The sequence below is a fragment of the Citrobacter sp. Cy070 genome (assembly GCF_030332245.1).
Lineage (GTDB): Bacteria > Pseudomonadota > Gammaproteobacteria > Enterobacterales > Enterobacteriaceae > Citrobacter > Citrobacter youngae.
The window spans coordinates 1-48,001 of the sequence record NZ_JAOWIG010000063.1 but is presented as its reverse complement, the minus strand read 5'-3'; the positions used below and the strand labels follow the sequence as shown (position 1 = coordinate 48,001).

Sequence of the window (48,001 nt, the reverse complement as noted above, 5' to 3'; positions counted from 1 at the left end):
GATATTTTTCCGGGGCTGGACCGGCGTCTGGCGGGCATGCTGCTCACTGCAGGAGGGATGCCGTGTCTGGTATGGCAGCCGCCACAGTCTGTGTCACCGACCAGCTCACTGGTCTTCTACCGTCTCGTCAGTGCCATTACCGCCTGCCAGCGGGTACTGCTGCTCGCTGATGGTGAACGCTGTGACGGACTGGCTCCGTACCGCCTGATATCACTCGATGGCTGCTGGTACCTTACCGGTGAACTTAACGGGCATATCACCGTGCATCCTCTGGCGACCATCCATGCGGTGACAGTTCTGAACACCACTTTTACCCCGCAAAAACGTCTCAGCCAGTTAACCATACAGGCGGGCTTTATCCGGGCCCTTCCGCACTTCAGCTGTATCCGCGAAGTCCTGTCTCCTGGGCCCTCTGAGGAGCCGGGCAACACACTGATTTAATGACCTCTGTTAAGAAGGAAAAACAATGACCTGGCATTACGAGAAAAATGGCATACGTCACGACAATGTGACCGAAGATGACATCACTGACCTGATTGCGCGCGGTGAACTCACCGCTGCCACGCTGGTGTGGCGACAGGGTATGACGGATTGGCAACCGGTCTCCGCCACCCCGCTTGCTACAGTACTGCAGCAAAGCACCATCCCGCCCGCACTGCCGGGGCACCGCATTCCCGGCGGAGTGGTATGGACGCTGGCATTTGCTCCCTTCATTGGTTATGCGCTTGAGCTGTGGACGGCAGGGTTGAACGGTATGTCCTTTGACGAGGCATATGATGCTGTCTCGGGCGGACAGTACTGGTTTATCACGCTGCTGCTCAATATCGCATTGGGGTATCTCGATGAGCGACGTCTGCGTAAGGCCGGAGTGGACACCATCACGTTCGGCAAACTGGCGTGGCTGGTACCGTTCTATCTGTGGCGACGGGCGAAAACCCTCGGTCAGAAACCGGCTTACTTCTGGGTATGGCTGGCAATGCTGGTTCTGACCGTTATGGCCTGAATCCTGCTCAGACAACAACATGCCTATATGATGCAATAAAAGGATATCACGATGAAAAAAAGACTCACTACTCTGGCTGTTACAGGGCTCCTGCTGCTCACGACCAGCGCACATGCCTACGATGTCACCGGTCGTCTCACCAACTGGTACGACATGAAGAAAAGCGGCTGGACCTCTGCGGATGGCTATGATGATGTGAAAATGCTCAATGCGCTTGGGTTGAAGGCTGACATCATTGGTTATTATCCGTGGACGAATACATTTTTGCTGCGCCAGGCCTATAACACCCCTCTGTATCTAGCTGACAAAAAAACAAAAACCGTCCGTTATCTGAACCTGAAAACGGCTAGCGGATATGCTTCTGATCTTGATGTGGTGTACCAGGGTGAGGATAACGGTAAAGGGTGTTACTTCAGTATCGTCGATACACAGGTGCAGCTTGAGATGGTTAATAAAAAGGCGGAGCCCCGTGTATTGATGGTGCTGCCTGAAAGCTGCACAAATAAACAACAACTGGCTGCCATTAAGGCCAGGCAGACAGAAAAGGATCGCCAACTGCAACAGTGGGCCTCTCAGCAAAGCCTGAAAGAACTGTGCCGCCGTACCGGTAACTGCTGAGCATCTGATTAAAGACGTTTTAAATCACACCAGATGCCCTGCAAATATATCGGGTGTCATCTGGCACCCATTAATTCAGGAAGAATGCCATGTTAAGTATTATCACTTCAGCCATATCCGCCCTCATTCTGTTGCTCGCCACCTTCAGTGCCAGTGCCGCTCAGCTTCCGGCAAACCTGATGGATAAAGACAATCCAGGCCAGGAGTACTGGTGCCAGGGAAACGACATCAATACTTCCATGTGTTCACTGACCGGTGTCAGCGACGACCATAAATTTGCCCTGATTCAGGACCTGCCGGGCCCGGCCTGTGAAGACCTTAGCTTCGGGGTTATCGACCTGGTGCGCCAGACCGGTGTCAATATTCCTTACGATGGTGGTGACTGTAAGGGCGATGTGCAGGCCGGATTTGTGCGCAGCACGAAAGATAATGCCCTGTATGTGAAAATTGTCCGGGGTAGCAAAACCCTGCGGCTGTATAAGGTACAAACCGGTTACTGATTATCACCCCACACCTGCATACACCCACAACCCCTGACGCGGCAGCGTCAGGGGTTTTTGCTTTTAAGGTACATCGAATGCCTGAATCTCACATGCTGCCACCGGGACCTTTTACCCGACAGCAGGCCGAAGCGATTACCCGCAGGTATCGCAACATCAGCATTGAAGACGACCAGGGCACACACTTCCGCCTGGTGGTTCGTGACTCTGAAGGTCGAATGATCTGGCGGGCGTGGTGCTTTGAACCGGATGCCGGTGAAGGGCTTAACCGTTATATCCGCAAGTCAGGCATGCTCAGAGCATCCTCCTCCTGACCACACCCATTCATCATCCCTGTATATCCTTTATTTCCCATACGCCAACCATCGTTGCTGGCGTTTTTATTGACGGAGAGTATCCATGACGACACAAACTCAATGCGAATTGGTACCCGCTAATGAACCTCAATTTGCCCTTACTGCAACACCAGTACCTGACGAACAGCGTCTCGATTTCTGGCCGCAGTACTTTGGCTCTATCCCACGATGGATAACGCTGGAACCCCGCATTTTCGCCTGGATGGACCGCTTCTGTGATGAGTACAGCGGTGGTATCTGGTCCTTTTACACGCTCAGCAATGGCGGCGCGTTTATGGCTCCTGATGCTGACAGTGACGATAAATGGCATCTGCTCAACGGCATGAACGGCAATGGTGCGGAAATGAGCGCAGAAGCCGCAGGTATTGCTATCTGCCTGATTGAATACAGCCATCACGCCTGTCGTACAGAATGTGACGCAATGAACGCACACTATTATCGCCTGCGGGACTATGCCCTGCAGCATCCTGAAGCTTACGCCATTCTGCGCATCATCGACTGACCGGAGGTACAACGAATGAAACAGCTTTCCTTTTTACCCGGCGAGATAACGCCACAGGACCGGCGTCTCATCCAGCGCGCCCTCAGGATTCTGGACCGGCATCTGCATGAGCCCGGGGTAGCCTTCACCTCCACCCACGCCGTACGTGAATGGCTGCGACTGCATATGGCCGCGCTTGAGCGGGAAGAGTTCCGGGTGTTGTATCTGGACAACCAGAATCAGCTTATTGCCCATGAGACGCTCTTTAGCGGCACGATTAACCGCACCGAGGTCCATCCCCGGGAGGTGGTCAAGCGCGCCCTGTATTTCAACGCGGCGGCGGTAATACTGGCGCATAACCATCCTTCCGGCGAGACGACGCCCAGCCAGGCGGACAAAGCCCTTACGCAGCGACTGGTTCAGGTACTTCAGTTGGTTGACATCCGCATCCCTGACCATCTGATTGTCGGTGGCAGGAAAATCTATTCATTCGCTGAACATGGTTTGCTTTGAGGTATGACATGAAAATTATCAGTAAACGCCGGGCGATGACAATTTACCGTCAACATCCGGCCTCCCGCATTTTTCGATACTGCACCGGCAGATACCAGTGGCACGGTAGCGTCTGTCATTACACCGGTAAGGTAGTTCCTGACATTCCCGGCGTGCTGGCGGTATACGCCGAACGCCGCCAGGACCGCAACGGACCTTATACCTGTCTGATGAGTATCACCCTGAACTGACAATAAAGAGGTTATAAATGAGCAACACTACATGGGGCCTGCAGCGGGATATCACGCCGCGCCTGGGAGCACGTCTGGTGCAGGATGGCAACCGGCTGCACTATCTGGCTGACCGGGCCAGTATCACCGGTAAGTTTAGTGACGCCGAATGTCTTAAGCTGGATGTGGTATTTCCACATTTTATCAGCCTGATAGAGTCGATGCTGACCACTGGTGAACTGAATCCCCGTCATGCCTACTGCGTCATCCTGTACCACAACGATTTTACCTGCGAAGCCGATACTCTTGGTAGTTGCGGCTACGTATACATCGCTGTTTATCCCACTCAACGCTAACTAATTTCACGAGAGCAAGCATGAAAACTCTACCTGCTACAATTTCGCGGGCGGCGAAGCCCTGTCTGTTGCCCGTGGCTGTCTGGAAAATGTTACTGACACGCCTGCTTGAACAGCACTATGGCCTGACACTGAACGACACCCCGTTCAGTGATGAAACTGTGATTCAGGAACACATTGATGCCGGTATCACGATGGCTGATGCCGTTAACTTTCTGGTGGATAAGTACGAGCTGGTTCGTATCGATCGCAGAGGGTTTAGTTGGCAAGAACAATCACCTTATCTTCGGGCCGTTGATATTCTGCGAGCTCGACAGGCAACTGGCTTGTTACGACAAAGCCGAAGTGACCTAGAACGCTGAATTCTACGAGCAGCATTCCCAATCTTCATCACCAATATTTCTCCTTTATTTACTCCTTGCATAATGCGTCTGCTACTTACAGTGGACGCAATACATCTTACGGACAAAATATCATGTAAACAGATAGTAAGACCTTTCGTGATCAACTGAGACAGTTTGTCTCAGCCAGCACTAGACAACAAGCTCTGATCAAGATGATGCCCCTAACACTATTAAATGCTACTCATTTGATAAATTGAGGGTTCCATAACAAAGTAGTAGATTGCCTTGTCATACAGTAATCAAGTAACTAAGCTGACCGGCTTAATGGCGGTAGTACTGCTTGTTTTGTACAATTAGTTGCGTAATGGTCTCTGATCAGATAAATATACAACTGTTTTTATATACAGGTTTAATGGCATGTTACAATATACATCTGTAGAGATTTGCGCAGGAGCAGGAGGTCAAGCCTTAGGGTTACATAACGCTGGCTTCGCTCACCGCGCACTAGTCGAGATTGATCCAGCTGCCTGCGAAACTCTTCGCCTCAACAATGAGCTCCATTCTTTGGGTTGGGGAGATATCGTAGAAGGTTGCGTTAAGCATTTTGCTGAACACACTGCATATAGTTTTTCTGATGTTGATTTGGTTGCAGGGGGAGTTCCTTGCCCACCATTCTCAAAAGCAGGGAAGCAACTTGGCAAAGATGATGAACGTGATTTGTTTCCGACGGCGCTCAAAATTGTGAACACCATTAAGCCAAAAGCAGTAATGATTGAAAATGTTTCTGGTTTACTAGACCCAAAGTTTAAGCAATACCGGCAAGAACTAGATCATGCTTTCTCTGCAATGGGCTATAAAACCTTTTGGAAACTTCATCATGCCTCTGATTACGGAGTTCCTCAGCTTCGCCCACGTGTTCTTTTAGTGGCATTGCGTGGTGAATATGCAGCTCATTTTCATTGGCCGAGTGAAACGTTGATACCGCCGACTGTGGGTGATGCCCTCTTTGACTTAATGTCAATGGGAGGTTGGGAAGGAGCTGAAGCCTGGAGAAAGGCAGCAGATAATATAGCTCCTACACTTGTTGGCGGCTCCCATAAGCATGGTGGGCCAGATCTTGGCCCGACAAGAGCCAAAAGATCCTGGCAAGCGCTTGGAGTCAATGGACATTCCATAGCGGATAATGGCCCTGAAAAGGGGTTTATCGGGTATGTTGGAAGAGACGGAAAAATTCGGACTGGTTTTGAAAATATGCCTCGTTTGACTGTAAGAATGGCTGCACGAATCCAAGGTTTCCCCGACTGGTGGAAATTCTCTGGTAAAAAAACAGCTGCTTATCGTCAAGTCGGTAACGCTTTCCCCCCCCCTGTTGCCGAGGCAACAGGAAGGCAAATCCGTAAAGCACTCGAAGCTGTTGACATCATGAAAAAACAACAGTTGGCGTTACCACTCGAGTCAAATGATATTCAGAGCTTGCGTATTGCGTAGGCAACGATTTCGTCTAATGAAATCCCATCTGCATCGGCTAGCTGCTGAGCTTTTCTTAAAGCAGCTTCTGGCAGATGGAGCATTGTTGTTATCCCGAACTTTTCAGGGAATGCCCATGAGCATGTGTAACAATCATCAGTGCATCCCTCACATGCTCTTCTCTTACCTACGTTGCAATTGTGGCAAAGAGCTTGCCAATTGGTTAACTCATTTCCACCACCACGTGACAAAGGTATTTTGTGATCCGCTTGTAGCCCCCTGACCCCAGCAGCAACAGTTTTACCACATGTTGCACATGTGTTGCTGTGGTTAGAAAATAAACCAGATCGTTGTGATTCTGTCAGGTATTCCCTTTCCATTGGTGGGGCAATCATATTTGATTTTAGCCGCCAAGCATGCCCCGAGAACTCCGCAATGTACGAGCTTTCGAGATCACAGCCTAGTTCATCTCGCAATTCTCTTGTTCGTCTATCGAAGTACTTTTGCCCTGTCAGTTCCAGTAGTTCTATTGATGAGACCCAAGGTTTAGGAAAATCAATATCATCCGAGCCCCATAATCTCTTCAGGATAGTCAACTTGACTTCACTCAATCGCTTTTTTTTAGGTAACGTTGACAAATAATTTTCGAATAATTCCATGCTATCTCTCGAAAGAAACCTTAAAATCACAAGGGATTACACCACAGATGGAAGTGTACAGGGAAGGGCTATCTTAAAATCAGGCATACCTAAACAGGCTAAGAACCAAAGCTTCACAATACGTATTTTTCAAAAAAATCGTTCTGATATCACTACTAATGAACATCCTATCATCAATGTGAAAAATCGACAGGAATGAGCCAACCTGAAATTGCATATATCAACTGTTGATGTAGGTCGATGAAAATCACTTACACATACAGTTACACGCGAAAAAATTATAATATAAGCAAAGAGAGTTTTTAACGTAACTAATTGATTTTGATGGTGCCGATAATAGGAGTCGAACCTACGACCTTCGCATTACGAATGCGCTGCTCTACCAACTGAGCTATATCGGCCCTGATAAGGACATGCCCACGAATGCGAACACGGGGTAGAAGGTTAAAACTAACCGGGCGATGCGTCAATGGCCTTGTGAATCAAACGCCTAATTTTGCATCATCCGGTTTCAATTACGCACGAATCGTGTCGTGACAGGAATGCTTGTACCCGGTCGGGTATGACTATAGCCAGCGGCGAACCTGTCGCTCAAAGCGATCCCATTCCAGCCCGAAATGTTTTCGCAATTGTTCCTCTTCAAAATCAATATGCAATCTGGCAACCGCCAGCATAAACAGCGGTACAGCCACTACGCCAGCCGGACTGCCGATGAACAGAGCAAAGGCTAGCTGGAGTCCGCTCATACCAAGGTAGATCGGGTTGCGACTCCAGGCGTAACATCCGCCGGTAACAAGCGTGGTCGATTTATTTGCATGAAGCGGGTTCAGGGTCGTACGTTTCATCCGCATTTGCCATGCGGTATGCAGTATCATCCACAGACTGACACTGGCCAGTAATGCGCTTATCACGATATTTACCGCGCCAAATGTGAAACGTGAGCTCGCCGTCAACGCATCGGCAACGAGGAAAAGTACTAAGATGAGTGGCGGCGGAAACCAGGCTCTTAATTTTTGCAGGAAATGACGCATGGCTATGGACTAACCTCGGAAGCGGTTTGATTAACGCTGATACCGTTATAAATACCCTGTAAAAGACACATAAACAAACGATGCTTCATTCACTACAGGCTTTCGCCTTCACCAGACAGGCAGGATCTGTAGCACTAACCTCTGCAAAAATACCGGCATCAGAGGCATCCGCCCCTGATGTTCCCGACAGGTTTACGCTGAAAAAGTTGAATCCGACGCTGATTCAAACACCCCTACAGACTGCTTGTAAAAACGCATAAAATCATCAAACATCACTGGCGGTAAAAATTGATAGCCCTGCAGGTAATCCACATTATTTTTCCCCAACCATTGCTGCTGATAGCCATATTCAACGCCTTCCGCCACCATGCGTAATCCCAGGAGCCCGGAAAGATGAATGATTGACTCGAGCATAGGGATATGTTGCTCAGCTTCTTTAATAGCCTTGATGAAAGTTTTATCAATTTTGATAACATCCAGGTCTAACTCATTGAGATAGCAGAGGTTAGCGTATCCCGTCCCAAAATCATCTAAAGCAAACAGAACTCCTCTGTTTCGCAACGATCGTATCAGCTCTTTGATGGCTGGAGTGATAGTGAGAGTCTGATTTTCGGTTATTTCAATCATTAATTTTATCGGTAGTCTTTGCGTTATCTCCATAAAATTAAGGCATTCCCAATAAAAAACGGGATTACTTAAACCTGATGGACTGACATTAAAGGAGACGAATAGTGTTTTATTTATCCCCTCGCTTCCGTCGACCAGATTACGCGCAACGGTGGTCATTAAATAGCTCGTTAACTCATTCATTAAGCCACTTTTTTCAGCCAGAGGTATAAACTCACGCTGAGAAATCGCATAATTATGGCCCTGTGGCCATCGAGCCAAAACCTCAACGCCACAGACGTCCCCATTGATATTTACGATGGGCTGAAAATAAGGAATGATTTCTTCATTCCTTATTGCCATACTCAGTCGACCAGAATCTGAGACATCATATGCTTCGCCGTAAATTACATTCTCACCAGAATAATTGTTTGTCGGGTAACCTTCATGCAATAAATTATTCCTGGTTAAAAAAATGATGGTTTCATTAAAATGAGAAAATCCCAGGCGAGCGGTTATCCGTTCCCGATATCGATACACTGACTTAGTTGTTAGTGAGTTAGCAATACAAAAATCGTGCAACTTTTCTTTTGTGAATGATGCATACAACATTTCCTCTTCAAATTCAGTCAAATGAAAAGTAAACATCGTCGAACCTTTAGTGACCTCCACAACCTCATTGGGTGCCATTAAATTGGCTCTTAGCTGAGAAATCAATTGATCAGATAATTCTCGTCCATTAATGAAAGCATACTCCTCGTATCCTCGATTAACAGAACGAGTTTCATTCATCCGAAGAACAATACAGTTTATGTTGATAAACTGCGTGCTATTTCTCTGAAACCATTTCCTGACCAGGAGCAATGGTAACCGGTTATCGATCACCAGCAAACAGGACGGGTGTCGTGGAATAACTGACTGCGTACCAGAAATAAATGTTCGCGCATCAACCAGTACCAGATTTGGCAGCCATGCTTTTATCCCTGAGAAAAGAAAAATATCATAACCGAGCAGAAAAACCTTTTTCATATTCATAGTTACCACCAACTTAAATTTATGGCATAGCAGGTCCCTCGTTATATACACGAGAGAATATACAACACCTTCAGCCTCCAGCAATTATAAGGCGGTTCGTGAACTAACTTTATCCATAAGTCATATCACGTAGTTTCAGATTTTATAATCACAATTATCCATATGCGTATTCCCATTAAATGGTAAATCCATTTTAAATATCGAAAAAGGAAAATTCCTAATTTTCACCAGTACAAATCCTTTTACTCATTTTCACCACAAGACAAAATAAAAGACTACAAACATAAGAAACAACAAAACATACAACCACAAAAATCAAAATACTAACATATTATCTCGATTCATGCTGCCCGACAAACCATGAGCGTACGTCGCAGATCTCTTATCGCATAGACATTTCCGGCGATACGGATGACCTTATAATAGAAAATATCCTGTTGAGACATAAGCAGTTCGGTAATTTCATCGGGAACATTATCATTTTTGTTTTTGACGATAGCCTGGCGACGAATTTGCAAATATCCGTCGCGGTCTTTGCCAATAAAATTCAGAACAACATTACGATCTACAGCATAGTGCTTACCTTGAATATTAAGGCTCCCTACCTGGGATACCCGCCCTTCGGTAGCGGAAGAAATACGAAAAACCAACAGAACTTCACCTTCAATTTTTACCCCCTGAGTTTGCGCCTGCAAATGAAGGTAATTCTTGGCAGAGCAGGTCAACGTCTCAGGTTCTTGATGGCGATAAAAAAAGTATGCTGTTGTCACAGCAAGAAAGATCACCCCGCTAATAAAGATAATTTTCGCATTCACGGGCAACCCCTCCTTTATCCAGCGTACAGATCCCCAAAAAATTCTCTTTAAGATTATTACCTGCCGATAAATTATTATCATCATAAAAAACAATTGTTTTCTTGCCATTATGACAAATTATATTTACTTTTCGCCACATATCAGAAGATAAAAATGCCTTCGTTTTATCAGCATTATTGTCATCGGCAGTATAAAGTTCACAATCACCTATTGCCCTGATATAGATAAAATTCGTGGTACCTGAGTTAAGAGCTGGCAATATCAAAACCGCGCTCCCAAGAAAAGCGAACAACAAAATGAACAGAAGAATATTTTTGCGTTTCGGTGTTGCGGGTGAATTCACCGTTTCTGTTACCGAACGAACAGGTACATCCCTACTGAAAGATGACTGTTCATCATTGACCGAAGCATGGAACAAAAATCCCTGCCGGGGCAACGTTTCAATGGGGTTTTCGGCCCCCAACTCACTAAATGCTTTTCGCAATATACTGATACTTTTATTAAGGCTATGACCCGATGGGGCCATGCCATGCTTCTTCCATACTTCTTCTATGATAAACTCACGGTGGAGTTGTTGATTTTTATAGGCAATGAATAGCTCAAGTAGTCTCGCTGTAGATGCCGAAAGGATTATTGTAGTATCGCGATGTTTCAGGCTTTTTCTGGTGGAATCGTACTCAACCTGATCATTAATTATACTTTTCATACTACCTGACTCTTAAATACCGTGACATGGAGTACAAATGACCAAAGTTTCATCTGTGCCAAGCTGATTACTGCATTGTATAAAGATAGTTACAGTATAGGTTCGATATCTAACCATGACATATCGGATCAGACTCAATACTTACTATTGATTGAGTTTGAAGCACCCCTGACCCACTGGAATGTATTTCTGCAACGCTACGATAAACTTTCGGTTTTTAGTTTTGAGCTCACTGCTACGCCAGGTTTCACCCGGCAACACATAACGCATGGTGGCTTCATCATCGGTTGAGTTGCACCCCTGATGTACGATGATTTTAAAAAAAGTATTCCCGGTGTTTTTCAATGTTCCGTTAGCCTCATCAATGGTGTAGGCCAGATTTATGTTTCTCGGGCGAACAACCAATATGGTGTCCATAGCGATCACCGGGAGAGCCTGCCCGCCTTTCCCTTGATTACGTTCAGTAAACAGCGTGATCGGCATTTCACGAAACAGAATTCGGTAATAGCGTTCTTTATCATCCTGCGGCCCACGGTAGAAAATCTTAAAAAACTCACTCGCCTGCGGAGCCAGTGAAAAATTCAGCGGAGTAAACAGAAGTTCGCCTTCAGCAATAGCACTCCTGTTTTCTCCTCCCGGTCCCGGCTTATCAATTTTTACTGCGCCGATACTGTATAAATTCTGTTTCTGGCTATCGTTATAGATTCGTTTACTGATAAATGATTTATCCGACGGCATCTCATAAATGGTCGACTCCAGGTAGACTGCCTGTGTAGAGAATGCTGTCAGACCGGAAAGTAGAATAAATACCCATCTAAGCGCCAGACGACGGCGGTTCATGGCGTCACTCCCACCCAATTCGCCGTGACTTTTATCTCTCCACTAGCGCTGACGACACCTTCCCAGTCAGCGCCGGAAACGGTTAACATCGAACGCGAATCATTCATTGGGAAAAGCAACTTTAAATCAGTAGCATAATAGCTTCCATCGTCATTGTTATTTGCGTCCCAGGGCGTCTGTTGCCACTGCGCATCTCTCATACTGACTGCCGCTTCACTGCAGCTATTTCGTTTTTGCACCACGCCCCCCGACTGACTGTTGTACTGCAGAAAAGCGGGAATGGGGACGGACAGCCCGCCTTGCGCAGACGTAAACAGACAGTAGGGCACACTGTTTATCGTCGTACTTTCCCCAATAACTTGCGCGGTGATACTGTCGGCCTGACGGGGGCCAGAGACGGTTACGGTGTAATCCATTTCTATAGGAGCGGCATCACCAATCGTGCCACTACCGCTCGCAGAAGCTGTGTTGTCCGAAGAGACGATACTGATCCCATACTCCTTCGGCACAATATTGAGCTGTAGCGAAGGGGTAAACTGGTAGTGTCCTGACTCTGGTGTTAAGCCATTATAAAAGCCGAAGGTAAAGGGCTGACTGTTAGTAATGCTGATCCCTGAATCGACAAGATTCTTCAAAAATGCTTTTGACAGAAAAATATAAATGTATTCTCCAGAGGTCGTAAAAACGTTGTAATAAGCAGTTGAAGTACCATAGTTATACCAGTTTGAACCATTCCCGGAGTATCTCACGGTGGCCGCTCCGGGCGTAAAACCTAGCATCGCCGTGTCGACAAAAGCGCGAAACGTCAAGGAGGCGGTCAGATTGGCCGTTTGTTGCAAGTTATAACTCACCATTTTGCAAATCACACCGTCAGTACCGCCCACCACGCCAAGTTCGCAATAACCAGAGTCTTTGGTGATGCTCGGCGTACCGTCGCTGGCAACCCAAAGCTCCTGAAATGCGTTAGTCGAGACAAGTGACAGATGACCGCGTTTAGTTAACGTGTAATTGACGTAATTCCATGCTCCTGTCGATTGGTCTTTGCACCGTTGCCCGGAAGAATAATCATAATTTACAGAAGTATAACAGCGGTTGAACACATAGGTTTCGCTGCTACCAGTAGGCACATTGCGAAAGTACTCATAAGCAGTATCGGTCAGGGAAGCGAATCCGTAGGCGCCACCAATAACGCCTGCGACAGAGCCGACCTGCGCATGATAAAAACCGTTTTTGTCTGTGCCCAATCCGGCAATAAACCCGGTTGATGGACATTGAGTGCCACTATAACAACGGATTCCCCGGAAAGGCCCGTTAATCGGGGAGTTATCAATCCACATGTCCTGATAATAATTTCCAGGCGCAGTCCAGCCAACAAAACCTAAATACCCGAGACTGACCTGAGAGGTACCGTATTTTATCCACGTGTTTGACCCGCTGAAACGTGGATCAAGTGCCGATGGGGTAATAAAGTATTCACTATCAATGGCATTTTCGATAAACAAATAGTTATTACTGACTGATCCCGAAGAGATTGCATTCAACGCCAAAGCAGGCACAGGTGAAAAACTCCCTACGGTACAGATTACAGTAGCTAATTTAATCAATACTTTCATTTTATTACCTCTGCGCCATCGTGGTTTGCGTTGCACATTTCACATCACCAATCCACGCTGCGCCCCGTGCTTTTTCCAAATCAAGATCGGCTTCGCATATGCTGCCATTGGCTGAAATTAACGTGATGACCGGATACTTTTTATCGATATCAATAGCAAACTCACCCTTCTCATCCGTACGCGTTTTACCGATGTGGTTATGGATATCGGTATTTGCAGCCAACTGCCCATCGGGATAACGAATGCGCCCGAATACGGTGACCATGCTTTTCACTTCAGGGTTGATAACACCCACATTACCCGGATATAGCGTCAGCTCCTGTTTGCGTCCTGAAACAATATCGAAGCTGTCCTCAGAGTTTTTATCATTGAGGATTTCCAGCTTGTACTGAGCATAGGGCGGCAGTGCAATGAAATTTGATTTACCGCTGAGAAGATAGTTGCGGTTATTAATCTTCGCAGCCAGTTTCCCTTCGCCGGTCAAATCTGTTTTCACAATGATGCCAGACCGCTGCCGCTCTTTACTCAGGCCGAAATCTTTACCTGCCCACGCCAGAGAACCCTGGGAAGAGAAGTTCATATTGGTGGAGTTGTCAGCAGAACGCGTTACCGATACGGTGCCGGCGTTATATTTCGTGTCATAACTCAAATTGCCGTTTACCGAATAATTATTGTCGTAATACTGTTCACCACTCAGACGCGTTGATGCCGACAATCCGACCGATTTAATCGGGCCCTCAGCATACTGCTTGCGCGCGCTAAGATTACCCTGAGTACTGCCATAGCGATCCCGGGAGACGCCCATGCTCAACCAGGATGCCAACGGCAACGATAAATCCAGACTGACATAACGTTCCTGTCGCCCATCGTCATTCCGGTTGTTGTAGTAATAACGCTGAATACCTGCACGCAACCCAACCGTGGCATACCTGCCTGAATAAAGGGTCGTGCTGTAGTCCAGATTACGATATTTATTTCCCGAGTAGCGATTCTCCGTCTGACTCACGGTGAGCGAACCGCCATGAGGAATAAACTTTCCGAGGTTAAGAGTCCCGCCAATGGAATAATTATCACGCTCCTGCATGGGCAGACGATCGCCAATTTTACTGTCTTCACGAGATGCCCAAAGGGAACCGTATCCCTCAGGTACATTAAGGTTGATGTTACTGATATTCCGCCATGACGAATCGTTCGCCACCAGCGTCTGATTGCCAATGCTTACGTATTCATTCACATTGAGCGTGACATCCGTTTCATTAACCGCATTGTTGTCAAAACCGTAGAGCGTGGACTTCAGGCCCAGCCCCGACAATATCGCCAGCGTCACCGATGCGGCCCCCCCGGCAATCCAGGTCTGCTCGCTGCCCAAATCCTGATAATGATTTCGCTTATAACTCACACGGTCATAATCCAGTGAACCACCAAACAGCTGCCACGAGAGCTGATCAATCCCGGCAGCTTGCTGGCGGGCAAAGATTTTATTAACCCTGCTGATACGACTATTAATTGTCCGGCCATTGACCACGATATCTACCGTGACGTCATAAACACCATACGGAAAACGACTGGTATCAATTTCATAACTGCCCATATTAAAGTTCTGCACGCTGAGCAAACGCCCATCACGGAAGACATGAACCTCGCCAGCGGCTGGCAAAAATACGGTAATCGGCGTAAGTGAAAGCGCGGTATTCTCAACAACCGTACTTCCTTTGTTTCCGTAGCTCACACCGTAAATTTTCCCGCCATTCAGTGCATTCAGGCTGGCAATAGACTGGACATTCCAGGTGTCGAGCATCCCGAGCGCCAGTCGATAACCGTCATAATCACGCTCATACATCGCACGATAAAGTTTGCTGGTGCCGTTGCTGTCGCCGATGCCGTAAAACGAACCGTTAATGTTGATATGGTGCTCACGCAGCGATGTTGTGTTGTCCACCGTCAGATAGCTGCGGGTACTGCTGCCATTATGATAATCGTTGTAGTAGGTACCAAAGTTATAGTTCAGGACGTTAGAGAGAGACTCCACGCTGGAAGGTCCAAGCAGGCTACTGCGTGCGACAATCGCTTCAGTTAACGCATCTTTGCTGACAATCATCTCCAGGTGAAATGAAGAGACGTTGAGCTGCAGGCGTGCATTGTCCGATAGCTCGATATTGGTGTTATCGTGAAATTTCACATCACGAATTTTTTCTACCAACGCACGAGTTTTTCCAGATAACACGGCATTATTAGGCAATTCAGCAAGAGTCAGGGCTTTAACTGTAATATTGCCATCAACAAGCGAAATCACCGCATCGGCAATCTTTTGCTGACTTTTCTCGTCAGTCTCGTTGTAACGAATATATACCGGCACCGTCATTCCCTGCTCCAGTGAACGGGCGAAAGCACTGGGAATAACGTAATTACCCACTTTTACTGGGGCTGCATGTGAAGTTCCTGGTGTCAGCGCAAGAAAAAGACAAATGCTACCGCCGACAATATTTATTGTTGTCATATGCATCCTTACATTCCGGTATTTTTATTTATCCCGTACAGATGGCTGCAATCGACCATCACTTCACTGTAATAAACTGCTTACCGTGCCAGATACCGATGCGTGAACGGCTATTGCTGATGTCGGTAAACTGTAATTTTATTTTCGTACCCGGCATAATGTAATAACGTTCGCGACAACCTCGTCCCTGATCGCGAGCCTTATCCTTACAGGCGCCATAGGCGATCACACGAAACGAAACATTGCCAGTATTGGTAATAACATCGCCATTGCGGCTGTATTCAAAACGCTCTTTTCGCGGAGCGACCACCAGAATAGTGCCAATTTCTGCCGACGCTGTTGCAACCGCCATTTTATTCGCCCGGGTTTCCACGCTCTCGGTGACCGGCTCATCTATCCATTGCAGACGATAATAACGTTCGAGATCATCTGCTGGTCCTTTATAAAAGAAGCGAAAAACATCCTTTGCCTGACCAGGAAGAATAAGATTGGCAGGTGTAGAAAGTAACTCTCCGGAATTAACAGGCTTTATTTCGACTCCCCCCGCCAAAGGTGATGACAATTGTTTTACCGAAACACTGACATAACGCGCCGCATCAGTTGTATTAGTAATTTCTTTCGATAATGAACTCTCAGCAGAAGTCATTATCGATGTGATTTCACCCACATTAATTGCCCATCCGGGAAAAGATGCTACTAACCCTACCAACATCGCTGTCGGTAAATATTTTTTCATGACGCCATTCCTGATAAATTCGGGAGAAAAAATTCTCCCGAATTTTTATTACTTAGGCAGACGGAGTCGTCCAGGTTGCATTAAACTGTACTTTTACATCGCCGGTCCAATAGCCGTCTGGCAGAGCAGAGTAATCCGTTACTGCCTGGCTACCATCAGAAGTCGCTGACGCGATGGTGAATTTGAAGTTGGATTGATCGCTGACACGAGCAGCACCGTTATAAGCGCCATCAGCCATCAGGCTTTCAAGACCAGAAGTCGAACTGGAGTTAACCAGGACAGTATCTGATGAATTAGTCAGCGCGGTGCCATTCCATGCCACCCCTACGTTCAGGGTAGACGCATCGCCACTGGCGTTGGTCAGCGTGTTACTAATGATCTGAGCAGTCAGCTCAAAATCAGTTGCCGTTTCCTGACCCTGAATAGTCACATCAAAAGCACCGTCCTGAGAGTTGAAGGCGTTCAGTCCTTCAGCATACTGGAAAGTCAAAGAGTTCAGCGGAGTGACAACCAACATGCTGGTGGTATCTTTTGTTGCCGTCGCGTCCCACGAGGCAGTTGCAGAAGCAGTAACGTCTGCCATTGCATTTGCTGCAACAAATACAGAAGCCAGAGAGGTTACTAATAATAATTTTTTCATTTTTATCTTCTCCTAAGAACAAACTCACCACCGAGTCTTATTTTTAAATCACTCCAGCGGTTCCATTAATTGCGAGCCAGAATTGCCGCGCCAAAAAATTATCATTTGAATTAAGTAACATCTCAACAAACCCTGAAACGCAAAAATTACAAAAAACTAAGAATTTTCCCACCAAAAAATCTATCTAAGAAGTTTCCTAAGACGCAATTACTTAAAATATGCCATGCTTCAGAATTATCACCCACACAAATAAGTAATACCAAACAATTCATCTTTTTTATGTTTTTGATAAATATCAAAAAGATCATACAAATAGCACCTAAGCAAAACCCTTACAAAACATAAAGATAATTAACACCTCCATATTTTCTCTATAATGCTTATTATTTGTTGCAATTATGCTAAATTTTTAACTTCACAAGAAAATTCTCATAAAATATTCATATATGAGGGAATATTCTTATAAAATAAGCACTAAGCTGGAGGATTAGTATTCGAATTGATAATTATTTCACAAAAATAAAACCAGGAATTTTCCATATAAAAAGAATATTCCTGGAATATCAAGATTTATATAACGTTCAACCATGAGAGATTTAGCTGAAACCTTTTAATCCCAAATAACTATTAAGTGTTACCGTACGCACTCGATGTAGGGTAATCAAATTTTGTTGTTCGAGGGATTTTAATGAGCGGCTAACGGTTTCAATTTTAAGGTCAAGATAACTGGCAATTTCCTCCCGGGAGAATGGCAAGTGTAGCGTCGTTTCTGGCCTGCCAATACGTAAATGCATCTCGTAAAATTCCACCAGAAAAGCAGCGATCCTGGCCTCAGCATGTTTATTCGCATAGCGCCGCAGTTTTTCAACAATGAATCCATTGTCCCTGCAGAGAAACTTGATGACTGCGGCAGCAACCGACGGATCCTTTTCTGCTACTTTGAACAACCGCGCAATATCGATATGACATACCTCCGCAGCCGTTGCCGCCTTAATCGTTGTCAGGTACTTCCCCCCTTCGACAGCATCCAGCGCCATGATATCTCCCGGAACATAAAAGCGACTGATAAAATCGTTATCACCGCATTCCACGCTGGACTTGCAGTATCCCTCGTGAATAACAAAAAGCATGTTTGCGGCTTCATCCTGCCTGGCGAGTATCTCCCCTGCTTTAAACCTTCTTCTTTTGTCTATTAATCGGTGTTGATTATCACGATCAATTGCCGCTCCCTTTGGACACAGCGAACAATGGCGGGGGGGAAACGGGTCGCCGAGCGGCACAACAGGAATGCGATGTTTGTGAATATCCGATTTCACGCAACAACTCCTCATAAAAATGAGACTGATTCTAATAGATCGGGCCATGGGAACAATACGTGAACTGAAGACCAGGAAAATTCATGCTGGCGGGGAAAATTCTGTGATACATCGCCTTTATGGCGCAGGGACGCATGGGTCAAAACCAGACTGATGATGTTAAAACGCAGGATAGAAAAAATGTGGCAGTGGAGTGAAGGTTAGAATTAACTGGGCGATGCCTTAATAGCCTTGAAAATCAGAGTGCTATTATGGCATCGCCCGTTTTCAATTACGCACGGATCGTGTCGTCGCCGAAGCCAACCCATTTGTATGTAGTCAGTGCTTCCAGCCCCATTGGGCCACGCGCGTGTAATTTTTGCGTGCTAACTGCCACTTCCGCCCCGAGCCCAAACTGACCGCCATCGGTAAAACGGGTGGAGGCGTTCACATACACAGCGGAAGAATCGACTTCATTCACAAAACGATCGGCGTTGCGCAGCGTACGCGTCAGAATCGCATCGGAATGCTGAGTACCATGCTCACGAATATGGGCAATGGCATCATCCAGACTGGTGACGATTTTCACGTTCAGATCCAGCGATAAAAACTCATCGTCATACTGTTCCTCTTTTACCGCTACGACGTTTGCCGGTCCGGCCTGCAACGCGGCAAGCGCAGCATCATCTGCATGAAGCGTCACGCCGCTTTCTGCCATTTGCTGGCTTAGAGCAGGCAGGAAGCGCTCAGCGATACTCTGATTCACCAACAGTGTTTCGACAGTATTACACGTGCTCGGACGCTGGGTTTTGGCGTTAACGATAATCTTCAGTGCCGGGGCGATCTCCGCCGTGTCATCTACATAGATATGACATACGCCAATACCACCGGTGATAACCGGGATAGTCGACTGCTCACGACACAGCTTGTGCAGGCCCGCGCCACCGCGAGGGATCAGCATATCGATGTACTTATCCATACGCAGCATTTCAGTGACCAGCGCACGATCCGGGTTATCAATCGACTGCACCGCGGCAGCCGGTAAACCGCAGGCTTGCAGCGCATGCTGGATCACCGCAACAGTGGCGGCGTTCGTCCGGTACGTCTCTTTTCCTCCGCGCAGGATCGCCGCATTGCCGGTTTTCAGGCACAAGGTAGCCACATCAACGGTGACGTTTGGACGCGCTTCATAAATCACGCCAATCACGCCCAGCGGCACGCGACGACGCTCCAGACGCAGACCGCTATCCAGCAGACCACCGTCAATCACCTGCCCGACCGGGTCAGCGAGATTACACACCTGGCGTACATCGTCAGCAATCGCTTTCAGACGCGCTGGCGTCAGTGCGAGGCGATCAAGCATCGCTTCGCTCAGGCCATTTTCACGCGCCTGTTCAACATCCTGTGCGTTCGCGCTGAGGATGCTTTCCGTTTGCGCTTCCAGTTCATCAGCAATGGTTTCCAGCACGCGGTTTTTTTCGCGACTGGAGAGTAGCGCCAGCTTATATGACGCAGCTTTGGCAGCAATGCCCATTTGTTCCAGCATATGCCTGTTCCTTAACGGGTAATCATATCGTCGCGATGGACAGCAACCGGACCGTATTCGTAGCCCAGGATGGTGTCGATCTGTTGTGAGTGATGTCCGGCAATACGGCGCAGCGCATCGCTGTTATAACGTGTAACGCCATGGGCAATATCGCGCCCTTCCAGATTGCAGATGCGGATCACTTCACCACGAGAGAAGTTGCCTGTCACGCTTTTAATCCCTTTTGGCAATAATGAGCTGCCGCGCTCCAGAATCGCTGCGGTAGCACCCTCATCAACGGTAATTTCCCCGGCAGGCGGCGCGCCGAAGATCCAGCGTTTACGGTTCTCCAGTGGAGAAGCCTGAGCATGAAAACGCGTCCCAACGGAAACGCCTTCCATCACGTCGCCAATCACGCCCGGTTTGCTGCCTGCGGCAATTATGGTGTCGATCCCAGCGCGGCAGGCCACGTCGGCGGCCTGTAATTTAGTCCCCATACCACCGGTTCCCAGACCAGAGACGCTGTCTCCGGCAATGGCGCGCAGCGCATCATCAATACCGTGCACGTCTTTGATAAGCTCCGCCTGCGGATTGGTGCGCGGATCGGCGGTAAACAGCCCCTGCTGATCGGTCAGCAGCAGCAGCTTATCGGCTCCGGCAAGGATCGCCGCCAGCGCCGAAAGATTGTCGTTGTCACCGACTTTAATTTCAGCGGTCGCCACCGCATCGTTCTCATTGATGACCGGAACAATGTTGTTATCCAGCAGCGCGCGCAGCGTATCGCGGGCGTTGAGGAAGCGCTCTCTGTCTTCCATATCCGCACGCGTTAGCAGCATCTGCCCGATATGAATACCGTATATCGAGAACAGCTGTTCCCACAGTTGAATCAATCGGCTCTGCCCTACCGCCGCCAACAGCTGTTTCGACGCTATCGTTGCCGGGAGCTCAGGGTAACCAAGATGCTCACGTCCGGCGGCAATCGCGCCCGAAGTAACGATAACAATACGATGTCCCGCGGCGTGGAGCTGTGCGCACTGGCGAACCAGTTCTACGATATGGGCGCGGTTCAGGCGGCGCGATCCGCCCGTTAACACACTGGTGCCAAGTTTTACCACCAGCGTCTGGCTGTCACTCATGATTCTCTGCCATTCAAAATTGGGGAAAATGATATCAAACGAACGTTTTAGCAGGACTGGCCCCGGTTGCCAACAGCCAGCGCACAAAGCATGAAATTTTATTGCGCAGGATCAGCAAGCGTAGCGGCAGACTTTGACGCATTTATTACAGACACAAAAAAACATTCTTTTTTAAAAATATTCTTACTTTGTCATAAAACGTTCATTGCCAGACGTTAAAAACCCTCCTGTCTTTTAACGGGGATCACACCCAGTAAATATTAGCGCGTACTTTAAATCAGGAATGAAAATGAAAAAGAGCACTCTGGCATTAGTGGTGATGGGAATTGTTGCATCGGCGTCCGTACAGGCGGCAGAAGTCTATAACAAGAACAGTAATAAACTGGACTTGTATGGCAAAGTCAAAGCGATGCACTACATGACTGATTATGACAGCAAAGACGGCGACCAGAGCTATATCCGCTTAGGTTTTAAGGGCGAAACACAAATTAACGATCAACTGACCGGTTATGGTCGTTGGGAAGCTGAGTTCGCAGGGAATAAAGCGGAAAACGAAACCAATCAGCAAAAGACACGTCTGGCTTTCGCCGGTGTGAAATTAAAAGATTTTGGCTCGTTTGATTATGGTCGTAACCTGGGTGCGCTGTATGACGTGGAAGCCTGGACGGATATGTTCCCGGAATTCGGCGGTGACTCTTCCGCGCAGACCGATAACTTTATGACCAAACGTGCTAGCGGCCTGGCGACCTACCGTAATACCGACTTCTTCGGCGTCGTCGATGGTCTGGACCTTACCCTGCAATATCAGGGCAAAAACCAGGACCGCGATGTGAAGAAACAGAACGGCGACGGCTTTGGTACCTCCGTGACGTATGACTTTGGCGGCAGCGATTTCGCCATCAGTGGTGCATATACCAACTCCGACCGTACCAATCAGCAGAACCTGCAAAACCGGGGTACTGGCGATAAAGCAGAATCCTGGGCGACAGGTTTAAAATATGATGCCAACGACATTTATCTGGCAACGTTCTATTCTGAAACGCGCAATATGACACCTATTTCCGGTGGCTTTGCTAACAAAACTCAGAACTTCGAAGTGGTTGCTCAGTACCAGTTTGACTTTGGTCTGCGTCCATCCCTGGGTTATGTGCTGTCGAAAGGTAAAGATATTGAAGGCGTAGGTAATGAGGATCTGGTGAATTATATCGACGTGGGCGCAACATACTACTTCAACAAAAATATGTCAGCGTTTGTTGATTATAAAATCAACCAGCTCGATAGCGATAATAAACTGGGCATCAACGATGATGATATCGTGGCCGTCGGTATGGTTTATCAGTTCTGATGTAACATAAAAAATGCCGGATGGGGTTGCGCCGCCATCCGGCATTTTGCTGTTCATTATGCCGTTAATTTAACCGGCTCATCCTTAAAGTCGTCAGCAGGCTCCAGCGCCAGATTCAGCGTCGTTAACAACCCACGCAACTTTTCATGAAACTCGCGTAAGGTGTATTCCAGTCGCTCTACCACTTCAGTCTCTTTAATCGGCACGGCGGTCCAGTTGCCGTCTTTATCGAACAAACCAAACTGGTAGCTGTACGTAAAGCGTTTCTCCTGCGCTTCCAGCTCCATCCACCAGCCCCAAAATTCACGTTTCTCTGGTGCCGGTTTCACGTTGACGCAAACAGCCAGACAATCGAAAAAGAATCGATTATCTTCGCACTGCCCTTCGCGGATGTACGGGCCAAGCGCGGTGAATTTTTTGATCAATCTACTTTTCGGGTGCCCACTCGGTAACGTCATTGCGATCTCCTTAGGTGAAGCAACTGTTTTACCAAACCAATAAAATTTAGCAATCTATTAACACAATCTATGATTGATCCACCCGGTAATTTCTTGCAGCGCTTTGTCAAAATTGCGATACACCGGGTTGAACGGAACCTCCAGCAGCTTACCGTCAGAAGATGACGACGTAATTAAGCGAGATTCCTCTTCCGGGCTAAACGGATCGTTCTTCCAGAACCCCGACAGCATTGGCGTCGGGCAGCGTCGCCCCAGCAGCCCTTGTACCTTTAATGAATAACGGTTTAGCTCGACGCGTAGCGCTTCATCGGACGCATCGTGCATCCCCAGACGGCTGGCCAGAACGTCAAGATACATTTCCGGTACTGAAGCCTGACGCTGTGGGTCGCTAAGCAGCGCATGAACCACCGGTCCCAGACAGGCCACAGCCTTCAGGCGCGATGATTCAAGATAGGCCAGGCGTACTGCGACATTAGCGCCAAAGCGAAAACCGAATGCCGCCACACGGGTGTGATCCACCCAGGGAATATTCGGCAGCGCTTTTAATACGTGCTGGTGCAGCAGGCTGGAATCCTGGGTCAGTTTCCATTTTGACGAGAACCCAACCGACGGCATATCCAGCGTCAGCATGGCGATACCACGCGGAGCGAAATAGCGCTCATACAGGGTGTAGTAGTCGGTTTGCATAGAATCCAGACCACCGCACATCAGCACCGTCGGGAACGGGCCGTCGCCTTTTGGCATGTGCAGGAAGCCAGTGATTGGCGCGCCGCCGGCAACGGCAAATTCCATCTCGCGCAATGTACCTGGCAGTCGTTGGGCCGCCTCTTCGTAAGCGCGGTTGGCCAGGGCCTGCGCCTGCTCTGCCAGCTCATCACCTTTTAAATGCGGGTATGCTGCAATGTTGTACAACGTGGAAGCATGCAGCCAGTGGCGTCCGCTCACCTGCAGATCCTCTTCCATAGACGCTTTCTGTTGCCAGTCCATCGCCTGCTTCGCCCACTCGTAGATCCAGTTTCCACCACGATAGCCAATGACCGTATCGTAGAGATCTTTATCCGTGCGTTCGGCTTCGCTCATGACGATACGCGCCTGCACCTCAAGGATTTCACGCGGATCGACCCCACGCCAGATCCACATCAGGCGATTCACCATGCGATACCAGTGCGGGATTGTTTTACCATCCAGAGCGGACTGCACAGACGGCTGCGCGCCGTGGTTAAAACGACGAACCAACGTTGACGTTTCAGGATGTTTGAAGCGGGGTTTAAACAGAACTTCGCTGAGGTTAGCCTGCGACATGATTACGGCCTCCATGAGTACTCACTAAGGCATAGTGTAACCTGACACCGCACAAAAAGAACAACGCCCGACAGTGCGGGCGTTGAAAACTTTTTAGATTAGCGACCAGAGATCGGCGGAACAAATACCACGCCCATATCCCACGGCTGCTCAATCCAGGTATCCTGCGGAATATCAACCACATAGTCATTCACCAGCGGGCGACCAGCCGGCTTAGCGAAGATCGTGACGAAATGCGCTTTAGGATACATTTCGCGGATAGCAACGGCGGTACCACCGGTGTCTACCAGGTCATCGATCACGATGAAACCTTCACCGTCACCTTCCGCACGCTTCAGCACTTTCAGTTCGCGCTGGTTGTCGTGATCGTAGCTGGAGATGCATACGGTATCGACATGGCGAATACCCAATTCACGCGCCAGCAATGCGCCCGGCACCAGACCACCACGGCTAACGGCAATAATGCCTTTCCATTGTTCAGAAGGCATCAGGCGGCTTGCCAGTTTACGTGCATGGACTTGCAACATGTCCCAGGTGACGACGTATTTTTCGCTCATGTGAAGTGTCCCAGCCTGTTTATCTACGGCTAATTAATAAATTGAGGGTGAACCAGGTTGCGCGAGATTATAGAGATCTGACGCACTAAAAACCAGTGTTTCGCGGAATCCGCGCCTCTTTTTGCATGCTTTATACTAGCCGTCAGCGAAGAAAGTGGTATTCTCAATCGCATCGCGCAAGCCTGACTTGTGGTGTTTTTAATTCCGCTAACCCCGTGGCCTGCAAGTCAATTTTGCAGGACATCGCCAAGGAGACTCAACGTGTCTGAACTGTCTCAGTTATCCCCGCAACCGCTGTGGGATATTTTTGCCAAAATCTGTTCTATTCCTCATCCGTCCTACCATGAAGAGCAACTCGCTGAACACATTCTGAGCTGGGCCCAGGAGAAAGGTTTCCACGTCGAGCGCGATCAGGTTGGTAATATCCTGATTCGTAAACCCGCTACCGCTGGCATGGAAAATCGCAAGCCGGTCGTTTTGCAGGCGCACCTGGATATGGTCCCGCAAAAAAATAACGACACCGTGCACGACTTCACCAAAGATCCGATCCAGCCTTATATTGATGGCGAGTGGGTAAAAGCCCGTGGCACTACGCTGGGTGCGGATAACGGTATCGGTATGGCGTCCGCGCTGGCCGTTCTGGCTGATGACAGCGTGGTACATGGTCCGCTGGAAGTGCTGCTGACCATGACCGAAGAAGCGGGCATGGACGGCGCATTTGGTCTGCAGGCGAACTGGCTGCAAGCGGATATCCTGATCAACACCGACTCAGAAGAAGAAGGTGAGATCTATATGGGTTGCGCGGGCGGGATCGACTTTACCTCTAACCTGCCGCTGTCGCGTGAAGCAATCCCGGCTGGCTTCCAGAGCTTTAAGCTGACGTTAAAAGGCCTGAAAGGCGGCCACTCCGGCGGCGAAATCCATGTGGGTCTCGGTAACGCGAACAAGCTACTGGTACGTTTCCTGGCAGGCCACGCTGAAGAGCTGGATCTGCGTCTGGTTGATTTCAACGGCGGTACGCTGCGCAATGCGATTCCGCGTGAAGCCTTCGCCACCCTCGCCGTGGCTGCCGATAAAGTTGATGCGTTAAAAGCGCTGGTCAGCACCTACCAGGAAATCCTGAAAAACGAACTGGAAGCCAAAGAGAAAAACCTGGCGCTGCTGCTGGATGCCGTGACTAACGACAAAGCCGCGCTGACTACCTCGTCTCGCGATAGCTTCATTCGTCTGCTGAATGCCACCCCGAACGGTGTGATCCGCAATTCTGACGTCGCCAAAGGCGTGGTAGAAACCTCGCTGAACGTCGGTGTGGTAACCATGACTGACGATAATGTTCAGATCCACTGTCTGGTTCGCTCGCTGATCGACAGCGGTAAAGACTACGTGGTGAGCATGCTGGATTCACTGGGTAAACTAGCTGGCGCCAAAACCGAAGCCAAAGGCGCGTATCCAGGCTGGCAGCCGGATGCGAACTCTCCGGTTATGCACCTGGTTCGTGAAACCTATCAGCGTCTGTTCAATAAAACGCCAAACATTCAGATCATTCACGCTGGTCTGGAATGTGGCCTGTTCAAAAAACCGTATCCGGAAATGGACATGGTTTCCATCGGGCCAACCATCACCGGTCCACACTCCCCGGATGAGCAGGTTCATATCGAAAGCGTCGGCCACTACTGGCGGCTTCTGACTGAACTGCTGAAGTCTATTCCGGCGAAGTAAGTCTGCGCTAAATGCCGGATGGCGCTGTGCTTATCCAGCCTACAAGCAGATTTGTAGGCCGGATAAAGCGTTTAACGCCACCATCCGGCAATACATCAACGTCAAAGCCCCAACAATAACTGCCTTTCTATTTGTGGATCGAGCAGCGTGACATGTAATCCTACCAGCCTCACGCCTCGCCCTCCCCGACGCGCTTCCCAGGTTTTGTGTGCCGTCGCAATTAAGTCGTCTTTATTTAAGCGCGGCCAGACGTGCTCCTGCGTGGTCTGCTGAAAATCATTAAACTTGAGTTTTATCCCCTGGCGGGCGATCAGCAGATCCGGCTTGACCTTTGCCAGACGCCGTTCCAGTTCAGGATAGAGCCGCTCAATAATCGCTTCGCACTCTGACCACTGATGAATATCTTCCGCCAGCGTCCGCTCGACGCCGACGGATTTACGCAGCCGCTCGTTGTTGACGTCCCGCTCGTCAATCCCCTGGCTGCGCTCCCACAACACGCGGCCAAACTTACCAAAACGTTTGAGCAGCGTAGCCAGGTCGTATTTCTGAACATCTTCGCAGGTACGCAATCCCATTGATTCCAGCTTAGCGGCGGAGACTTTGCCGACGCCGGGAATTTTCCCCAACGGCAACGTTTTGAGAAATTCAGGGACATCAGCAGGGGTTATCACATATTGCCCGTTAGGTTTATTGAGATCGGAGGCGATTTTTGCCAGGAATTTAACCGGCGCAATCCCGGCAGAGGCGGTGAGCTGTAGTTCGTTGAAGATCGTCTGGCGGATCTCCTGGGCGATCAGCGTCGCGGAGCCGTGGCAATGAATGCTGTCGGTGACATCCAGGTAGGCTTCATCCAGCGAAAGCGGTTCGATGAGTGAGGTGTAGCGGGAGAAGATCGCCTGAATCTGGCGAGAGGCCTCTTTGTAAGCCTCGTAACGACCGGGTAACAGGGTAAGATGCGGGCACAGCTTTAACGCCATTCCGGTTGGCATCGCGCTGCGCACGCCAAATTTACGCGCCGGATAATTGGCCGTGCTGATAACTCCCCGGCGTTCACGACTACCGCCAATGGCAATGGGAATGTCACGCAGGGCGGGATTATCACGCATCTCCACCGCCGCGAAAAAGCAGTCCATATCGACATGTATGATTTTGCGCATGACTCACCTCTCACAACACTGTTTAAGTATACAGTATTTTTACGATATGAGAAGTCTGTACCTCTGCTACGTCAGTGCGGGTCCATTCATCACAAAGCGCGCATCACACAGATAACGCACAATGTCTTTTGGCGCATGGTCGGCGGGATTTCCTGCCGTACTGACAAACAACTTATTCACTTTGCGCACATTTGCCCGCAAAAGTTTTTCAATCGTCATCAGACGAAATGCATCATCCTCGACGCAGAACAGCTCGTAGTCACCCAGGCGTTCTCCACAGATTTCACAATGGTTCATCCAGTAACGTAGCCCGGTCGTTTTACTTTTATCCAGATAGTAATTGCTGGCTTTGATGTTCTTTTTTATCTCTTCCGGCAGCGTGTTGATATGGAACAAAAATGTATTGCGCCGCACGGACATCCATCTTTTATCATCCTGATTTTGTTTGATAAACCGGGTAAGCATCACACCATGAATATACGTGGGCTGATGGCAATTCCAGCATTGCATTTTCGACGTAATAACCAGGTAATAAGGAGCCACAATATTAAAATTGTCCGTCGCGTAAACATGCTCGCGCAGCGTCTCATTTAACTCATGAGGTTCGGCGTACCAGATACCTGAAACCGGGTCGAAATGCGCCCCCTGACAAGCCACATCGGTGACGTTATCAGTATGAATATCCAATGGAATAATATGGGCTATATCTATCATATTGCCTTCCTGCGGGATAATTTGCCCCCACATTGCGTGGGGGCGGAGAACAGAATTAATGCGTGACGGGAGCAGAGGGTTGACGTAAAGAAGTCACCTGCTTTTGCTTGTCCAGCTTATCAACCAGCGGCTGAACCACTTTCTCGCCGTGCTGACCAAAATATTGATACAGCGTATCGGAAGCACTTTGCGTTAACACCATGATCTCAATACGACGGTTGCCTGCGCTTTCCGGGTTTTTCGCATCCAGCAGCATTTGGTCCGCCATGGCGCTAACCTGCATGACTTTATCCTGCGGCATGCCGGCGTCTTCCAGCACGCGTCGTGCTGACAAAGCACGGTCGCCAGAGAGGTTCCAGTTGTTGTAAATGTTGCTCTTATAGCTCATCGCATCCGTATGGCCGGTGATGATTATCTTGTTGTCCAGCGAGTCAAACACGGGGGCCAGCGCAACCAGCAGCGATTTAAAGAACGGCATAATTTTGGCGCTACCGCGTTCAAACATATTCCGGTTCTGGTCATCTTTAATCAGCACGCGCAGCCCCTGAGGAACAATCTCCATCTCAAGGTTGGTTTCCATATGCGCATTGCGGGCGATGACGTTAATGTCGGTCGCCAGCTCACCCAATTCACGGGCTGATTTTTGCTTCAGCAGCACCGCTTTTTCATTCACATCCAGCGCTTTTTTGGCGTTATCTTCGGTGATTTTCGCCGTCTCTTGCGGGTTAACCGTTTTATCCAGCTTGTTGCGCGTGACGTTTTTCTTCTGCGCGCCTGGCGCTATCGGCTGTTTGCCGAGCTTGTTTAACGGTGCCATGCCGCCACCGTTAAAAATAGACTGTCCATGCAGCGCCGCGACGATGTTTTCACGATCGGCCTTACTGACGCTGTTCACAATCAACTTTATCGTGGTGACCAAAGGTGCAGAGCGTATCTCCGAAGTTTCGGCCCGCTTTACGCTGGACGCCATGCCCGGCAAGCAGATGGCGATCGACGCCGATCTGAACGCGGGGCTGATTAATCAGGCCCAGGCGCAGGCCCGACGTAAAGATGTGGCGGGCGAAGCGGATTTCTATGGCGCAATGGACGGCGCGTCGAAGTTCGTGCGCGGTGATGCCATCGCCGGGATGATGATTCTGGCAATCAACCTGATCGGCGGCGTATGTATCGGGATCTTTAAATACGATTTAAGCGCTGAAGCCGCCTTCCAGCAATATGTCCTGATGACCATCGGTGACGGCCTGGTCGCCCAGATCCCCTCTCTGCTGCTATCGACGGCGGCGGCGATTATCGTTACTCGCGTGAGCGACAGCGGCGATATCGCCACCGACGTTCGTAGCCAATTGCTGGCAAGCCCCTCCGTACTTTATACCGCCACCAGCATCATGTTTGTCCTGGCTGTGGTGCCGGGAATGCCGCATTTCCCGTTCCTGGTATTCAGCGCCCTGCTGGGGTTTACCGCCTGGCGTATGAGCAAGCGCCCGAAGGTGGCGGAGACCGAAGAAAAAAATCTTGAGACGCTGACCAAAACCATCGTTGAAACCACCGAGCAACAGGTCAGTTGGGAAACCATCCCCTTAATTGAGCCAATCAGCCTGAGCCTGGGATACAAACTCGTGGCGTTGGTGGACAAGTCCAAAGGGAATCCGCTCACTCAACGTATTCGCGGAGTGCGACAGGTTATCTCAGACACCAACGGCGTGCTGCTGCCGGAAATTCGCATCCGCGAAAACTTCCGTCTGAAACCGACCCAGTACGCCATTTTTATCAATGGGATCAAGGCTGATGAGGCCGATATTCCCTCAGATAAGCTGATGGCGCTGCCCTCCAGTGAAACCTACGGTGAGATCGATGGTGTTTTAGGCCACGATCCGGCCTATGGTATGCCGGTCACGTGGATTGTCCCGGCGCAAAAAGCCAAAGCGTTAAATATGGGGTATCAGGTTATCGATAGCGCCAGCGTTATTGCGACGCATGTGAATAAGGTCATTCGCAGCTATATTCCCGACCTGTTTAACTACGATGATATTACGCAACTGCATAACCGCCTCTCTTCAATGGCACCTCGCCTGGCGGAAGATCTGAGCGCAGCGCTGAATTACAGCCAGCTATTGAAGGTTTACCGGGCACTACTGGTTGAAGGCGTGCCGCTGCGCGATATCGTCACCATTGCCACCGTCCTGGTCGCCAGTAGCGCCGTCACCAAAGATCATATTCTGTTAACGGCCGATGTGCGTCTGGCGCTTCGTCGCAGTATTACCCATCCGTTTGTGCGCAAAGATGAACTGGCGGTGTACACGCTGAATAATGAGCTGGAGAATCTGCTGGCGAATGTGGTGAATCAGGCACAGCAAAGCGGCAAAGTGGTGCTCGATAGCGTACCGGTCGATCCGAATATGCTCAATCAGTTCCAGACCAATATGCCGCAGATTAAAGAACAGATGAAAGCGGCGGGAAAAGAGCCTGTGTTGCTGGTCGCACCGCAGCTTCGTCCTCTGCTCGCGCGTTATGCCCGCCTGTTTGCACCGGGTTTGCAGGTACTGTCTTATAACGAAGTTCCGGATGAGCTGGAATTAAAAATCATGGGGGCGCTGAGTTAACCCGTGGCAAGGCGGTGCCATTCGCACCGCCTTATTGATTACAGAATGGTATTTTCCGTCAGAATACGACGGGCGCCGAGATAATGATCCTGCCAAAAGTCATCGGATAAATGACTCACCCGAATAGTTTCTCCCGTACGCGGCGATTCAATAAATTGCCCCTGTCCCAGGTAGACCCCCATATGATCGGCAATATCCCGGCTGTGAATATGAAAGAACAATAAATCACCACGACGAAGGTCGCGATTGGCGACGATGGTCGCCCGCCGGTAGTGATACATTTCATTCGCCGTACGCGGCAATTTTGCCGCCAGGATTTTGTTGTAGGCATAAAAAATCAGCCCACTGCAGTCAAAGCCTTGATCCGGGCTGGTCCCGCCCCACAAATAGGGTTTACCTAACTGCTGCTCAAGACGGTGGATTGCCACTTCGGTCATGTTGTGCAGATGGTCGCTGCTGAGAAAATGGTCATTCTCCGCCAGCTCCTGCCAGCGATGATCGCTCGCTTTCAGCGGCCCAGGGAACCACTCCGGGTGCTGTTTAATCAGCGTCCTGTTCTGCTGGCGCAGCGCGCTTTTACTTTGCGCATTACCTACCACCACATAACTTGCCTGCTTTTTTACCTGCGCGTGGTATTGCTTCAGCAGCCGGGCACGATTACGCATGCGCATTTGCGCCGCATAGCTTAGATGGGCGTCAGATAAGAGGGGCTGAACTTTGGCGACAGACGGTGATGACAACACAACACACAAAGACAGCAGACCCGGCAAAAAGCGTCGGGGTGCAGAGACAAAAGACATGAAAACAAAAATACCTAATCAAACACGTTCGGCGCAGTCTACCGCTATTGCCGGGTATTCCATTTTAATATTCGATTATTAAATTATTAATTTTTTAAATTCAATACATTAGAAATTCTGCACTAAAAAGACTCAATGACGTTCGCTAACCTGCAAAATACGCCGGTGTCTGACAGACTTTAAGCACAATTTTCCGTATAAAGAAAATCTAAAGTGTAAACGCAGCACGAGAGACTTGCGAAAAACTCTCTGGGTGATAATGTGAGCGCTCCAGATCCAGATTTATCCGATTTGGGGACTCTTTTTGCCGTCCTGGCGTGTGTAATCGTTTTATCAAGGAATAAGCAGTATGCGTAAAATCGCATTTTTTCTTGCGATGCTTTTATTGCCGTGCGTTTCGTTTGCCGGTTTGCTGAGCAGCAGCAGCCCGACCACGCCTGTCAGCAAAGAATATAAGCAGCAATTAATGGGCTCCCCTGTCTATATTCAGATCTTCAAAGAAGAGCGAACGTTGGATCTGTACGTCAAGATGGGCGAACAGTATCAATTGCTCGACAGCTATAAGATCTGCAATTATTCCGGCGGCTTAGGGCCGAAACAGCGTCAGGGTGATTTCAAAAGTCCGGAAGGATTTTACAGCGTACAGCGTGGACAGCTGAAACCGGATAGCCGCTTCTACAAAGCGATTAACATTGGTTTCCCTAACGCCTACGACCGCGCACACGGTTATGAAGGTAAATACCTGATGATCCACGGTGCCTGCGTTTCCGTCGGCTGCTACGCGATGACCGATAACGGCATTGATGAGATTTTCCAGTTTGTCACCGGCGCGCTGGTGTTTGGGCAGTCCAGTGTGCAGGTCAGCATTTATCCGTTCCGTATGACCGACGCCAACATGCAGCGTCATAAGTTCTCGTATTACAAAGAGTTCTGGTCACAGCTAAAACCGGGATACGATTACTTCGAACAAACGCGTAAGCCACCAACTGTTTCCGTCGTCGATGGCCGTTATGTTATCAGCAAGCCGTTGAGTCACGAAGTCGTTCAGCCGCAGCTGGCATCAAACTACGCGCTCCCCGAGACAAAATAATGCCCACTCGCCTGGCATAATCTTTTGCCAGGTTTCATTGCCGGTTAACGGCTGCGTGGCAATCACGGTGACCACATCATTGGGTGTGGTCTCTGAGCTAAAATCAATCTCCACATCCTGATCCAGCAACGTCGCTACGCCAAATGGCGCACGCCGCGTGATCCAAAACAGGTTGGTCGAACAGAAGGCCATCACATAACGCCCATCAGATAGCAGCATGTTGAAGACTCCCTTCTCCCGCAGTTCACCTGCCAGCATCGCGATATATTTAAATACTGCCGTCATATTGCCAGGCGTGCGTGGATAACGCTCGGTCAGTTTATGCAGCAGCCAGCAAAACGCTTTTTCGCTGTCGGTTTCGCCGACCGGACGGAAATTACCAGTTTCCAGCGATTTATAGCCGCTGAGCTGGCCGTTATGGGCGTATGTCCAGTTACGTCCCCACAGCTCTCGCGTAAATGGGTGGGTATTTTCCAATGCCACTTCGCCACGGTTCGCCTGACGAATATGGGCAATCACAGAACAGGATTTGATGGGATAGTCTTGTACCAGTTTGGCGATAGGCGAATTAAAGCTGGGTTGCGGATCTTTAAACGTACGGCAGCCCTTACCTTCATAAAACGTAATACCCCAGCCGTCTTTGTGCGGACCGGTACCTCCGCCGCGCTGAACCAGCCCGGTGAAGCTAAAGCAGATATCGGTTGGCACATTGGCGCTCATCCCGAGCAGTTCGCACATACATCACCTCCACAAACGCCTTAAGCGGGAAGGCGTAATTGTTACAGCCAATGAAAACTTAAAATAGCAGATAAAACAATATGCTATACCCTAAATAATTCGAGTTGCAGGAAGGCGGTAAGGGATGAAATCCCCAGGAGCATAGATAACTATGTGACTGGGGTTTCTGAGTGAAACCAACGCACCTGCAGCTTGAAGTATGACGGGTAGAGTTACTTAACCATCTCTTTTTCGATCAACTGGATCAGGATATGGATCACTTTGATATGAATTTCCTGAATACGGTCAGCGTAGCCAAAGTGCGGCACGCGAATTTCAATATCTGCACTGCCGGCCATTTTACCGCCATCTTTGCCGGTCAGGGTGATGACTTTCATTCCCTTCTCACGCGCCGCAGCAATCGCTTTAATCACGTTACCGGAGTTACCCGAAGTGGAGATGCCTAACAGGACATCGCCCTCGCGGCCCACGGCTTCCACGTAGCGGGAGAATACATAATCGTAACCGAAATCGTTGCTGACGCAGGAGATATGGCTGACGTCAGAGATAGCGATCGCCGGGTAGCCCGGACGGTTTTCGCGATAGCGTCCGGTCAGCTCTTCGGCGAAGTGCATCGCGTCGCAATGGGAGCCGCCGTTACCGCAAGAAAGTACCTTACCGCCGGCTTTGAAGCTGTCTGCCAACAGGACCGCCGCGCGTTGAATGGCGTGAATATTGGCGTCATCTTTAAGAAAATTAGCCAGCGTTTCCGCCGCTTCGCTCAGTTCGTTACGAATAAGATCCTGGTACATGAGGATATCCTTCAGCATGAATGTAAATGACAAGATGCAGTGTACCGGATAGCGCTACCAGCGAGAAGTACAAGCCACAGGAATGGCTGTCGCTTTTGATTTTTTGTGCCGGTTAAAACAACAACAATGTGAGCTTTGTTGTAATTATTTTGTAAACACATTGCTAAAAGAATTCACATCCACTACAACCATATCATCACAAGTGGTCAGACCTCCTACAAGCAAGGGAGCTTTTCGTTATGATGATTTTGAGTATTATCGCTACGGTTGTTTTGCTCAGCGTTCTGTTTTATCACCGCGTGAGCTTATTCCTCAGCAGCTTAATTTTGCTCGCCTGGACGGCCGCGCTTGGCGTGGCTGGCCTGTGGTCAGTCTGGCTGCTGGTTCCTCTGGCCATTATCCTCGTACCGTTTAACTTTACGCCGATGCGCAAATCCATGATCTCTGCGCCGGTGTTCCGCGGTTTCCGTAAAGTCATGCCGCCGATGTCACGCACCGAGAAAGAAGCGATTGATGCCGGTACGACCTGGTGGGAAGGCGACCTGTTCCAGGGCAAGCCAGACTGGAAAAAACTGCATAACTATCCTCAGCCGCATCTGACTGCTGAAGAACAAGCGTTTATTGATGGCCCGGTGGAAGAAGCCTGCCGCATGGCGAACGACTTCCAGATAACCCACGAACTCGCGGATCTACCGCCGGAGCTGTGGGCGTATCTGAAAGAACACCGCTTCTTCGCAATGATCATTAAGAAAGAATACGGCGGGCTGGAATTCTCCGCCTATGCTCAGGCTCGCGTTCTGCAGAAACTCTCCGGCGTTTCCGGTATCCTGGCGATCACCGTTGGCGTACCTAACTCATTAGGCCCAGGCGAACTGCTGCAGCATTACGGCACCGAAGAGCAGAAGAACCATTACCTGCCGCGTCTGGCACGTGGTCAGGAGATCCCATGCTTTGCCCTGACCAGTCCGGAAGCGGGTTCCGACGCAGGCGCGATCCCTGATACCGGCGTGGTTTGTATGGGCGACTGGCAGGGCCAGCAGGTGCTGGGTATGCGCCTGACCTGGAACAAACGCTATATCACGCTGGCGCCTATCGCTACCGTGCTGGGTCTGGCATTTAAACTCTCCGACCCGGAAAAACTGCTGGGTGGCGAAGAAGATCTTGGCATTACCTGTGCGCTGATCCCAACCTCAACGCCAGGCGTACAAATTGGACGTCGTCACTTCCCGCTGAACGTGCCGTTCCAGAACGGCCCGACGCTGGGCAAAGATGTCTTTGTTCCAATTGATTACATTATCGGCGGCCCAAAAATGGCCGGTCAGGGCTGGCGCATGCTGGTGGAATGCCTGTCCGTAGGACGCGGTATTACCCTGCCGTCTAACTCGACGGGCGGTGTGAAATCGGTCGCAATGGCCACCGGTGCGTATGCGCACATTCGTCGCCAGTTCAAAATCTCTATTGGTAAGATGGAAGGTATTGAAGAGCCGTTGGCACGTATTGCGGGTAACGCCTACGTGATGGACGCTGCGGCGTCGCTGATAACCTACGGTATTATGCTGGGTGAAAAACCGGCGGTGCTGTCGGCCATCGTGAAGTATCACTGTACCCACCGCGGGCAGCAGTCAATCATCGATGCAATGGATATCACTGGCGGTAAAGGCATTATGCTTGGGGAAAGCAACTTCCTCGCCCGTGCTTATCAAGGCGCGCCAATCGCTATTACCGTTGAAGGTGCCAACATTCTGACCCGTAGCATGATGATCTTCGGTCAGGGTGCGATTCGCTGCCATCCGTATGTTCTCGAAGAGATGGCGGCGGCGCAGAGTAACGATGTGAATGCGTTCGACAAGCTGCTGTTCAAACACATCGGTCACGTCGGCAGTAACAAAGTGCGCAGCTTCTGGCTTGGCCTGACGCGTGGCTTAACCAGCAGCACGCCAACCGGCGATGCGACCAAACGTTACTACCAGCACCTGAACCGTCTGAGCGCCAACCTGGCACTGCTTTCGGATGTGTCCATGGCCGTACTGGGCGGTAGCCTGAAGCGCCGTGAACGTATCTCCGCGCGTCTGGGTGATGTGTTAAGTCAGTTGTATCTGGCCTCCGCGGTGCTGAAGCGTTATGACGATGAAGGCCGTAATGAAGCAGACCTGCCGCTGGTCCACTGGGGCGTTCAGGATGCGTTGTACAAAGCGGAGCAGGCGATGGACGACCTGCTGAAAAACTTCCCGAACCGTCTGGTCGCAGGCTTGCTTAATGTGGTTATCTTCCCTACCGGTCGCCACTACCATGCACCGTCTGACAAGCTGGATCATAAAGTCGCGAAGATTTTGCAGGTTCCAAGCGCCACCCGTTCTCGTCTTGGTCGCGGTCAGTACCTGACGCCAAGCGAACACAACCCGGTTGGCTTACTGGAAGAGGCGCTGCTGGATGTGATTGCAGCCGACCCTATCCACCAGCGGATCTGCAAAGAGCTGGGTAAAAACCTGCCGTTTACCCGCCTGGATGAACTGGCGCACAATGCGCTGGCCAAAGGGCTGATTGATAAAGACGAAGCCGCAATTCTGGTGAAAGCCGAGGCGAGTCGTCTGCGCAGCATCAACGTGGATGACTTTGAACCCGAGGCGCTGGCGACTCAGCCGGTAAAGTTGCCAGAGAAGGTGCGTAAGGTCGAAGCAGCATAACGCTAACGCACAACGTTCAGCCCCGCTCAATGCGGGGCTTTTTATTGCCACATTTTCGTTAAGGCTCATGCTACAGTGTCAAAATGCTGTTCAACGAGGAGCCTCGATCGTGCCAGGTTTAAAAATTACGCTGCTGCAACAACCGCTGATCTGGATGGATGGCCCGGCCAACCTGCGCCATTTCGACCGCCAACTGGAAACCGTCACCGGGCGTGACGTTATTGTGTTGCCCGAGATGTTTACCAGCGGATTTGCAATGGAAGCGGCAAACAAATCGTTGCCGCAAGAGGAAGTTGTAAGCTGGATGCGTAGCAAAGCGCAGCAGACGAATGCCCTGATAGCAGGTAGCGCGGCGATACAGTCTGAACGGGGGCCGGTGAATCGTTTTTTGCTGGTTGAACCCGAAGGCACCGTGCATCTCTATGACAAACGCCATCTGTTCCGCATGGCGGATGAGCATCAGCATTATCAGGCAGGTGAAGAGCGCATCATCTTTGAATGGCGTGGTTGGCGCATTCTACCGTTGGTCTGTTATGACTTGCGTTTTCCGGTGTGGTCGCGTAACCGCAACGACTACGACCTCGCCTTGTATGTGGCTAACTGGCCCGCACCGCGCTCGCTGCACTGGCAGATTCTGCTCACCGCACGGGCAATTGAAAATCAGGCGTATGTAGCAGGATGTAACCGTGTGGGAACCGATGGTAACGGGCATCATTATCGTGGTGACAGCCGGGTGATTAATCCGCAGGGTGAGATTATTGCCACCGCCGAGCCGCATCAGGCCACACGTATTGACGCTGAGTTGTCACTCTCGGCGCTACGCGAGTATCGCGAGAAGTTTCCCGCCTGGCAGGATGCTGACGCTTTCATCCTGTAGAGTTCGCCTTCCCTCCCGCCACGGACCATGTATCCACGGCGGGATTGTTTCACTCCGTAACCAACCGCAAAACAAATTCGCGTGGCGACATGCATCGGGCAACGTATTCTGCAAGGGATAATCACTCGTCACCAGCGAGTGGCAGACAATGTCGATAATTCCCTTATCAGGATTTCAATAATGAAAAACTTCGTACGCATGACTTTGCTGGCAGTTACCGTGGCTGGCGCTTCTTTTAGCTCGCTTGCAGCAACCACATCTAATGTTCCGGCTCCGGCCCAGGATCCGGTCGTTCAACACCTTAAGTTGACCAACGACCAGGTGGCGCAGATTAAAAAACTGCACCAGCAGCTTGAAACCAATGTCGGTCAGATTTCAGTGAAAGACGTTAAAGACGGCGCGCTAATTGACGTCATCAAGTCCGGGAAATGGGATGAAGCAGCCGTCAAAAAACAGCTTTCGGCGTTCAGCAACATCGAACAACAGGCGCGTTATTACCGCGTGAAATACTACTTTGACCTGAACAAAGTGCTGACCCCAGAACAGCGCCAGCAGGTGCAAAAAGATATCGCACAGACGCTGAGCGAGTAACAGCAAGGCCTGCAATAACATATGGTTGCAGGCTTTTATTTTTTTGGGCAGTAAAAACGACGAAAGCCTGAATCATTTCTGATTCAGGCTTTCTGAATAGTGGCGGAATGGACGGGACTCGAACCCGCGACCCCCTGCGTGACAGGCAGGTATTCTAACCAACTGAACTACCACTCCGCGTTGTGTTCCGCTTGGGAACGAAGCGAATATTACGGATTGCCTCGCGCCTCGTCAACGCTTTTTCTCACGTTTTTTAATCGTTTGCTGCAAAAATCACCCGAATGACCATTTCTGTACTGTAAATACCAGAACTAGGCCCGCCAGAGGCAACTTCCGCCCTTCTTCTGTACCAGGTCAAGGCGCGACTCATGGGCTGCCAGCTCTTCATCAGTGGCGAAAACAACGCGTAATTTACTGGACTGACGCACAATGCGCTGGATCCCCGTATCATTCTGCTGCTGACTGTCACCTTCCATTGAGAACGCCATGGTGGTCTGCCCACCGGTCATCATCAGATAAACGTCGGCCAGAATCTGGGCATCGAGCAATGCGCCGTGCAGGGTACGCTTGCTGTTGTCTATCTCATAGCGTGAGCATAACGCATCAAGGCTGTTACGCTTGCCAGGAAACATTTTCCTCGCCAACGCCAGGCTATCGGTCACTTTACAGAAGGTGTTCGTCTTCGGGATATCGCGATGGAGTTTCGCGAATTCGTAATCCATAAAGCCGATATCAAACGATGCGTTATGGATAACCAGCTCCGCGCCACGGATATAGTCGAGAAACTCATCGGCAACATCGGCGAACGTGGGTTTATCAAGCAGGAATTCATCGGCGATTCCGTGTACGCCAAACGCTTCCGGGTCCACCAGCCGATCCGGCTTCAGGTAAACGTGGAAGTTATTTCCGGTCAGGCGGCGGTTCACCACTTCAACCGCACCGATCTCAATGATCTTGTGGCCTTCGTAGTGGGCGCCAATCTGGTTCATACCGGTGGTTTCGGTATCGAGGACTACCTGTCGTGTAATTCCAGTGCTCATAACGGTCATTTATGTCAGACTTATCGTTTGATTTCGATTTGCTAAAACAGGAAGTCTACCAGAGATGCTTAAACAGGTAGAAATTTTCACCGACGGTTCATGCCTGGGAAATCCAGGGCCAGGTGGTTACGGGGCGATTTTACGCTATCGCGGGCGCGAAAAAACCTTTAGCGAAGGCTACAACCTCACTACCAATAATCGCATGGAGCTGATGGCGGCAATCGTTGCGCTGGAAGCCCTGAAAGAACAGTGTGAAGTGATACTCAGCACGGACAGCCAGTATGTGCGTCAGGGCATTACGCAGTGGATCCACAACTGGAAAAAGCGCGGCTGGAAAACCGCAGATAAAAAACCGGTGAAGAACGTCGATCTGTGGAAACGTCTGGATGCCGCGCTGGGGCCGCACCAAATCAAATGGGAATGGGTTAAAGGGCACGCGGGTCATCCGGAAAACGAACGCTGCGATGAGCTTGCTCGTGCTGCGGCAATGAGTCCCACCCAGGATGATGTTGGGTATCAGGCAGAGTCTTAAGCATCTGGCTTGCGGTATTGTCGGGTTGCCCCAACGGCCTGGCGGATGCGTGCCTTACTTTTACTTTGTTTCATCGGATTGAGCGTAAGCGGAATTGTTCGCTTGCGCGCGACAACCAACTGCAAACAGCCTAGTGCCGGAATATGCGCACTTAACATTTTACCGCCCTGCTTCGCCCAGGGCAGTACGTGGAACCGGCTATAGTGCAGCACCTCAAAATTCAGCAAAGAGAGCCAATCCAACTGGCGCATCAGGGTAAACATCCGGCTGTTGTAAGGCGGTGTTTTACGTAGCACTGGCACCAGCTTACGCAACCCCATCAGGCTAACCGGGTTAAACCCGCTCAGTATTAACCAGCCATCATCAATCAGTACCCGGTCGGCTTCACGCAATAAGCGATGCGGATCGGCGCACCACGGTAGTGTATGCGCCAACAGGCAAACATCCACGGATTTATCGGCAAAAGGAAGGTGTAAAGGATCGGCTGTGACCTGCATGGGCGAACCCTGCAAAGAAACATTTACCTGATGAGAAACCGCGCACGCTTCAGAATCGATTTCTGCGCTTAAATTACCAATCTTAAGCAGATGAAAACCGTACATTTTTGCGAACCACGGATTAAGCTGATGTTCCAGCGCCTCACGATAGTGTTCGCCCCAGGGCATATCATCCCAGCTAACGGGCGCTACGACAGTTTGAGGGATCCTTGCCGGTTTCATCACAACCTTCCGTTACGCATTGAGAGGTAATTTATGAATCTTAACAGTATTCCCGCATTTCAGGACAATTACATCTGGGTCCTGACAAATAATGAAAATCGTTGCCTGATTGTTGATCCGGGCGAAGCCGCTCCCGTTTTGAAAGCCATTGCAGAATATCACTGGGTGCCAGAGGCCATTCTCCTCACCCATCACCATCAGGATCACGTCGGCGGTGTGAAAGAACTTTTGCAACATTTCCCACAATTAGTGGTTTACGGACCGGCTGAAACGCAAGATAAGGGAACGACCCATATAGTCGAAGATGGCGATATTGCACTCGTTTTGGGGCATGAATTTAGGGTAATTGCTACTCCGGGTCACACTTTAGGACATATCTGTTACTTTAGCCATCCTTACTTATTTTGTGGTGACACACTCTTTTCTGGCGGTTGCGGTCGACTTTCCGAAGGCACAGCAACCCAAATGTATCAATCACTTAATAAATTAAGTGCGCTTCCTGATGATACATTGATCTGCTGCGCCCATGAGTACACATTAGCAAACATGAAGTTTGCCTTAAGCATTCTGCCGCACGATTCGTTTATTAATGATTATTATCGTAAAGTTAATGAGTTACGGGTAAAAAAACAAATGACGCTACCCGTAATTCTGAAAAATGAGCGACGAAATAATCTTTTTTTAAGAACAGAAGATATTGATTTAATTAACGAAATAAACAAAGAAACAATATTGCAACAACCTGAAGAGCGTTTTGCATGGTTAAGGTCAAAGAAAGATACGTTCTGACAATTCCGGGTTGCCTTTTGAAAACTTCGCCGTTATGATCGGTCGTCTTTTAAGCAACTATTGACACACACATGAAGGCAAAAGCGATATTACTCGCCTCTGTCCTGCTTGTTGGGTGCCAGAATACTGGTAACGTCCAACAGCACGCACAGAGCCTTTCTGCAGCTGGTCAAGGGGAAGCAGGAAAGTTTACAAGTCAGGCGCGATGGATGGACGATGGAACATCTATCGCTGCTGATCAGGATTTGTGGGCTTTCATTGGTGACGAGCTAAAGATGGGAATTCCGGAAAACAACCGGATTCGCGAACAAAAACAGAAGTATTTACGCAATAAGAGCTATCTCCACGATGTAACTTTACGGGCAGAGCCGTATATGTACTGGATAGCCGGGCAAGTTAAGAAACGTAACATGCCTATGGAACTGGTACTACTACCCATAGTGGAGAGCGCTTTTGATCCTCACGCAACGTCTGGCGCCAATGCCGCAGGTATTTGGCAGATCATTCCGAGCACGGGGCGCAATTATGGTTTAAAACAGACCCGCAATTATGATGCACGTCGCGACATTGTGGCTTCCACCACTGCCGCGCTGGACATGATGCAGCGTCTGAACAAGATGTTTGATGGCGACTGGCTGCTGACTGTTGCCGCGTATAATAGCGGTGAAGGTCGTGTCATGAAGGCAATCAAAGCGAACAAATCTCGGGGTAAATCCACCGATTTCTGGTCGCTCCCTTTGCCTCAGGAAACAAAGCAGTATGTGCCCAAAATGCTGGCGTTGAGTGATATTCTCAAAAACAGCAAACGCTATGGCGTGCGTCTGCCAACTACAGACGAAAGCCGCGCGTTGGCACGTGTTCGCCTGAACAGCCCGGTTGAGATGGCTCAGGTTGCCGATATGGCGGGTATTTCCGTCAGCAAGCTGAAGACCTTCAATGCAGGTGTGAAAGGCTCCACGTTGGGTGCCAGCGGTCCGCAATACGTGATGGTACCAAAGAAGCATGCAGAGAAGCTGCGTGAGTCTTTGGCTTCCGGCGAAATTGCAGCCGTACAGTCAACGCTGGTTGCGGATAACACGCCGCTGAACAGCCGTAGCTACAAAGTTCGCTCTGGCGATACGCTTTCCGGCGTCGCTGCACGTCTTGGCGTGAGCACGAAGGATCTGCAGCAGTGGAATAATCTGCGTGGATCATCGCTGAAAGTGGGCCAAAGCCTGACCGTAGGTGCGGGTACCAGCGCGCAGCGGTTGGCTAATAACAGCGATAGCATCACCTATCGTGTGCGTAAAGGCGACTCGCTGTCGAGCATTGCCAAACGCCACGGGGTTAACATCAAGGATGTGATGCGCTGGAACAACGATACGGACAATCTGCAGCCAGGCGATCAGCTCACGTTGTTTGTGAAAAACAACGGCATGCCGGACTCCTGATAGCATTGTAGAAATGAAGGCACTGGCTTCCCCCCAGTGCCTTTTTTATTTATCCCGCTTTATGCGCCTCAACCATGATCGTGTCGCTGGTAAACGAGCCATCTTCCTGCAACGCAAAGTAGGTTTTCACTTCAACAGAAGCACTCTGTTGGTAAACACGAATCGCGTCGCTCAACGCTGCAGGCGTGCGCATCCGTGCCACCCACGAACTGAACTCCAGCGGCAGACGGTCAGTTAACAACGTATCGGCAATCAGATTGGCATCATTGATTAACGACAACCACTCTCCGCTGGAATAGTTGCGTACGTGTGAGGTATCACGTAACGCCTCCACGGTTTGCAACCAGATATCACGGACCGGATGGCCTGGCGACATCACATCCATCACAATCAGCACACCGCCGGGCTTCAGAACGCGGTTCACTTCCCTCAGCGCGCGCCCGACATCATGCCAGTGATGCGCTGAATAGCGGCTAATCACCACATCAAAAGCGCAATCGCTGAACGGCAGGCTCTCTGCGTATCCCTGTCGCGTGGTGATATTATCCAGGCCCTTCTCTTTTGCAGCCTCTGCGACCACCTCAAGCATTTGAGACGATAAATCATAAGCCACAACCTGTTGTACGTGTTGCGCAGCCACAAAGCTGGCGTGCCCCGCTCCACATCCCATATCCAGTACCCGTGCCTGTGGAAAAGCAGACAGCCTTTCCGCCAGTCGTTGTAAATCACGACCCGTAGCATGTACGGTGCTGGTTAAATAGGCATTAGCCTGAGAGCCAAACTGCTTTTCGACGTTGTCATGGTGGGAGCGTGTTGTCATTGTGTTGTCCTTCGGTTGTTGTGAAATATGAAGAGCAGCACCATCACAGGCCTGCCCTACGGCAGACCTGACACACCGTTATTGTTCAGGTTTGCCGGGACTGAATTCAACGAGTAGCGGGTTGTGGTCAGATGCGCGGGTGACCAGCACAGAGGCTTCACTCACGTTCAGACCGCGATAGAACACAAAATCGAGAGGACGACCAAACGCGCGGCGGCGCTGATCGTCAGTAAAGCGTACCTGGCGCAGTGACATTTCACGCGCAAAGCGGTACAGCGCATTCATCCGTCGACGGCTCCAGGCATTAAAATCGCCGGCCATGATCACCGGACCGCTGTGATGAGCAATCTGATCGCCAATCGGAAGTAACTGCTTGCTATAGACATCAACGCCAAGGCTAAAGTTAACCGCGTGGATATTCACCACCATTAATAGCCGAGTGTCAGGCAATGGGTACACCGTCACCAGCGCCGATTTCGCCAGCCGTAAAATCGGCTCACGCTCGCGCAATGGGCAGCAGTAAACGGGGTGGGCGGAGGAAAGCGTCATGACGCCAGAGGGATGCTGGGGCAGCACAAAGGCCGGAACCTGATCGGCAGCAAGATAGTTAGCGGTCGCAAACTGCACCAGTTCTGGCGTGGTTTGCGCTTCCTGCAATAACACCAGATGCGCGTCTTTGCCAAAATTCTTCAACACCGACTGCCATTCTGCCCGTTGTTGCTTAAAAATATTCCACACCAGCACGCGAATGCGATCTTCACTGCTTAACGGTACGCCTGCAGGTAATGCCTGGCCGATATGCGCAAATGACCCAGGCGGTAAAATCCGCTCAACGGGCTGTCCGGCAACATAGCGCATGGCATAGGTGTTTTTTCGCACTTTAGACTTTCAAACCTCTATAACGTCAACCAGCCCGCAGCCGGACTGGTTCTTCTGTTATAGGGACTTTAGCACTCACTTTCAACGAACAATTACAGTTTGTTTTGTAAGTGGGTACTTACATCAATGAATTATCCCAATACTACCCGCACCGGTTTATCCAGGCGACCGCTGATACTCATCAGTAAAAAAGCGACCAGAACAATCAGCGCGCCAATCCACGGAGTCTGTGCTAAACCATAATGCTCTACCGTTTGTCCGCCAATTACAGAGCCAAGCGCAATGCCAATATTAAACGCAGCAATATTCAGACCTGATGCCACATCCACCGCATTTGGGGTAAATTGTTCCGCTTTCTGTACCACGTAAACCTGCAACCCCGGTACGTTACCGAAGGCGAAGATCCCCATAACAAGAATCGTCACTAACGCAGCGTATTGCGTAGAGGCTGTCAGTTGAAAGACCATCAGCAGGACGAACAGCGCAGCGAAGATAAATTTCAGCGCCGGGACAGCACCATGTTTATCCGCCAGCTTACCTCCCCAGATATTACCGATAGCGACCGATACGCCATAGCCCAGTAAGATCCAGCTTACCGCTGCCGGCGAGAAGCCAGCCAGGTCCTGCATCATAGGAGCCAGGAAGGTGAATGCCGTGAATACACCGCCGTAGCCCAGTGCTGTAACAGCATAAATCAGCAACAGACGGGGATGAGTCAGCACCTTCACCTGGTCGCGAATGCTGGCGGCCGCCCGACCCGGGATGTTGGCTGGGATCAGCAGTTGGCTGCTAATCAGTGCAATAACACCCAACAGAGATACAGCAAGGAAAGTCTCGCGCCAGCCAAAGTGCTGACCGATAAACGTACCCAACGGCACGCCCGTCACCAGCGCCACCGTTAAGCCGCCAAACATAATGGCGATGGCGGAAGCGGCTTTCTCTTTTGGCACCAGGCTTGTCGCGATGGTAGAACCAATCGAGAAGAATACGCCGTGTGCCAGGCCTGTCAGCAGGCGGGCGACAATGAGTGTCATATACCCGGGTGCCTGCCATGCCAGCAAATTCCCCGCCGTAAACAGAACCATCAGCGCAACCAACAGTTGCTTACGTGGCAGACGTCCGGTCAGGGCAGTCAATACTGGCGCCCCGATCGCGACACCCAGCGCATAGATTGAAACCAGCATCCCGGCAGAAGGTAAAGAGATCGCCAGTTGTTCAGCAATGGTCGGCACCAGGCCGACAATCACAAATTCAGTCGTGCCAATAGCGAAGGCACTTATTGTGAGTGCAAATAAAGCGAGAGGCATAAATAGCTCCATATCATCAATAATCAGATGACACGTAGTATGCCGGGATGTTTTAATGACAAAAATATTCAAAATCTCAATATAATTTTGCTTCAGGTGCAAAAATGAAAGCGACATCCGATGAACTTGCGATTTTTGTAGCCGTAGTTGAAAGCGGTAGCTTTAGCCGGGCGGCAGAACAGCTTGGACAAGCCAATTCCGCGGTCAGTCGGGCAGTAAAAAAGCTGGAGATGAAACTGGGCGTCAGTTTGCTGAATCGCACAACCCGACAGCTAAGCCTGACTGAAGAAGGAGAGCGTTACTTCAGACGTGTGCAGCAGGTACTGCAGGAAATGGCAGCTGCAGAAATGGAAATCATCGAGTCGCGTAATACTCCGCGCGGTCTGCTACGTATCGATGCGGCAACACCGGTGATGTTGCATTTCCTGATGCCCCTGATCAAACCTTTCCGTGAGCGCTATCCCGAGATGACGTTGTCGCTGGTTTCCTCAGAGACATTTATCAATCTTATTGAACGAAAAGTGGATGTTGCGATACGTGCCGGTGCCTTGACTGACTCAAGTCTGCGCGCACGTCCACTCTTTACCAGCTACCGCAAGATTATTGCTTCACCTGACTATATTGCCCGCTTCGGTAAGCCAGAGACTGTTGAAGAGTTAAAGCAGCACCTGTGTCTGGGGTTTTCTGAACCCATTTCGCTCAATACATGGCCCATTGCCTGTAGTGACGGACAATTACATGAGGTTGAGTGCGGCCTGTCTTCGAACAGTGGCGAAACGCTGAAGCAGCTTTGCCTGAACGGCAACGGTATTGCTTGTCTTTCAGATTATATGATTGATAAGGAGATCGCTCAGGGTAAGCTGGTCGAATTGATGGCGGATAAACGACTGCCAGTCGAGATGCCTTTCAGCGCGGTGTATTACAGCGATCGTGCCGTCAGTACTCGTATTCGGGCATTCATCGATTTTTTAAGTGAATATATAAGAACAGCTCCCGAAGGAGCTGTAAAAGAGGGTTAAAGGCACAGAGGGGTCAGGCAATTAATCCCACTCAGGCGCCAGACCTTCCGGGCTAACCAGGCGGTCGTTGCAATCCAGAGCAGCGATTGCCGCTTTGTCTTCCGCATCAAGGTGCAGTTCCAGCGCCAGCAGGTTGCTTGCCAGGTTTTCACGCTTGGTAGAAGAAGGGATCACAGAGTAACCTTCCCCCATCGCCCATGCCAGAATCACCTGGGCCGGCGTCGCGTTATGTTTAGCCGCAATGCCAGCAATCACTTCATCTTTCAGCGCCTTACCGTAAGCCAGCGTCATGTATGAGGTGATGTGGATACCGTGCTCTTTCGCCCAGTCAACAACCTTACGGCTTTGCAGATATGGAGATAACTCAATCTGGTTAGTCGCAATATTCTCTGCACCCACAGCAGCAATAGCTTTTTCCATCAATGGGATAGTGAAGTTAGAGATACCAATTTCACGAGTCAGCCCTTGCTCTTTAGCTTCGAGCAATGCTTGCATAAACTCTTCAACAGAGACGGCATCTCCTGGAGATGGCCAGTGGATCAGCGTCAGATCAACATAATCTGTGCGCAGTTTTTTCAGGCTCTCTTTCAGGCTTGGGATCAGCTTATCTTTGCCAAGATTTTCAATCCAGATCTTAGTTGTGATGTACAACTCATTACGCGGTACGCCACTTTCGACAATCGCCTGACCAACAGCCGCTTCATTATCATAGATTTGTGCAGTGTCGACAGCACGGTAGCCCAGATCAAGCGCCGTTTTAACAGAAGCGATAACCACGTCGTCTTTCAGGCGGAAAGTACCTAAACCAAATGCAGGGATTGTCATAGAATTCCTCTTTTTAATCACAATGTTCGTTAACTGAGGGGATTATGACCTTCTGCTCTTTATAGAAAAAGAGCGAACAATGCAGAGGATTTTTGCGAATTCAGCAATAATAAAGTTACAGGCAAAGAAAAAGCCCTGAGCAAATGCTCAGGGCTCTTAATAAGTGGCGGAACGGACGGGACTCGAACCCGCGACCCCCTGCGTGACAGGCAGGTATTCTAACCAACTGAACTACCG

The 48,001-nt window shown here is 49.8% G+C and carries 48 protein-coding genes, 2 tRNA genes and 2 pseudogenes; 22 read left to right on the top strand and 30 right to left on the bottom strand.

Translation table 11 applies throughout. From position 1 onward, the window contains the following. The 11 genes and pseudogenes from OGY19_RS10340 to OGY19_RS10290 all read left to right on the top strand — a co-directional run. Window positions 1-441 (top strand): annotated as a pseudogene (locus OGY19_RS10340) (transcriptional regulator); the annotation flags it as partial. A 25-nt stretch (window positions 442-466) separates the two neighbouring features. After that, a complete protein-coding gene (locus OGY19_RS10335) occupies window positions 467-1,003 on the top strand; it encodes a DUF4339 domain-containing protein (protein ID WP_039026470.1) in 537 nt (178 codons plus the stop codon). A gap of 51 nt (window positions 1,004-1,054) precedes the next feature. Beyond that, the gene (locus OGY19_RS10330; protein ID WP_039026469.1) at window positions 1,055-1,621 is read left to right on the top strand and encodes a hypothetical protein; all 567 of its coding nucleotides are present in this window, start codon (window positions 1,055-1,057) and stop codon (window positions 1,619-1,621) included. 89 nt (window positions 1,622-1,710) lie between these two features. After that, a complete protein-coding gene (locus tag OGY19_RS10325) occupies window positions 1,711-2,121 on the top strand; it encodes a hypothetical protein (protein WP_039026468.1) in 411 nt (136 codons plus the stop codon). 77 nt (window positions 2,122-2,198) lie between these two features. Then, complete coding sequence (locus tag OGY19_RS10320; protein WP_039026467.1) at window positions 2,199-2,435, top strand: DUF905 domain-containing protein; 237 nt, start codon at window positions 2,199-2,201, stop codon at window positions 2,433-2,435. A gap of 85 nt (window positions 2,436-2,520) precedes the next feature. Continuing rightward, window positions 2,521-2,979, top strand: a complete 459-nt coding sequence (locus OGY19_RS10315; protein ID WP_039026466.1) for an antirestriction protein — start codon at window positions 2,521-2,523, stop codon at window positions 2,977-2,979. A 15-nt stretch (window positions 2,980-2,994) separates the two neighbouring features. Continuing rightward, on the top strand, window positions 2,995-3,471 hold the full coding sequence (locus OGY19_RS10310; RefSeq protein WP_039026465.1) for a JAB domain-containing protein: 477 nt from the start codon (window positions 2,995-2,997) through the stop codon (window positions 3,469-3,471). An 8-nt stretch (window positions 3,472-3,479) separates the two neighbouring features. Next, window positions 3,480-3,701 (top strand): DUF987 domain-containing protein, encoded by a 222-nt coding sequence (locus OGY19_RS10305; protein ID WP_039026464.1) that lies wholly within the window; start codon window positions 3,480-3,482, stop codon window positions 3,699-3,701. A gap of 17 nt (window positions 3,702-3,718) precedes the next feature. Further along, the gene (locus OGY19_RS10300) at window positions 3,719-4,036 is read left to right on the top strand and encodes a type IV toxin-antitoxin system YeeU family antitoxin (protein ID WP_039026463.1); all 318 of its coding nucleotides are present in this window, start codon (window positions 3,719-3,721) and stop codon (window positions 4,034-4,036) included. 20 nt (window positions 4,037-4,056) lie between these two features. Further along, the gene (locus OGY19_RS10295; protein WP_039026462.1) at window positions 4,057-4,398 is read left to right on the top strand and encodes a TA system toxin CbtA family protein; all 342 of its coding nucleotides are present in this window, start codon (window positions 4,057-4,059) and stop codon (window positions 4,396-4,398) included. A 399-nt stretch (window positions 4,399-4,797) separates the two neighbouring features. After that, entirely contained in the window at window positions 4,798-5,868 is a 1,071-nt protein-coding gene (locus OGY19_RS10290; protein WP_039026461.1) for a DNA cytosine methyltransferase, read from the top strand. On the opposite strand, the gene OGY19_RS10285 is transcribed toward OGY19_RS10290, so the two are convergent. The 14 genes from OGY19_RS10285 to proB all read right to left on the bottom strand — a co-directional run bounded on the left by OGY19_RS10285 (window position 5,847) and on the right by proB (window position 20,981). Further along, window positions 5,847-6,506 (bottom strand): HNH endonuclease, encoded by a 660-nt coding sequence (locus OGY19_RS10285; protein ID WP_039026460.1) that lies wholly within the window; start codon window positions 6,504-6,506, stop codon window positions 5,847-5,849. The genes OGY19_RS10290 and OGY19_RS10285 overlap by 22 nt on opposite strands. Before the next feature lie 325 nt (window positions 6,507-6,831). Then, window positions 6,832-6,907 (bottom strand) — tRNA-Thr (locus OGY19_RS10280). A gap of 165 nt (window positions 6,908-7,072) precedes the next feature. Beyond that, window positions 7,073-7,537 carry a methyltransferase family protein gene (locus tag OGY19_RS10275; protein WP_061067350.1) on the bottom strand — a complete coding sequence of 155 codons (465 nt, stop codon included), beginning with the start codon at window positions 7,535-7,537 and terminating at the stop codon, window positions 7,073-7,075. 192 nt (window positions 7,538-7,729) lie between these two features. Next, window positions 7,730-9,178 (bottom strand): EAL domain-containing protein, encoded by a 1,449-nt coding sequence (locus OGY19_RS10270; RefSeq protein ID WP_286596437.1) that lies wholly within the window; start codon window positions 9,176-9,178, stop codon window positions 7,730-7,732. Window positions 9,179-9,519: 341 nt separating this feature from the next. After that, entirely contained in the window at window positions 9,520-9,993 is a 474-nt protein-coding gene (locus tag OGY19_RS10265; protein WP_286596435.1) for a FidL-like protein, read from the bottom strand. Further along, entirely contained in the window at window positions 9,968-10,699 is a 732-nt protein-coding gene (locus tag OGY19_RS10260) for a winged helix-turn-helix domain-containing protein (protein ID WP_101743104.1), read from the bottom strand. The genes OGY19_RS10265 and OGY19_RS10260 overlap by 26 nt, the downstream gene beginning before the upstream one ends. A 144-nt stretch (window positions 10,700-10,843) precedes the next feature. Beyond that, complete coding sequence (locus OGY19_RS10255; RefSeq protein WP_043015294.1) at window positions 10,844-11,539, bottom strand: fimbrial biogenesis chaperone; 696 nt, start codon at window positions 11,537-11,539, stop codon at window positions 10,844-10,846. Next, window positions 11,536-13,152 (bottom strand): fimbrial adhesin EcpD family protein, encoded by a 1,617-nt coding sequence (locus OGY19_RS10250; protein ID WP_115600905.1) that lies wholly within the window; start codon window positions 13,150-13,152, stop codon window positions 11,536-11,538. The genes OGY19_RS10255 and OGY19_RS10250 overlap by 4 nt, the downstream gene beginning before the upstream one ends. Before the next feature lie 4 nt (window positions 13,153-13,156). Then, on the bottom strand, window positions 13,157-15,649 hold the full coding sequence (locus OGY19_RS10245) for a CS1-pili formation C-terminal domain-containing protein (protein ID WP_124020705.1): 2,493 nt from the start codon (window positions 15,647-15,649) through the stop codon (window positions 13,157-13,159). 58 nt (window positions 15,650-15,707) lie between these two features. Continuing rightward, window positions 15,708-16,385 carry an EcpB family pilus assembly chaperone gene (locus OGY19_RS10240; protein WP_115600906.1) on the bottom strand — a complete coding sequence of 226 codons (678 nt, stop codon included), beginning with the start codon at window positions 16,383-16,385 and terminating at the stop codon, window positions 15,708-15,710. A gap of 52 nt (window positions 16,386-16,437) precedes the next feature. Then, window positions 16,438-17,025: a common pilus major fimbrillin subunit EcpA gene (gene ecpA, locus OGY19_RS10235; RefSeq protein ID WP_061067345.1), complete on the bottom strand. Its 588-nt coding sequence runs from the start codon at window positions 17,023-17,025 to the stop codon at window positions 16,438-16,440. Window positions 17,026-17,621: 596 nt separating this feature from the next. Continuing rightward, window positions 17,622-18,341, bottom strand: coding sequence for a Crp/Fnr family transcriptional regulator (locus OGY19_RS10230; RefSeq protein WP_115600907.1), 720 nt, complete (start codon window positions 18,339-18,341; stop codon window positions 17,622-17,624). Window positions 18,342-18,612: 271 nt separating this feature from the next. Then, window positions 18,613-19,866: a glutamate-5-semialdehyde dehydrogenase gene (proA, locus tag OGY19_RS10225; RefSeq protein WP_061067343.1), complete on the bottom strand. Its 1,254-nt coding sequence runs from the start codon at window positions 19,864-19,866 to the stop codon at window positions 18,613-18,615. 11 nt (window positions 19,867-19,877) lie between these two features. Beyond that, window positions 19,878-20,981: a glutamate 5-kinase gene (gene proB / locus OGY19_RS10220; RefSeq protein WP_003031373.1), complete on the bottom strand. Its 1,104-nt coding sequence runs from the start codon at window positions 20,979-20,981 to the stop codon at window positions 19,878-19,880. 289 nt (window positions 20,982-21,270) lie between these two features. Between proB and phoE the strand changes: the two genes are divergently transcribed. After that, window positions 21,271-22,326: a phosphoporin PhoE gene (gene phoE / locus OGY19_RS10215; protein WP_048212528.1), complete on the top strand. Its 1,056-nt coding sequence runs from the start codon at window positions 21,271-21,273 to the stop codon at window positions 22,324-22,326. A gap of 56 nt (window positions 22,327-22,382) precedes the next feature. On the opposite strand, the gene crl is transcribed toward phoE, so the two are convergent. From crl to gpt, 3 genes are all read right to left on the bottom strand, one after another. Continuing rightward, window positions 22,383-22,784: a sigma factor-binding protein Crl gene (gene crl / locus OGY19_RS10210; RefSeq protein WP_005133595.1), complete on the bottom strand. Its 402-nt coding sequence runs from the start codon at window positions 22,782-22,784 to the stop codon at window positions 22,383-22,385. A 57-nt stretch (window positions 22,785-22,841) separates the two neighbouring features. Further along, window positions 22,842-24,086 (bottom strand): esterase FrsA, encoded by a 1,245-nt coding sequence (gene frsA, locus OGY19_RS10205; protein ID WP_115600908.1) that lies wholly within the window; start codon window positions 24,084-24,086, stop codon window positions 22,842-22,844. Between the two features lie 98 nt (window positions 24,087-24,184). Beyond that, a complete protein-coding gene (gpt, locus tag OGY19_RS10200) occupies window positions 24,185-24,643 on the bottom strand; it encodes a xanthine phosphoribosyltransferase (RefSeq protein WP_048212530.1) in 459 nt (152 codons plus the stop codon). A gap of 261 nt (window positions 24,644-24,904) precedes the next feature. Between gpt and pepD the strand changes: the two genes are divergently transcribed. Next, on the top strand, window positions 24,905-26,362 hold the full coding sequence (gene pepD, locus OGY19_RS10195; protein ID WP_115600909.1) for a cytosol nonspecific dipeptidase: 1,458 nt from the start codon (window positions 24,905-24,907) through the stop codon (window positions 26,360-26,362). A gap of 101 nt (window positions 26,363-26,463) precedes the next feature. On the opposite strand, the gene dinB is transcribed toward pepD, so the two are convergent. The 3 genes from dinB to lafU form a co-directional block, all read right to left on the bottom strand. Continuing rightward, window positions 26,464-27,519 carry a DNA polymerase IV gene (gene dinB / locus OGY19_RS10190; protein ID WP_048212532.1) on the bottom strand — a complete coding sequence of 352 codons (1,056 nt, stop codon included), beginning with the start codon at window positions 27,517-27,519 and terminating at the stop codon, window positions 26,464-26,466. 66 nt (window positions 27,520-27,585) lie between these two features. After that, on the bottom strand, window positions 27,586-28,233 hold the full coding sequence (locus tag OGY19_RS10185) for a DNA primase (RefSeq protein ID WP_115600910.1): 648 nt from the start codon (window positions 28,231-28,233) through the stop codon (window positions 27,586-27,588). A gap of 55 nt (window positions 28,234-28,288) precedes the next feature. After that, on the bottom strand, window positions 28,289-29,203 hold the full coding sequence (gene lafU / locus OGY19_RS10180; RefSeq protein ID WP_199944906.1) for a putative lateral flagellar export/assembly protein LafU: 915 nt from the start codon (window positions 29,201-29,203) through the stop codon (window positions 28,289-28,291). Here lafU and OGY19_RS10175 point away from each other — a divergent pair. Then, a pseudogene (locus tag OGY19_RS10175) lies at window positions 29,115-30,833 on the top strand (flagellar biosynthesis protein FlhA); the annotation flags it as partial. The gene lafU and the pseudogene OGY19_RS10175 sit on opposite strands and share 89 nt — an antisense overlap. 38 nt (window positions 30,834-30,871) lie before the next feature. On the opposite strand, the gene OGY19_RS10170 reads toward OGY19_RS10175, so the two are convergent. Then, a complete protein-coding gene (locus OGY19_RS10170; RefSeq protein WP_048212535.1) occupies window positions 30,872-31,633 on the bottom strand; it encodes a C40 family peptidase in 762 nt (253 codons plus the stop codon). A gap of 349 nt (window positions 31,634-31,982) precedes the next feature. Between OGY19_RS10170 and dpaA the strand changes: the two genes are divergently transcribed. Further along, window positions 31,983-32,723: a peptidoglycan meso-diaminopimelic acid protein amidase gene (dpaA, locus tag OGY19_RS10165; protein WP_003843847.1), complete on the top strand. Its 741-nt coding sequence runs from the start codon at window positions 31,983-31,985 to the stop codon at window positions 32,721-32,723. On the opposite strand, the gene OGY19_RS10160 is transcribed toward dpaA, so the two are convergent. Both OGY19_RS10160 and lpcA read right to left on the bottom strand, forming a co-directional pair. Then, window positions 32,694-33,461: a class II glutamine amidotransferase gene (locus OGY19_RS10160; protein ID WP_003031388.1), complete on the bottom strand. Its 768-nt coding sequence runs from the start codon at window positions 33,459-33,461 to the stop codon at window positions 32,694-32,696. The genes dpaA and OGY19_RS10160 overlap by 30 nt on opposite strands. A 212-nt stretch (window positions 33,462-33,673) precedes the next feature. Further along, window positions 33,674-34,252 carry a D-sedoheptulose 7-phosphate isomerase gene (lpcA, locus tag OGY19_RS10155; RefSeq protein ID WP_016151815.1) on the bottom strand — a complete coding sequence of 193 codons (579 nt, stop codon included), beginning with the start codon at window positions 34,250-34,252 and terminating at the stop codon, window positions 33,674-33,676. A gap of 239 nt (window positions 34,253-34,491) precedes the next feature. Between lpcA and fadE the strand changes: the two genes are divergently transcribed. The 3 genes from fadE (at window position 34,492) to OGY19_RS10140 (ending at window position 38,404) form a co-directional block, all read left to right on the top strand. Next, the gene (gene fadE / locus OGY19_RS10150; RefSeq protein WP_048212536.1) at window positions 34,492-36,936 is read left to right on the top strand and encodes an acyl-CoA dehydrogenase FadE; all 2,445 of its coding nucleotides are present in this window, start codon (window positions 34,492-34,494) and stop codon (window positions 36,934-36,936) included. A gap of 109 nt (window positions 36,937-37,045) precedes the next feature. Further along, window positions 37,046-37,813 carry an amidohydrolase gene (locus tag OGY19_RS10145; RefSeq protein WP_048212537.1) on the top strand — a complete coding sequence of 256 codons (768 nt, stop codon included), beginning with the start codon at window positions 37,046-37,048 and terminating at the stop codon, window positions 37,811-37,813. 180 nt (window positions 37,814-37,993) lie between these two features. Further along, window positions 37,994-38,404, top strand: coding sequence for a Spy/CpxP family protein refolding chaperone (locus tag OGY19_RS10140; RefSeq protein WP_101743095.1), 411 nt, complete (start codon window positions 37,994-37,996; stop codon window positions 38,402-38,404). A 100-nt stretch (window positions 38,405-38,504) separates the two neighbouring features. Here the strand turns inward: OGY19_RS10140 and OGY19_RS10135 are convergent. Together OGY19_RS10135 and dnaQ are read right to left on the bottom strand one after the other, a co-directional pair. Next, window positions 38,505-38,581: transfer RNA gene (locus OGY19_RS10135), tRNA-Asp, on the bottom strand. Between the two features lie 134 nt (window positions 38,582-38,715). Continuing rightward, a complete protein-coding gene (gene dnaQ, locus OGY19_RS10130) occupies window positions 38,716-39,444 on the bottom strand; it encodes a DNA polymerase III subunit epsilon (protein WP_075551413.1) in 729 nt (242 codons plus the stop codon). Window positions 39,445-39,508: 64 nt separating this feature from the next. Between dnaQ and rnhA the strand changes: the two genes are divergently transcribed. Further along, window positions 39,509-39,976 (top strand): ribonuclease HI, encoded by a 468-nt coding sequence (gene rnhA, locus OGY19_RS10125; RefSeq protein WP_048212540.1) that lies wholly within the window; start codon window positions 39,509-39,511, stop codon window positions 39,974-39,976. On the opposite strand, the gene OGY19_RS10120 is transcribed toward rnhA, so the two are convergent. Beyond that, window positions 39,973-40,695, bottom strand: coding sequence for a class I SAM-dependent methyltransferase (locus OGY19_RS10120; protein WP_115600936.1), 723 nt, complete (start codon window positions 40,693-40,695; stop codon window positions 39,973-39,975). The two genes, rnhA and OGY19_RS10120, sit on opposite strands and share 4 nt — an antisense overlap. Window positions 40,696-40,728: 33 nt before the next feature. Between OGY19_RS10120 and gloB the strand changes: the two genes are divergently transcribed. Next, complete coding sequence (gene gloB, locus OGY19_RS10115; protein WP_115600937.1) at window positions 40,729-41,484, top strand: hydroxyacylglutathione hydrolase; 756 nt, start codon at window positions 40,729-40,731, stop codon at window positions 41,482-41,484. A 71-nt stretch (window positions 41,485-41,555) separates the two neighbouring features. Beyond that, a complete protein-coding gene (gene mltD, locus OGY19_RS10110) occupies window positions 41,556-42,914 on the top strand; it encodes a murein transglycosylase D (RefSeq protein ID WP_115600938.1) in 1,359 nt (452 codons plus the stop codon). A 49-nt stretch (window positions 42,915-42,963) separates the two neighbouring features. Here mltD and OGY19_RS10105 read toward each other — a convergent pair whose 3' ends face one another. The 3 genes from OGY19_RS10105 to OGY19_RS10095 form a co-directional block, all read right to left on the bottom strand. Next, entirely contained in the window at window positions 42,964-43,734 is a 771-nt protein-coding gene (locus OGY19_RS10105; RefSeq protein WP_101743093.1) for a class I SAM-dependent methyltransferase, read from the bottom strand. A 78-nt stretch (window positions 43,735-43,812) separates the two neighbouring features. Continuing rightward, complete coding sequence (locus OGY19_RS10100) at window positions 43,813-44,613, bottom strand: endonuclease/exonuclease/phosphatase family protein (RefSeq protein WP_048212545.1); 801 nt, start codon at window positions 44,611-44,613, stop codon at window positions 43,813-43,815. 131 nt (window positions 44,614-44,744) lie between these two features. Next, the gene (locus OGY19_RS10095; protein ID WP_115602361.1) at window positions 44,745-45,920 is read right to left on the bottom strand and encodes an MFS transporter; all 1,176 of its coding nucleotides are present in this window, start codon (window positions 45,918-45,920) and stop codon (window positions 44,745-44,747) included. A 104-nt stretch (window positions 45,921-46,024) separates the two neighbouring features. Here OGY19_RS10095 and yafC point away from each other — a divergent pair, with 104 nt between their 5' ends. After that, window positions 46,025-46,939, top strand: coding sequence for a DNA-binding transcriptional regulator YafC (gene yafC, locus OGY19_RS10090; protein ID WP_061067293.1), 915 nt, complete (start codon window positions 46,025-46,027; stop codon window positions 46,937-46,939). A 21-nt stretch (window positions 46,940-46,960) separates the two neighbouring features. Here the strand turns inward: yafC and dkgB are convergent, their stop codons facing one another. Continuing rightward, entirely contained in the window at window positions 46,961-47,764 is an 804-nt protein-coding gene (dkgB, locus tag OGY19_RS10085; protein WP_115600939.1) for a 2,5-didehydrogluconate reductase DkgB, read from the bottom strand. Window positions 47,765-48,001: the final 237 nt, after the last annotated feature.

Bases quoted from the DNA above. Each gene is read 5' to 3' on its own strand.
- OGY19_RS10335 (WP_039026470.1), top strand. From the start codon at position 467: ATGACCTGGCATTACGAGAAAAATGGCATACGTCACGACAATGTGACC.
- OGY19_RS10330 (WP_039026469.1), top strand. From the start codon at position 1,055: ATGAAAAAAAGACTCACTACTCTGGCTGTTACAGGGCTCCTGCTGCTC.
- OGY19_RS10325 (WP_039026468.1), top strand. From the start codon at position 1,711: ATGTTAAGTATTATCACTTCAGCCATATCCGCCCTCATTCTGTTGCTC.
- OGY19_RS10320 (WP_039026467.1), top strand. From the start codon at position 2,199: ATGCCTGAATCTCACATGCTGCCACCGGGACCTTTTACCCGACAGCAG.
- OGY19_RS10315 (WP_039026466.1), top strand. From the start codon at position 2,521: ATGACGACACAAACTCAATGCGAATTGGTACCCGCTAATGAACCTCAA.
- OGY19_RS10310 (WP_039026465.1), top strand. From the start codon at position 2,995: ATGAAACAGCTTTCCTTTTTACCCGGCGAGATAACGCCACAGGACCGG.
- OGY19_RS10305 (WP_039026464.1), top strand. From the start codon at position 3,480: ATGAAAATTATCAGTAAACGCCGGGCGATGACAATTTACCGTCAACAT.
- OGY19_RS10300 (WP_039026463.1), top strand. From the start codon at position 3,719: ATGAGCAACACTACATGGGGCCTGCAGCGGGATATCACGCCGCGCCTG.
- OGY19_RS10295 (WP_039026462.1), top strand. From the start codon at position 4,057: ATGAAAACTCTACCTGCTACAATTTCGCGGGCGGCGAAGCCCTGTCTG.
- OGY19_RS10290 (WP_039026461.1), top strand. From the start codon at position 4,798: ATGTTACAATATACATCTGTAGAGATTTGCGCAGGAGCAGGAGGTCAA.
- OGY19_RS10285 (WP_039026460.1), bottom strand. From the start codon at position 6,506: ATGGAATTATTCGAAAATTATTTGTCAACGTTACCTAAAAAAAAGCGA.
- OGY19_RS10275 (WP_061067350.1), bottom strand. From the start codon at position 7,537: ATGCGTCATTTCCTGCAAAAATTAAGAGCCTGGTTTCCGCCGCCACTC.
- OGY19_RS10270 (WP_286596437.1), bottom strand. From the start codon at position 9,178: ATGAATATGAAAAAGGTTTTTCTGCTCGGTTATGATATTTTTCTTTTC.
- OGY19_RS10260 (WP_101743104.1), bottom strand. From the start codon at position 10,699: ATGAAAAGTATAATTAATGATCAGGTTGAGTACGATTCCACCAGAAAA.
- OGY19_RS10255 (WP_043015294.1), bottom strand. From the start codon at position 11,539: ATGAACCGCCGTCGTCTGGCGCTTAGATGGGTATTTATTCTACTTTCC.
- OGY19_RS10250 (WP_115600905.1), bottom strand. From the start codon at position 13,152: ATGAAAGTATTGATTAAATTAGCTACTGTAATCTGTACCGTAGGGAGT.
- OGY19_RS10245 (WP_124020705.1), bottom strand. From the start codon at position 15,649: ATGACAACAATAAATATTGTCGGCGGTAGCATTTGTCTTTTTCTTGCG.
- OGY19_RS10240 (WP_115600906.1), bottom strand. From the start codon at position 16,385: ATGAAAAAATATTTACCGACAGCGATGTTGGTAGGGTTAGTAGCATCT.
- ecpA (WP_061067345.1), bottom strand. From the start codon at position 17,025: ATGAAAAAATTATTATTAGTAACCTCTCTGGCTTCTGTATTTGTTGCA.
- proA (WP_061067343.1), bottom strand. From the start codon at position 19,866: ATGCTGGAACAAATGGGCATTGCTGCCAAAGCTGCGTCATATAAGCTG.
- proB (WP_003031373.1), bottom strand. From the start codon at position 20,981: ATGAGTGACAGCCAGACGCTGGTGGTAAAACTTGGCACCAGTGTGTTA.
- phoE (WP_048212528.1), top strand. From the start codon at position 21,271: ATGAAAAAGAGCACTCTGGCATTAGTGGTGATGGGAATTGTTGCATCG.
- crl (WP_005133595.1), bottom strand. From the start codon at position 22,784: ATGACGTTACCGAGTGGGCACCCGAAAAGTAGATTGATCAAAAAATTC.
- frsA (WP_115600908.1), bottom strand. From the start codon at position 24,086: ATGTCGCAGGCTAACCTCAGCGAAGTTCTGTTTAAACCCCGCTTCAAA.
- gpt (WP_048212530.1), bottom strand. From the start codon at position 24,643: ATGAGCGAAAAATACGTCGTCACCTGGGACATGTTGCAAGTCCATGCA.
- dinB (WP_048212532.1), bottom strand. From the start codon at position 27,519: ATGCGCAAAATCATACATGTCGATATGGACTGCTTTTTCGCGGCGGTG.
- OGY19_RS10185 (WP_115600910.1), bottom strand. From the start codon at position 28,233: ATGATAGATATAGCCCATATTATTCCATTGGATATTCATACTGATAAC.
- lafU (WP_199944906.1), bottom strand. From the start codon at position 29,203: ATGGCGTCCAGCGTAAAGCGGGCCGAAACTTCGGAGATACGCTCTGCA.
- OGY19_RS10170 (WP_048212535.1), bottom strand. From the start codon at position 31,633: ATGTCTTTTGTCTCTGCACCCCGACGCTTTTTGCCGGGTCTGCTGTCT.
- dpaA (WP_003843847.1), top strand. From the start codon at position 31,983: ATGCGTAAAATCGCATTTTTTCTTGCGATGCTTTTATTGCCGTGCGTT.
- OGY19_RS10160 (WP_003031388.1), bottom strand. From the start codon at position 33,461: ATGTGCGAACTGCTCGGGATGAGCGCCAATGTGCCAACCGATATCTGC.
- lpcA (WP_016151815.1), bottom strand. From the start codon at position 34,252: ATGTACCAGGATCTTATTCGTAACGAACTGAGCGAAGCGGCGGAAACG.
- fadE (WP_048212536.1), top strand. From the start codon at position 34,492: ATGATGATTTTGAGTATTATCGCTACGGTTGTTTTGCTCAGCGTTCTG.
- OGY19_RS10140 (WP_101743095.1), top strand. From the start codon at position 37,994: ATGAAAAACTTCGTACGCATGACTTTGCTGGCAGTTACCGTGGCTGGC.
- dnaQ (WP_075551413.1), bottom strand. From the start codon at position 39,444: ATGAGCACTGGAATTACACGACAGGTAGTCCTCGATACCGAAACCACC.
- rnhA (WP_048212540.1), top strand. From the start codon at position 39,509: ATGCTTAAACAGGTAGAAATTTTCACCGACGGTTCATGCCTGGGAAAT.
- OGY19_RS10120 (WP_115600936.1), bottom strand. From the start codon at position 40,695: ATGAAACCGGCAAGGATCCCTCAAACTGTCGTAGCGCCCGTTAGCTGG.
- gloB (WP_115600937.1), top strand. From the start codon at position 40,729: ATGAATCTTAACAGTATTCCCGCATTTCAGGACAATTACATCTGGGTC.
- mltD (WP_115600938.1), top strand. From the start codon at position 41,556: ATGAAGGCAAAAGCGATATTACTCGCCTCTGTCCTGCTTGTTGGGTGC.
- OGY19_RS10105 (WP_101743093.1), bottom strand. From the start codon at position 43,734: ATGACAACACGCTCCCACCATGACAACGTCGAAAAGCAGTTTGGCTCT.
- OGY19_RS10095 (WP_115602361.1), bottom strand. From the start codon at position 45,920: ATGCCTCTCGCTTTATTTGCACTCACAATAAGTGCCTTCGCTATTGGC.
- yafC (WP_061067293.1), top strand. From the start codon at position 46,025: ATGAAAGCGACATCCGATGAACTTGCGATTTTTGTAGCCGTAGTTGAA.
- dkgB (WP_115600939.1), bottom strand. From the start codon at position 47,764: ATGACAATCCCTGCATTTGGTTTAGGTACTTTCCGCCTGAAAGACGAC.